The sequence below is a fragment of the Streptomyces sp. NPDC058045 genome, from assembly GCF_042885635.1.
GTDB lineage: Bacteria > Actinomycetota > Actinomycetes > Streptomycetales > Streptomycetaceae > Streptomyces.
This window is the reverse complement of sequence record NZ_JBHVRR010000001.1, coordinates 54,525-111,881: the sequence shown is the minus strand read 5'-3', so window position 1 is coordinate 111,881 and position 57,357 is coordinate 54,525. Positions and strand designations below refer to the sequence as shown.

General features: G+C 71.7%; 48 protein-coding genes and 3 pseudogenes (2 of these 51 running past the window's edge). 33 read left to right on the top strand and 18 right to left on the bottom strand.

The window, feature by feature from the left end:
• On the top strand, positions 1–55 hold the 3' portion of the coding sequence (locus ACFVST_RS00545) for a catalase (RefSeq protein ID WP_390145356.1). It extends 1,409 nt beyond the left edge of the window; the window shows 55 of its 1,464 coding nt (coding positions 1,410–1,464); its start codon lies beyond the left edge, outside the window; it ends in the stop codon at positions 53–55.
• A 114-nt stretch (positions 56–169) separates the two neighbouring features.
• Complete coding sequence (locus ACFVST_RS00540; protein ID WP_390145354.1) at positions 170–565, top strand: ankyrin repeat domain-containing protein; 396 nt, start codon at positions 170–172, stop codon at positions 563–565.
• 63 nt (positions 566–628) lie between these two features.
• Here the strand turns inward: ACFVST_RS00540 and ACFVST_RS00535 are convergent, their stop codons facing one another.
• A complete protein-coding gene (locus ACFVST_RS00535; protein WP_390145352.1) occupies positions 629–1,816 on the bottom strand; it encodes a helix-turn-helix domain-containing protein in 1,188 nt (395 codons plus the stop codon).
• Positions 1,817–1,940: 124 nt separating this feature from the next.
• On the opposite strand from ACFVST_RS00535, the gene ACFVST_RS00530 reads away from it, so the two are divergent.
• Genes ACFVST_RS00530 through ACFVST_RS00515 form a run of 4 tightly spaced genes read left to right on the top strand, consistent with a single transcriptional unit; the run spans position 1,941 to position 9,099 of the window.
• Entirely contained in the window at positions 1,941–2,555 is a 615-nt protein-coding gene (locus tag ACFVST_RS00530) for a toll/interleukin-1 receptor domain-containing protein (RefSeq protein WP_390145350.1), read from the top strand.
• 10 nt (positions 2,556–2,565) lie between these two features.
• Positions 2,566–4,782: a PQQ-binding-like beta-propeller repeat protein gene (locus ACFVST_RS00525; protein WP_390145349.1), complete on the top strand. Its 2,217-nt coding sequence runs from the start codon at positions 2,566–2,568 to the stop codon at positions 4,780–4,782.
• 16 nt (positions 4,783–4,798) lie between these two features.
• Positions 4,799–5,230 (top strand): hypothetical protein, encoded by a 432-nt coding sequence (locus ACFVST_RS00520; RefSeq protein WP_390145347.1) that lies wholly within the window; start codon positions 4,799–4,801, stop codon positions 5,228–5,230.
• Complete coding sequence (locus ACFVST_RS00515; RefSeq protein ID WP_390145345.1) at positions 5,227–9,099, top strand: hypothetical protein; 3,873 nt, start codon at positions 5,227–5,229, stop codon at positions 9,097–9,099. Before ACFVST_RS00520 ends, ACFVST_RS00515 begins: the two co-directional genes overlap by 4 nt.
• Positions 9,100–9,188: 89 nt before the next feature.
• Here the strand turns inward: ACFVST_RS00515 and ACFVST_RS00510 are convergent, their stop codons facing one another.
• Entirely contained in the window at positions 9,189–9,650 is a 462-nt protein-coding gene (locus ACFVST_RS00510) for an ArsI/CadI family heavy metal resistance metalloenzyme (RefSeq protein WP_390145343.1), read from the bottom strand.
• A gap of 79 nt (positions 9,651–9,729) precedes the next feature.
• Between ACFVST_RS00510 and ACFVST_RS00505 the strand changes: the two genes are divergently transcribed.
• Positions 9,730–10,131 (top strand): ArsR/SmtB family transcription factor, encoded by a 402-nt coding sequence (locus ACFVST_RS00505; RefSeq protein WP_390145341.1) that lies wholly within the window; start codon positions 9,730–9,732, stop codon positions 10,129–10,131.
• Positions 10,132–10,253: 122 nt separating this feature from the next.
• Here the strand turns inward: ACFVST_RS00505 and ACFVST_RS00500 are convergent.
• Both ACFVST_RS00500 and ACFVST_RS00495 read right to left on the bottom strand, forming a co-directional pair.
• Positions 10,254–10,394, bottom strand: a pseudogene (locus ACFVST_RS00500) (aldo/keto reductase); the annotation flags it as partial.
• A 49-nt stretch (positions 10,395–10,443) separates the two neighbouring features.
• Positions 10,444–11,421: an aldo/keto reductase gene (locus tag ACFVST_RS00495; protein WP_390145339.1), complete on the bottom strand. Its 978-nt coding sequence runs from the start codon at positions 11,419–11,421 to the stop codon at positions 10,444–10,446.
• Between the two features lie 381 nt (positions 11,422–11,802).
• Here ACFVST_RS00495 and ACFVST_RS00490 point away from each other — a divergent pair.
• Positions 11,803–12,054, top strand: a pseudogene (locus ACFVST_RS00490) (TipAS antibiotic-recognition domain-containing protein); the annotation flags it as partial.
• A 22-nt stretch (positions 12,055–12,076) separates the two neighbouring features.
• Here the strand turns inward: ACFVST_RS00490 and ACFVST_RS00485 are convergent.
• Positions 12,077–13,573 carry a DUF6056 family protein gene (locus ACFVST_RS00485; protein ID WP_390145337.1) on the bottom strand — a complete coding sequence of 499 codons (1,497 nt, stop codon included), beginning with the start codon at positions 13,571–13,573 and terminating at the stop codon, positions 12,077–12,079.
• 334 nt (positions 13,574–13,907) lie between these two features.
• Between ACFVST_RS00485 and ACFVST_RS00480 the strand changes: the two genes are divergently transcribed.
• Positions 13,908–15,446, top strand: a complete 1,539-nt coding sequence (locus ACFVST_RS00480) for a glycosyltransferase (protein WP_390145335.1) — start codon at positions 13,908–13,910, stop codon at positions 15,444–15,446.
• Between the two features lie 117 nt (positions 15,447–15,563).
• On the opposite strand, the gene ACFVST_RS00475 is transcribed toward ACFVST_RS00480, so the two are convergent.
• Positions 15,564–15,773 (bottom strand): hypothetical protein, encoded by a 210-nt coding sequence (locus ACFVST_RS00475; RefSeq protein ID WP_390145333.1) that lies wholly within the window; start codon positions 15,771–15,773, stop codon positions 15,564–15,566.
• A gap of 87 nt (positions 15,774–15,860) precedes the next feature.
• On the opposite strand from ACFVST_RS00475, the gene ACFVST_RS00470 reads away from it, so the two are divergent.
• The 4 genes from ACFVST_RS00470 to panD all read left to right on the top strand — a co-directional run bounded on the left by ACFVST_RS00470 (position 15,861) and on the right by panD (position 20,030).
• Complete coding sequence (locus ACFVST_RS00470) at positions 15,861–17,030, top strand: Tat pathway signal protein (RefSeq protein ID WP_390145331.1); 1,170 nt, start codon at positions 15,861–15,863, stop codon at positions 17,028–17,030.
• 39 nt (positions 17,031–17,069) lie between these two features.
• The gene (locus tag ACFVST_RS00465; protein ID WP_390145329.1) at positions 17,070–17,540 is read left to right on the top strand and encodes a TrmO family methyltransferase; all 471 of its coding nucleotides are present in this window, start codon (positions 17,070–17,072) and stop codon (positions 17,538–17,540) included.
• A 392-nt stretch (positions 17,541–17,932) separates the two neighbouring features.
• Positions 17,933–18,352, top strand: a complete 420-nt coding sequence (locus ACFVST_RS00460) for a nitroreductase/quinone reductase family protein (RefSeq protein ID WP_390145327.1) — start codon at positions 17,933–17,935, stop codon at positions 18,350–18,352.
• A gap of 1,252 nt (positions 18,353–19,604) precedes the next feature.
• On the top strand, positions 19,605–20,030 hold the full coding sequence (panD, locus tag ACFVST_RS00455) for an aspartate 1-decarboxylase (RefSeq protein ID WP_390145325.1): 426 nt from the start codon (positions 19,605–19,607) through the stop codon (positions 20,028–20,030).
• Positions 20,031–20,433: 403 nt separating this feature from the next.
• Here the strand turns inward: panD and gndA are convergent, their stop codons facing one another.
• Entirely contained in the window at positions 20,434–21,891 is a 1,458-nt protein-coding gene (gene gndA, locus ACFVST_RS00450) for an NADP-dependent phosphogluconate dehydrogenase (RefSeq protein ID WP_390145323.1), read from the bottom strand.
• A gap of 221 nt (positions 21,892–22,112) precedes the next feature.
• Positions 22,113–22,316: pseudogene (locus ACFVST_RS00445) on the bottom strand (molybdopterin-binding protein); the annotation flags it as partial.
• A gap of 202 nt (positions 22,317–22,518) precedes the next feature.
• On the opposite strand from ACFVST_RS00445, the gene ACFVST_RS00440 reads away from it, so the two are divergent.
• From ACFVST_RS00440 to ACFVST_RS00430, 3 genes are all read left to right on the top strand, one after another.
• Positions 22,519–23,748 (top strand): sensor histidine kinase, encoded by a 1,230-nt coding sequence (locus ACFVST_RS00440; protein ID WP_390145321.1) that lies wholly within the window; start codon positions 22,519–22,521, stop codon positions 23,746–23,748.
• Positions 23,748–24,401, top strand: a complete 654-nt coding sequence (locus tag ACFVST_RS00435) for a response regulator (protein ID WP_390145319.1) — start codon at positions 23,748–23,750, stop codon at positions 24,399–24,401. The genes ACFVST_RS00440 and ACFVST_RS00435 overlap by 1 nt, the downstream gene beginning before the upstream one ends.
• 350 nt (positions 24,402–24,751) lie before the next feature.
• Positions 24,752–26,104, top strand: a complete 1,353-nt coding sequence (locus tag ACFVST_RS00430) for a transglycosylase family protein (protein ID WP_390145317.1) — start codon at positions 24,752–24,754, stop codon at positions 26,102–26,104.
• Here ACFVST_RS00430 and ACFVST_RS00425 read toward each other — a convergent pair.
• Entirely contained in the window at positions 26,094–27,371 is a 1,278-nt protein-coding gene (locus ACFVST_RS00425; RefSeq protein ID WP_390145315.1) for a DMT family transporter, read from the bottom strand. The genes ACFVST_RS00430 and ACFVST_RS00425 overlap by 11 nt on opposite strands.
• A 332-nt stretch (positions 27,372–27,703) precedes the next feature.
• Between ACFVST_RS00425 and ACFVST_RS00420 the strand changes: the two genes are divergently transcribed.
• From ACFVST_RS00420 to ACFVST_RS00400, 5 genes are all read left to right on the top strand, one after another.
• The gene (locus tag ACFVST_RS00420) at positions 27,704–30,073 is read left to right on the top strand and encodes a GH92 family glycosyl hydrolase (RefSeq protein ID WP_390145313.1); all 2,370 of its coding nucleotides are present in this window, start codon (positions 27,704–27,706) and stop codon (positions 30,071–30,073) included.
• Positions 30,074–30,257: 184 nt separating this feature from the next.
• Positions 30,258–31,745: an SDR family NAD(P)-dependent oxidoreductase gene (locus tag ACFVST_RS00415; RefSeq protein ID WP_390145311.1), complete on the top strand. Its 1,488-nt coding sequence runs from the start codon at positions 30,258–30,260 to the stop codon at positions 31,743–31,745.
• A 533-nt stretch (positions 31,746–32,278) separates the two neighbouring features.
• Complete coding sequence (locus ACFVST_RS00410; protein ID WP_390145309.1) at positions 32,279–32,449, top strand: hypothetical protein; 171 nt, start codon at positions 32,279–32,281, stop codon at positions 32,447–32,449.
• 107 nt (positions 32,450–32,556) lie between these two features.
• Complete coding sequence (locus ACFVST_RS00405; RefSeq protein WP_390145307.1) at positions 32,557–33,036, top strand: GNAT family N-acetyltransferase; 480 nt, start codon at positions 32,557–32,559, stop codon at positions 33,034–33,036.
• A 68-nt stretch (positions 33,037–33,104) separates the two neighbouring features.
• Entirely contained in the window at positions 33,105–34,343 is a 1,239-nt protein-coding gene (locus tag ACFVST_RS00400) for a glycosyl hydrolase (protein ID WP_390145706.1), read from the top strand.
• Positions 34,344–34,347: 4 nt separating this feature from the next.
• On the opposite strand, the gene ACFVST_RS00395 is transcribed toward ACFVST_RS00400, so the two are convergent.
• Positions 34,348–35,760, bottom strand: coding sequence for a lipase maturation factor family protein (locus tag ACFVST_RS00395; RefSeq protein ID WP_390145305.1), 1,413 nt, complete (start codon positions 35,758–35,760; stop codon positions 34,348–34,350).
• Between the two features lie 72 nt (positions 35,761–35,832).
• Here ACFVST_RS00395 and ACFVST_RS00390 point away from each other — a divergent pair, with 72 nt between their 5' ends.
• The 5 genes from ACFVST_RS00390 (at position 35,833) to ACFVST_RS00370 (ending at position 40,730) form a co-directional block, all read left to right on the top strand.
• On the top strand, positions 35,833–36,693 hold the full coding sequence (locus tag ACFVST_RS00390) for an Fpg/Nei family DNA glycosylase (protein ID WP_390145303.1): 861 nt from the start codon (positions 35,833–35,835) through the stop codon (positions 36,691–36,693).
• A 71-nt stretch (positions 36,694–36,764) separates the two neighbouring features.
• Positions 36,765–37,523 carry a LytR/AlgR family response regulator transcription factor gene (locus ACFVST_RS00385; protein WP_390145301.1) on the top strand — a complete coding sequence of 253 codons (759 nt, stop codon included), beginning with the start codon at positions 36,765–36,767 and terminating at the stop codon, positions 37,521–37,523.
• Positions 37,524–37,567: 44 nt separating this feature from the next.
• Positions 37,568–37,945, top strand: coding sequence for a hypothetical protein (locus ACFVST_RS00380; RefSeq protein WP_390145299.1), 378 nt, complete (start codon positions 37,568–37,570; stop codon positions 37,943–37,945).
• The gene (locus ACFVST_RS00375) at positions 37,942–39,516 is read left to right on the top strand and encodes a cation acetate symporter (protein ID WP_390145297.1); all 1,575 of its coding nucleotides are present in this window, start codon (positions 37,942–37,944) and stop codon (positions 39,514–39,516) included. The genes ACFVST_RS00380 and ACFVST_RS00375 overlap by 4 nt, the downstream gene beginning before the upstream one ends.
• Positions 39,513–40,730, top strand: coding sequence for a sensor histidine kinase (locus tag ACFVST_RS00370; RefSeq protein WP_390145295.1), 1,218 nt, complete (start codon positions 39,513–39,515; stop codon positions 40,728–40,730). The genes ACFVST_RS00375 and ACFVST_RS00370 overlap by 4 nt, the downstream gene beginning before the upstream one ends.
• A 44-nt stretch (positions 40,731–40,774) precedes the next feature.
• Here ACFVST_RS00370 and ACFVST_RS00365 read toward each other — a convergent pair whose 3' ends face one another.
• Together ACFVST_RS00365 and ACFVST_RS00360 are read right to left on the bottom strand one after the other, a co-directional pair.
• Positions 40,775–41,284, bottom strand: a complete 510-nt coding sequence (locus tag ACFVST_RS00365; RefSeq protein WP_390145293.1) for a hypothetical protein — start codon at positions 41,282–41,284, stop codon at positions 40,775–40,777.
• 139 nt (positions 41,285–41,423) lie between these two features.
• Positions 41,424–42,065: a sigma-70 family RNA polymerase sigma factor gene (locus ACFVST_RS00360; protein WP_390145291.1), complete on the bottom strand. Its 642-nt coding sequence runs from the start codon at positions 42,063–42,065 to the stop codon at positions 41,424–41,426.
• A 218-nt stretch (positions 42,066–42,283) separates the two neighbouring features.
• Here ACFVST_RS00360 and ACFVST_RS00355 point away from each other — a divergent pair, with 218 nt between their 5' ends.
• Positions 42,284–43,528 carry a CapA family protein gene (locus ACFVST_RS00355; RefSeq protein WP_390145289.1) on the top strand — a complete coding sequence of 415 codons (1,245 nt, stop codon included), beginning with the start codon at positions 42,284–42,286 and terminating at the stop codon, positions 43,526–43,528.
• Between the two features lie 13 nt (positions 43,529–43,541).
• Here ACFVST_RS00355 and ACFVST_RS00350 read toward each other — a convergent pair whose 3' ends face one another.
• The 3 genes from ACFVST_RS00350 to ACFVST_RS00340 form a co-directional block, all read right to left on the bottom strand.
• Positions 43,542–44,990 carry an amino acid permease gene (locus ACFVST_RS00350; RefSeq protein WP_390145288.1) on the bottom strand — a complete coding sequence of 483 codons (1,449 nt, stop codon included), beginning with the start codon at positions 44,988–44,990 and terminating at the stop codon, positions 43,542–43,544.
• A 102-nt stretch (positions 44,991–45,092) separates the two neighbouring features.
• The gene (locus tag ACFVST_RS00345) at positions 45,093–45,554 is read right to left on the bottom strand and encodes a universal stress protein (RefSeq protein ID WP_390145286.1); all 462 of its coding nucleotides are present in this window, start codon (positions 45,552–45,554) and stop codon (positions 45,093–45,095) included.
• A 61-nt stretch (positions 45,555–45,615) separates the two neighbouring features.
• A complete protein-coding gene (locus tag ACFVST_RS00340) occupies positions 45,616–46,275 on the bottom strand; it encodes a class F sortase (protein ID WP_390145284.1) in 660 nt (219 codons plus the stop codon).
• A gap of 334 nt (positions 46,276–46,609) precedes the next feature.
• Here ACFVST_RS00340 and ACFVST_RS00335 point away from each other — a divergent pair, with 334 nt between their 5' ends.
• Positions 46,610–47,104, top strand: a complete 495-nt coding sequence (locus ACFVST_RS00335) for a hypothetical protein (RefSeq protein WP_390145282.1) — start codon at positions 46,610–46,612, stop codon at positions 47,102–47,104.
• Positions 47,105–47,216: 112 nt separating this feature from the next.
• Here ACFVST_RS00335 and ACFVST_RS00330 read toward each other — a convergent pair whose 3' ends face one another.
• Positions 47,217–47,729 (bottom strand): hypothetical protein, encoded by a 513-nt coding sequence (locus ACFVST_RS00330; RefSeq protein WP_390145280.1) that lies wholly within the window; start codon positions 47,727–47,729, stop codon positions 47,217–47,219.
• A 236-nt stretch (positions 47,730–47,965) separates the two neighbouring features.
• Entirely contained in the window at positions 47,966–48,727 is a 762-nt protein-coding gene (locus ACFVST_RS00325) for a hypothetical protein (RefSeq protein WP_390145278.1), read from the bottom strand.
• Between the two features lie 1,179 nt (positions 48,728–49,906).
• On the opposite strand from ACFVST_RS00325, the gene ACFVST_RS00320 reads away from it, so the two are divergent.
• Together ACFVST_RS00320 and ACFVST_RS00315 are read left to right on the top strand one after the other, a co-directional pair.
• Positions 49,907–50,719 (top strand): SAM-dependent methyltransferase, encoded by an 813-nt coding sequence (locus ACFVST_RS00320; protein ID WP_390145276.1) that lies wholly within the window; start codon positions 49,907–49,909, stop codon positions 50,717–50,719.
• Complete coding sequence (locus ACFVST_RS00315) at positions 50,716–52,851, top strand: putative bifunctional diguanylate cyclase/phosphodiesterase (protein WP_390145274.1); 2,136 nt, start codon at positions 50,716–50,718, stop codon at positions 52,849–52,851. Before ACFVST_RS00320 ends, ACFVST_RS00315 begins: the two co-directional genes overlap by 4 nt.
• Before the next feature lie 31 nt (positions 52,852–52,882).
• On the opposite strand, the gene ACFVST_RS00310 is transcribed toward ACFVST_RS00315, so the two are convergent.
• Complete coding sequence (locus ACFVST_RS00310; protein WP_390145272.1) at positions 52,883–53,773, bottom strand: LysR family transcriptional regulator; 891 nt, start codon at positions 53,771–53,773, stop codon at positions 52,883–52,885.
• A 95-nt stretch (positions 53,774–53,868) separates the two neighbouring features.
• Here ACFVST_RS00310 and ACFVST_RS00305 point away from each other — a divergent pair, with 95 nt between their 5' ends.
• The 3 genes in view from ACFVST_RS00305 to ACFVST_RS00295 are tightly spaced (each overlapping or abutting the next) and all read left to right on the top strand, a layout consistent with a single transcriptional unit that may run on beyond the window.
• On the top strand, positions 53,869–54,576 hold the full coding sequence (locus ACFVST_RS00305) for a succinate dehydrogenase (RefSeq protein ID WP_390145271.1): 708 nt from the start codon (positions 53,869–53,871) through the stop codon (positions 54,574–54,576).
• A complete protein-coding gene (locus tag ACFVST_RS00300) occupies positions 54,564–56,591 on the top strand; it encodes a fumarate reductase/succinate dehydrogenase flavoprotein subunit (protein ID WP_390145269.1) in 2,028 nt (675 codons plus the stop codon). The genes ACFVST_RS00305 and ACFVST_RS00300 overlap by 13 nt, the downstream gene beginning before the upstream one ends.
• A protein-coding gene (locus tag ACFVST_RS00295; protein ID WP_390145267.1) for a succinate dehydrogenase/fumarate reductase iron-sulfur subunit crosses the window boundary here: on the top strand, positions 56,588–57,357 show its 5' portion. It continues 19 nt past the right edge of the window; the window shows 770 of its 789 coding nt (coding positions 1–770); its start codon is at positions 56,588–56,590; the stop codon falls past the right edge of the window. Before ACFVST_RS00300 ends, ACFVST_RS00295 begins: the two co-directional genes overlap by 4 nt.

Genomic DNA, 57,357 nt, shown 5'->3' with positions numbered 1-57,357 from the left:
CTACGGCGAAGGCGTCCGCAAGGCGATCGAGGCCCTGGCGGCCGGCCGGCTCTGAACCGGCACCGACCGCTGAGGTCACCGCGGGCCTCCCACGCACCCGCATCCGGTGCGTGGGAGGCCCGCGGCGTACCGCGGAGACCACGGAGGACCGCATGACCGGGAGGTACGCATGGGCAGTGGGGCGCTGACTCCTGAGCAGACGGAGCGCGTCGTGGCCCTCGCCATGGATCTCGCCCGCGAGGGAAGTACCGGGCAGTTGACGGAGTTCGTCGAGCACGGGCTGCCGGTCGATGTGACCGACGCGGGCGGCAACAGCCTCCTGATGCTCGCCGCCTACCACGGCCACGCCGACACCGTCGAGGCCCTGCTCCGCCTCGGAGCCGACCCCGATCTGCGCAACGCCCGCGACCAATCCCCCATCGCCGGCGCCCTGTTCAAGGGCGAGGACGAGGTGGTGGCCGTACTGTGGGAGGCGAACGCCGATCTCGACGCGGGCACACCGTCCGCACGCGCCACGGCGTCCATGTTCGGCCGCGAGCACCTGCTGACGACTCCGCCCGCCTGACCCGCGCCCCACCCATCGCTGAGGACCGGCGGCGCGACGACCTCGCGCTCGAACTCCGTGCTGTCAGCCGAGCGCGAGGGCGGCCGATGCGTAGATGAGGGCGAGTTGGCCCGGGCCGGCTCTCCGGGGCCGGGCCTGTTCCACGAACTGGCCCAGCTCCGCGCGGACGGTGGCCGAGTCGATGCGCTTGATCACGGGCAGCGTGGCCTCGACGATCTGGCAGGCGTCGTCGAGGCGGCCGACACCGGCCAGGGCTGTCGCCTGCCGAACCGCGAAGCGGGCCTGCGAGTTGCTGTCCGCCGGGACGGTCGGCCGGCGCCGGCGCTCGGCGGCGAAAAGGTCGGCGGCCAGCTCGAAGCGACGGAGGCTGAGCAGACAAGTCGCCTCGATGAGCCGGGGGTTGCCGTTCTCGACGCGCGGACCCCAGTGAAGGGTTCGGTCTCCGACGACCTCGGCCGTGTGGCTTCTGAACCGCTCCAGTGCCTCCCGGCAGGCCCCCGCATCGCCACGGCGCGCATAGCCCTGGGCCGCGCGCCGCGCGGCGTGCGCGCGGATCACCGGGGTGGCCGCCGGGTGCCCGGCCGCCCGGTCGGCGAATCCGATCGCCGCATCGGTGTCGCCGCGGTGCTGGGCGATGAACGCCTTGCGGACCAGGGCATACGCGGCCACTGTTTCGTCCCCGCCGTGTGCGCCCCAGCGGACCGCGAGATTCGTCCAGCGCAATGCCTCCGCGGGATTTCCCGCCTCTTGCGCCATCCACCCCGTGTATTCGGCGAACTTCGAGGCCAGCAGCCAGATTTCGGCACGCTGCTCGCCAACGGCGTGCGGACCGGCGTCCGTCAGCATCCGCGTGATCGACTTCATGGAAGCGGTGACGAATCTCGGTCCGGTGAGTCTGCCGATGTCCTTCAGCTCCCACAGGACCCGCTCGTATCCGGCGACCACGGGGCCGGCCTCGATGACGCCCTCGGTGCGGACGCCGCGGCGGCCGGCCAACTCGGCGAGTTCCCCGCCGGTGCCGAATGCCGCGTCACATGCCGCTGCCACGGCGGGCGTCGGGTTGCGTAACCCGCTCTCCAGATTGCAGATCTGCCCTTCGGACACGTTCGCACGCCGGGCGCACTCGCGGACGCTCCACCCCCGCCGTGCCCGGAGTGTGGCCAGGACGACGCCGAAGTCGCCCGGCGGCAGACGCGCGTCGGTCGATCTCCCCGCGGAGACCTTCCCTGCCGCGCTGTCCGCCTGGTCCATACCGGCCAGCGTACGGAGTTCCGCGGCCGCTATTCAATCCCCGGTGAATAGCCACCGAGCGTGTACTCGACTCCTGGGGTGAGCACGATTCCTGACGTCAAGGCCTGCCAGAGAGGGGGCAATTGTGCCGCGTATCTTCCTCAGCTTTCGTAAACCGGACTCCCGGTGGATACGAGATCGCGTCTACCGCGCGCTGTCCGACCGCTTGGGTGCCGACGAGATCTTCAAATCGGGCCAGTCGATAACGCCCGGGGCCGACTTCGCAGAGATCCTGCTGCGGCAGGCCGCCGAGTGCGAACTCATGTGTGTACTGATCGGGCCGGGTTGGCTCGACGCGCGGGGCGAGGACGGTGTGCGGCTCCTGGAGCGGGCTCACGACTGGGTCCGCCTGGAGATCGCGACAGCTCTGCGGGCGGGAAACCGCGTCGTCCCGGTCCTGCTGGGGGACGCCACGATGCTGCCCGACGCCTCGTCGCTGCCGGCCGAGATCGCGGAGCTGGCGCGCCTGCAGTTCCTCCGCGTTCCGGAGACCCATCTGCCGGACGGGCTGCGGCACTTGGGCGACGCGGTGGCCGCTCTCCTCTCCGATGCCGACGCCGATACCGACCCGGCTGTCGAACCCGGGCACGGCACGACTCCGGCCCCCGATCCGGAGCCGTCAGTGACCATGACGGCCCATGTGTCCGGTGGTGGCAGCGCCTACCAGGCCGCCCGTGATCAGACGATCAGGCTGACGTGAGGGGCGGACGATGGATCATCCCGGAGTAGACGGTGCTCAGCGGATTGGGCCCTACGCACTGCTCGGAGAACCGGGCACGGTCGCCGGAGGCCAGGTCTTCGCGGCCCGCACGGAAGGGGGGCCGCTCGTCACGGTCACGGTCGTGGGGCCCGAACTCGCCGCGGACCCGGGCTTCCGGGACCGGTTCCGAGCCGCCGTCGAAGCCGCACAGACGCTGTCCGGTGCCTTCCTCGTACCGGTGGTGGACGCCGACGCCGACGCGCCGGTCCCTTGGCTGGCGACCGGGTTCACCGCCGGACTGCCACTCCGGCAGGTGGTGGACCGGCACGGCCCGCTGTCCGAACCGGCCCTGCGCGTGCTCGCAGACGGCCTCGCCCAGGCGCTGGCCGCACTCCACGCGGCCGGGACGGTCCACGGCGAGGTGAGCCCGGACTCGGTACTGCTGACCATGGACGGGCCCCGCATCGCCACCCTGGGGATCGGGGGAGCCACCCGCAGTCCGGCACCCTCACCGGCGGACGACATGTTCGACCTCGGGTCGACCGTGCTGTTCGCGGCTTCCGGAGGCGAGCCGGACACGCACGCCCTCCCCGTGTCGCTGCGCGAGGTGATCGGCGGCTGCCTGTACCCGGAACCGTCGGACCGTCCCACCGCGGAGCAACTCGTCGACTATCTGAGGCGTCAGAACCTGCCGACCCTGGAGGGCAGTTGGCTGCCGCCGGCGGTGACCGCCGACCTGGCCGCCGCGGCCGCGGCGATGGGATCGGTGTCCACCGGCGGCAGCGGCCCGGACCCGTTTCCCGCGCCGCGGGTGATCGCCGCCGGCACGGGTATCAGTCGCCGGAAGCTGATCACCGGTCTGGCCGGGGGCGCGGTCGTACTCGGCGGAGCCGCGGCGGCACTCGCCTTTTCCGGCGACTCCTCGCCGGCACCCGACGGCCGGGCCGGGTCCACTGCGCGGTCGGCCTCTCCGTCAGGCGCGCCTTCCGCGTCGGCCTCCGCTGCGTCGCCGTCCTCGAAGGACGGACCGGAACCGATCGTTCTGGCCGGACCCGACGCCGCCAAGGCCTGGTCGGGCGCCGGTAAGCACGCCCCCACCTGCCTGGAAGCGTCCGACAAGGTGGTCATGGTGGTCACGGGCACCGCCACGTCCTTCCTGGACGCCGCGACCGGAAAATCCGTGTTCCCGCCGCGGAACACGACCAACGACTTCGGCACGACCAGCCTCAGGTACCCGACGGCGTACGCGGACGGAGTATTCTACCTGCTCTGCGACGTGCCGGGTCAGACGGGCCTGCTGGCGGCGTTCGACGCCGCCAGCGGGAAGGTGAAGTGGGCGACCAAGATGGCCGACGCCGATCCCGGCGGCGGCACACACGCGGCGAGGTACCTGAGCGACTTCGTGGCGGTCGCGGGGGACACGGTGTACGTATGCGGGCAGATGCTCAAGACATCCGGATCGTTCTCGGCCAAGGCACCGAGCAGCGGCTACATCCGTGCGTTCAACGCCGCGACCGGCAAGGGACTGTGGCGGGTCAAGGGCACGGACATCAACAACGTGCTCGTGCCGCCCACCGGTTCCCACCTGCTGGCCACCTCGGCCGTTCCGGGCAGGAAACCCGGCCGCGTCCAGATGATCGACGCCGGCCGGAGAGGCGCCCGCGGCTGGAAGGTATCCGTCCCGCACGCCGCGTACTACTTCACCACCGGCTGGCCGCTGACGTGCTACGCCGACGGGCTGTTCCTGTTCGCCGGCGGCAACGGCGACAAGCTGTTCGCCGTCGACGCGGTCACGGGCAGCGAGAAGTGGCATCAGCGCTTCGACGCGAAGAACGGGGACCAGGTCCAGATCGGCGCCCCGTTCGCCGGGCTGGACGGGAAGACCGTCTACGTACCGGTCGGCGCCGACCTGGTCGCCCTGTCCTCGGTCGACGGCACTCCGCAGTGGGTCGCGAGGCTCGACGGAGCCAACGACATGGGCGGTTCCAACATGTTCAACGCATCGCTCAGGACGTCCGGCAAGAGCGCGCAGTGTTCGGCCGACACCGTCTTCGCCACCGACGCCGCCAAGACGCTGTGGGCCATCGACGCGGCCACCGGCAGGGCCCGGTGGAAGTACAACGACCCCGGGCAGCCGGACGTGGGGTTCCTGTGGACGGTGGGCGGCGACCAGGTGTTCATCGCCTCCCATCTGACGGTGACCGCGATCTCGGCCCACGGGCGGTAAGGGACAAGGAGAAGACATGGACACGAGTGGGGAACTCGCCGGCCTGGCGTCGGCGGCCGCGGCGCGCCTGATCGATCTGCTGGCGACGGACGGCTGGACCGCGGTCAAGTCCTCGGTCCTGTCGCTTTGGCGGTCGGCGCACCCGGAGCGCGTCGAGGAGGAACTCGCCGATGCGCGCGGCGAGTTGCTTGAGGCCCAGCGGACGGGCGACGGCCAGGAGCTCCAGGGGCTGCTGGTCACCGAGTGGCAGGCCCGCCTCATCCGGCTGATGGCCACGCGGCCGGACGCCGTCGACGAACTGCGCGCGCTGTTCGGTGGGGAACCGCGCGCTGCCGGAAACCCGGAACAGCAGATCACGGGCTCGATGACGCTGGAGGCACACGTCTCCGGCGGCGACGCGTTCCTGGCCGGCCGGGACATGACCGTCACCAGGGACGGACAGGCGTGACGGAACGCGGTACCGGTGCCTCGCCCCCCGATGGGCCGCCCCCCTGGCAGCCGAAACGGCAGGAGGCGAGCGCGACCGGCGGCGGCAGCGTCTTCCAGGCCGGCCGCGACCTCCACGTCCGCCTCGGCGACGAGGGACGCAGAACCGTGCCCGGTCCCGGCGCCGATCAAGTGCTGTGCCCGTACCCGGGCTTGGCCCCGTTCGACGCGCAGCACAAGCAGTGGTTCTACGGCCGTGAGCGCATGGTTCACCTCGTGTGCGAGCGGATGGACGCCCGGATACGTGAAGGGGGCCCGCTGGTGCTCATCGGCCCCTCGGGGGCCGGGAAGTCGTCCCTGCTCGCGGCCGGGGTACTACCGGCCCTGGACGAGGGCCGGCTCCCGGTGGCGGGTTCGAGCACCTGGCCGCGGCTGCTGCTGACCCCGACGGCATCCCCGGCCCTGGCACTGGCGGGCGCCGCCGGGCTCGACGCCGAGACCGCCCGGCGCACGGCAGCGGCATGGCGGGCCGATCCCGCACGGTGCCTCGCGGAGTTGCGCGAGATCACCGGAGCCGGCGGTCCGGAGCCCACCGGGGAGTCCTCCACCGCGGGCCTGGTCGTCGTGGTCGACCAGTTCGAGGAGATCTTCACGGCCTGCGGCGACGAGACCGAACAGCAGTGGTTCATCGACGTGCTCGACCGTCTGGCCCGGCCCACGGGCGGCGCGCTCGTGGTGCTGGGAGTGCGCGCGGACTTCTACGCCGCGTGCACAGCCCATCCGCAGCTCCGGGAAGCGCTCCGGGCCGGACCCGTCCTGCTGGAGCCGATGACGGAGGACGAACTCAAGGACGCGATCCGCCGCCCGGCTGGCAATGTGGGACTCGACGTCGAAGACGGCCTGGTCGAGGTGCTGCTGGCGGACCTGGGCGCGGTCGGGGGACCGGTCGGTACGAGCACCACGGGCCGGCTGCCGCTGCTCGCCCACGCGCTGCGGGCCACCTGGCAGCAGCGCCACGGCCACACGCTCACCGTGGACGGATACCGCGTCACCGGTGGCATCCAGGGCGCCATCGCCACCACGGCGAACAGGCTCTACGACACCCTGCCGCCGCCCTGCCACGAGGCCGCACGGTGGGTGTTCCTGCGGCTCGTCATCGTGGGACGCGACGCCGACGACAGCCGCCGGCGCGTCCGCTACGACGAGTTGCTGCGGCACGCGCCGGATCGGGAGGCCGCCGGCAGAGTCCTGGACGACTTCACCCGTGGCCGGCTGCTGACCCGGGACCAGGACACGGTGGTGATGACACATGAGGTGCTCATCCGCGCCTGGCCCCGGCTGCGGGACTGGATCGAGCACGACCGCAACGGGAACCTCGTACGACAGGATCTGGAAGAGGCGGCCGGGCTCTGGGAACAGGCCGACCGGGAGGCAGCCGCGCTGTACCGCGGCAACCGTCTGGAGGCCGCACTCGCCTGGGCCGAGACGCACGGACCGGAACTCAGCGGCGCCGCCCGGGCGTTCCTGACAGCCTCCCGCCACCACCAGCGGCGCGGGCAACGGCTCCGGCGCGCCGCGGTCGCCACCATCACCACCCTGGCCCTGGTCGCCTCGGCGGCCGCGGTGTTCGCCTTCCGGCAGGAAGCCCAGGCCGTGCGAGACCGCGACCAGGCCATCAACGCCGCCGTCACCTCCGCCTCCGTGCAACTGGCGCCGACCGATCCCTCGCTGTCCGCTCAACTCGCCCTGACCGCCTACCGCATGGACCCCACCCCGGAAGCGGCGTCCCGGCTCATCTCGACCGAGAACACACCGCTGGACACCCGGCTTCCCGGCCCGCGCGGCGCGGTGTACACCGTGGCCTACAGTCCCGACGGGCACATGCTGGCGGCCGGGAACGTCCGCCAGAACCTCGTCCGGCTGTGGGACGTCTCCGATCCCAGCCGTCCGGTGGCGCTGGGCCGACCCGTGCCCGTGGACCGTTCCGTCAACTCCATCCTGTCGCTCGCGTTCAGCCCGGACGGCCGGGTGCTGGCCGTCGGCGGCCGCACCAGCCACAACGGCGACGCCGGTTCCGGCGGATTCGTCGACCTGTGGAGCCTGACCAGCCCCAGCCACCCGGTCCTGCTCGGCCGGCCGAAGAGTCCCGCCGTTCAGGGCCTGGACGCCATGGCCGCCATCGAATCGGTGGCGTTCAGCCCCGACGGCCGCACCCTGGCCGCCGGATCGCACGCCGGACTCGTCAGCCTGTGGAACGTCACCCGCCCCGACGACGTCAAGCCCGCGAAAGCGCCCCTGAACCTCGACTGCCCCCACGTCTTCTCCGGTCGCATCGCGTTCAGCCCCACCGGGCGCACCCTGGCCGCCACCTGCGACGACGACGCCGGCACCATCCGCCTGTGGAACACCGCCGACCCGGCCCACCCCGGCCGCGGCCGTTCCCTGAAGGCCGGGCATCGCGTCAACACCCTGGCGTTCAGCCCCGACAGCCACACCCTGGCCGCCGGATCCAGCGACAGCACGGTCCACCTGTGGAAGGTCGCGGATCCCGGCCACCCCGCCCCCCTGGTCAAGCCGCTGACAGGTCCCGCCCAGCCCGTCATGTCGGTGGCGTTCAGCCCGGACGGTCACACCCTGGCGGCCGGCAGCGCCGACCACACCATCCATCTGTGGAACGTCACCCACCCCGAGGCCATCGGCCCGCTGGGCCGGCCGCTGACCGGTCCCGGCGACGCGGTCAGCGACGTGGTCTTCAGCCCCGACAGCCGCACCCTGGCAGCCGGGAACCTTGACGGCAGCGTCGATCTGTGGAATCTGCCGCCGACCCGGATCAGCGGCGCCGGCGGCAATGTGGCATCGGTGGCGTTCCGACCTGACGGGCGCACCCTGGCCGCCGGGAACCAGAACAACACCGTTTCGCTGTGGAACACCGCCGACCCCAACCACCCCGCTCCCCGCGGTGATCCGCTCACCGGCCCCGAGGATCCGGTCGAAGCCGTGGCGTTCAGCCCGGACGGGCACACCCTGGCCGCAGGTGACGGCGGCGGCACCGTCACCTTGTGGAACACCGCCGACCCCAGCCGTCCCGTTCGCCTCCGTGAGACCCTCACCGGGGCGCACGGGCCCGTCTTCTCCCTGGCGTTCAGCCCCGACGGCGACACCCTGGCCGTGGCCGGCGACGACCCGCTCGACAGCATCGCCCTGTGGGACGTCAGCGACCCCGCGCACCCCGTCGTCCAGCCCGGCATCTCCAACGACCACACGAGGTCCGTCAAGTCCCTGGCGTTCAGCCGCGACGGCACGATGCTGGCGGCCGGCGGCGACGGCAGCAACGGCGAGGTCGGCCTGTGGAGCACGACGGACCCCGGGGTCCGCGTCGGGCAGAAGATCGACCAGCCGGCCGGCACCAGCACCTGGGTGGCGTTCAGCCCCGACGGCCGTACGCTCGCCACCGGGAACAGCCGCGGCACCATCACCCTGTGGAACGCCACCGACCCCAACCACCTCACGCGCAGGGGCAGTTCCCTGACGGTACCCGGCGGCAGCCTGTGGTCGGTGGCGTTCAGCCCGGACGGTCACACCCTCGCGGCGGCCGGCCACACCGACGACGGCACCATCAACCTGTGGGACGTCACCGATCCCGACCACCCCACCTCCATCGGCCGGCCGCTGACCGTGGAGACCGGACCCGTCGCCGTTCTGGCGTTCAGCCCCGACGGTCACACCCTGGCCGCCACCACCGACGACGGCGTGGCCACGCTCTGGGACCTCGACGTCGAGTCCGCCATCAGCCGGATCTGCGCCGGGAGCTCCGGCGCCCTGACCCGTCAGCAATGGAGCCGATACGTCCGCCAACTCCCGTACAACCCACCCTGCGTGACCACCAAGTGACCTGCGCCTCACGGCCCAGACAGGGGCCGGCTGATCACCCATGGCCGGATCAGAGACCCGTGCCAGCAGCGCGAGGACAAGCACGCGGGTCAGTTGCCGCAGCAGCCGGCGGGAGGTGCGACGGTCTGCGTGGTCTGCTCCTGGCTTGCGGCGGGGGCCGCGGGGATGTCCTTGCCCATCTGGTCGGCGTCGGCCTTGACGACGTAGACCTCCCACGGTTCCTTGCCGGGGCCGTGCACCCACACCTTGTCCTGGAGCGCGTAGCAGCAGGAGGTGTCGTTCTCCTCGAAGGTGGCGAGCCCGGATTCCTTGAGGCGGCCGGTGGCGGCGGTGACCTCCTCGGTGGAGGTGACCTCGACGCCGAGATGGTCCAGGCGGGTCTCCTGGTCCGGCTCGCCCTCGATGAGAACGAGCTTGAGCGGCGGGGTGGTGATGGCGAAGTTCGCGTAGCCGGGACGGCGCTTGGCGGGCTCGACGCCGAAGAGCCTGGAGTAGAACGTCACCGACGCTTCGAGGTCCGCGACGTTGAGGGCGAGTTGCATACGGGACATGGCGTCTCCCTGATCAGGTTGCATCGATGTCTTTCGATTCAAGTTTGTGCCTTGCATCGAAAAACGTCAACATAGAAGCATGTCGAAAAAGGAATTCGTGATGGTGGGCCAGGAAGGTCCGGACGCCTGCTGCCCGGGGCTGCTGACGGCGCCGCTGGACGAGGGTCAGGCCGAGACGCTGGCGAAGGTTTTCAAGGCCCTGGGTGATCCGGTGCGGCTGAGGCTGCTGTCGATGATCGCCTCCCGCGCCGGCGGCGAGGTCTGCGTCTGCGACCTCACCCCGGTCTTCGCCCTCTCCCAGCCGACGATCTCCCACCACCTCAAACTGCTGAAGCAGGCCGGACTCATCGACTCCGAGCGACGCGGGACCTGGGTGTACTACCGACTACTGCCCCAGACGACCGACCGCCTCGCCACAGCCCTCACCCGCCCCGCCGGAGCACCCCTTCCCGAAGCCGTACCCACCGAGACCGCCTCGTGAGCACCAGCACCAGCGCCAGCACTGGCACCGCCCCACCCGCCGGGACGCTCGCCGCCCGGCTGTCGTACCTTCGGCCCGGCCCTGATGTTCACCCTCGGCTGGCCCCGAGTGAGGGCGCCCTACGCGGCGGCCGTGTCCAGAAGGCGGTGGCCGGCGGCCAGCGCCTCGGAGACGGCGCGCTCGGTGTTCTCGGCGGGGATCTGGTAGACGCCGAAGCCGAGGAGCGGCATTTCGACGCCGTTGTTGAGAGTGACGGTCTGCATCGACGGAATGTCCTTCGCTGTGCGGGGCAGTGACGGGCGGTGCGGCTGGTCAGCGTTCGAGCATCTGTGCCTGGGCCTCGGTGTGGGTGTCGCCGATCGCGGGCGGCAGGTTGCTCAGCTCGTTCAGCTGCCTGGCAGTGAGGGTGACCGCGTCGGCTGCGGTGTTCTCCTCGACGCGGCTGACGTGCTTGGTGCCGGGGATCGGGGCGATGTCATCGCCCTGGGCGAGCAGCCAGGCCAGCGCGACCTGCGCAGGCGTGGCGCCGGCCTCGGCAGCCAGAGCCTTGACCGCGTCGGCGAGTGCCAGGTTGCGCTGGAAGTTCTCCCCGGTGAAACGCGGGTTGCCGCGGCGGAAGTCCCCTTCGTCGAACTGGTCGGTGGAGCGGATGGTGCCGGTCAGGAAGCCGCGGCCCAGCGGGGAGAACGGGACCAGGCCGATGCTCAGCTCCCGGAGGACAGGGAGGACGCGCTCCTCGATCCCGCGGGTCCACAGTGAGTACTCCGACTGGACCGCCGAGACCGGCTGGACGGCGTGGGCGCGACGGATCGTGTCCGGGCCGGCCTCGGAGAGACCGAAGGCGCGCACCTTCCCCTCGGCGATCAACTCGCCCACGGCGCCGGCGGTTTCCTCGATCGGGGTGTTCGGGTCCACCCGGTGCTGGTAGTACAGGTCGATGTGGTCGGTACCCAGCCGCGTCAGGGAACCCTCAACCGCGGTACGGATGTTGGCCGGGCTGGAGTCCAGGTGCCACGCTCCGTCGCCGCCGTGTGCGACCAGACCGAACTTCGTCGCCAGCACCACCTTGTCCCGGCGGCCCTTCAGCGCCCGCCCGAGCAGCTCCTCGTTGGTATAGGGACCGTAGATCTCGGCGGTGTCGATGAGCGTGACGCCCAACTCCAGCGCCCGGTGCACGGTCCTGATCGACTCCGCGTCATCGGTGCCCGAGCCGGTGTAGCCGTGGGACATGCCCATGGCACCCAGCCCGATACGGGAAACCTCCAGGTCACGCAGCTTGATGTACCGCATCTCGCCTTCTCCGGTCGGTGGCGTCGCCCGTCTCCTCACACTCGCCGGGCCCGACAGGTCGTGCGGTCGGAGCCCGGACCATGCCAAGGGGGCCGGCGTCTTTCTCATCAACCTTCGCCCGGATTGCTCCGGTACGACAGGGCGGGCTCTTCCGGGGTAACGGCAGGGCCCCTCCGCCCTGTGGACCGGGTGCCCGCCGGGTGAGACTGGAGTCATGGCATCCCAAGCAGTTTGCGCCTCAACTCGCTTCCTTCAGGCGGCCGGTTCGTTGTGAGAACACCTCAGTCGGCCGTCAGAGGAAAGCAGTTCGCGAGTCGGCGCGGTTCGCCCGCCACGGTCGACGCGGCGGAGATGGAGCGGATGTAGGAGGAGGCGACGGCGGCGATGGTGCGGATGGCCGCGTTGATGCGGGCCGCCACATCGGTGACCGACCCTGCCGTACAGGCTGAGGTCGACGCTCACGACCGGGGTGTCTGCCGGATGTGGATCCCGGACGCGGCCGCGTTCAGGGCCATCGGGCGGGCCTACGTGGACGCCCCGCAGTGGCGTGCCGCGTACGACGGGGTCGCCTCCGGGCTGGCCGAGTACCAGCGGGACGCGATGGCCGCCTACGCCGACGCGCGGCTCAACTGACGCTCACGGATGGGTAGTTGGCTCAGTGGCCGCCTTTGGTGTGCGATGTCGGTGGGGCGTGGGTGATCCGGCGGACCCCGTAGTAGTCGGCGATGCAGGAGGCGGGCCACTGGGCGCGGCCGTGGTGGCGGAAGGGTTCGGTCATCTTGCTGAGGTGCAGTGGTGTGTACGGCAGGACCTGGGCTCCGGCGGCGGCCTGGTCCCGCATCCGCTGGTCCTGGGCGTCCCAGAGCTGTGCGTGGGTGCGCATCTGGGACCCGAGACCGGAGAGGGAGGTGGTGAGTGTGACACAGGCGAGGACGCACACCGTGGCGGCGGCGACGGCTCCCAGCACCCCGACTCCCTTCCGCACGGCGGGAGTTGGGAGTGCCCGGCTGCGCAGGGTGCGGGTGAGGAGGGTGCCCGCGTAGACGAGGAGAAGGATGTAGAGGAGCAGGTAGTCGTTCCAGAGGCGGGTCGAGGTGACCACTCCCCGGCCGAAGACGGGGTACGTGATGACCGTGCACACATAGCCCGAGACCAGCAGCGCGCAGACGCCCGCGCTGGCCACCAGCGCGTCGGTCTTCCCCGGGGCGCGGCGGCCCAGGGGCCCGCGGATCAGCAGGCCCAGGATGACGCCCGCCGCGACCGCACCGAGGTACGGCCAGGTCGTGAGGACGGCGGCGGCGATCTCCCGGAAGGCGTGCAGCGACGCGCGGAGGGAGTCGGCGGTGAGCATGGTCCCAGCGTGCTTCTTCTCCCGACGGTGCAGCGATCCCGGGGAGGTGTAGAGGACCAGGATGCCGATCACGACGCTCAGGATCCCGGCGGCGCTGCACGTCCGGAGGTACTCACGGCGCGCCTCGGGGAAGGCACGGCCGCTGATCAGCAGCGCGCAGGCCAGGACGGCGCACACCACGATGCTGGTCTCCTCGGAGAGCAGCCCCAGCGACACCCCCGCGATCACCACGGTGAGCAGTGCGAGGATCCGCCCGCGCCGCGTCGAGGCCCGCAGTACGGGGATGGCGGCCGCGCAGGCGAGCACCGGGGGCAGGGTGTGGGAGACGGAGGCGGCCGGCCAGTAGAACGTCTTGTACGTGTTGGGTGAGCCGAGCAGGAACAGCACCGTCACCATGGACGCCGCCAGCAGCCCGGCGCCCCGCGGGGCCCTGAGCCGGGCCGCGTGCAGGACGGCGGCGGCGAAGGCCCACAGCATCGCGAGCATCAGCAGGCCGCTGACCGGCGCGAACCACCGCTGGCCCGCCTCGCCGAACCGGGCGTAGGCCCACACCAGGACGGCGTTGGCGAGGCGCCCGTTGTCGTGGAAGTAGAACTTGCCCACCATCGCGGACAGTCCGCCGTCCCGGACCACCGGGATGAAGCACCAGTCGTCGCCGCCGGGACGCACCCACCGGGAGTTCCACGCGGCGAAGGCGAGCAGGGCGAGCGGCAGTACGGCCAGCAGCCCGGCCGCCGCCCCCGCGGGGCCCCACCAGCGCATATGCCCGGTATCCGGAGGTGCTTCATTCCGAACAGGCATGTCATTTCCCACCGGCTCGCCGTTCCGGACGGGCACGGTGTTCTGGCCAGCCGTTTGTGGGGCTTGTGCCACGGGCTGCCCCTTTCCCTTCGGGGCCGGAAAAGAATTCTCGGCGCGGAGAGCAGAGATACGGCCGGGATCGGGCCCGGCCCTGAGACCAATCTAGAAGAAGAAGACGGGCGTTCGGACCGCCGGGTTCCATCGGATCGGGACGAGATGCCGAAGACGGCAGAATGCCCCGCGCCACAGCATTCTTTTAGTTCTCCCTTAACTGTGATGCGCCATCATGACCGCAGTAGTCGGAAGGACTGCGCTCACACCGCCGAGGTGTCGAATGGACGGCTGCCGTATCTCCATTGTCGTGCCCTGTTTCAACGAGGAGGAGGTGATCAACACCTTTCACAGCGCCCTGACTTCGGTCCTCGCCGAGACACAGAGATCATTCGAGATCTGTTACGTCGACGACGGCAGCAGCGACACCACCTGCGCCCGTCTCCGCAGCCTGGCCGCCGCGGACGACCGGGTCCGCTACACCTCCTTCAGCCGGAATTTCGGCAAGGAGGCGGCGATGCTGGCGGGCCTGCGCATGTCACGCGGCGACGACGTGGTGCTGATGGACGCCGACCTCCAGCACCCGCCCGGACTGCTCCACCGCATGCTGGAGTTGCGGCAGCACGGCTATGACCAGGTCATCGCCCGCCGTGACCGGTCCGGCGAGGGGGCCGTGCGCAGGACGGTGAGTTCGGCGTACTACCGGGCGATCGGCCGCTGTATGGACGTCGATGTGGTGGACGGCGAAGGCGACTTCAGGCTGCTTTCCCGCCGCGCCGTCGACGCGGTACTCGCCCTGCCGGAAGCCAACCGGTTCTCCAAAGGAATCTTCTCCTGGATCGGTTTCGACACCGTCAGCTTCACGTACCAGAACGTCTGCCGGGCCGCGGGCCTTTCGAAATGGGGCGGCCGCCGGCTCCTCAACTACGGTATCGACGGCCTGATCTCCTTCAACAGCCGCCCCTTGCGCCTCGTCATCTACGCCGGGCTCGCCCTGTCGCTGGCGGCATTCGCGTACGCGCTGTGGATCATCGCCGATGTCGTCCTCACGGGCGTGGAAGTCCCCGGATTCCCCACACTGATCACCGCTGTGGTGGCGCTGGGCGGAATCCAGCTCGCCACCCTCGGCGTCATCGGCGAATACGTCGGCCGCATCTACAGCGAGACCAAACGGCGCCCGCTGTACGTGGTGCGCGAAACGGAGGAGAGTCCGGCGCGGGCCGTCCCGGACACGGGCGACGACAGCGGTCCGCCGACCCCGACGGTGCCGGGCGGGCGCCCTCCGAAAGCGGTTTTTGGCCGCGCCGGCGGACTGCACACCGTGCGGCAGTTCCTCACCTTCGGTTCGATCGGAATCGTCAACACCGCTGTGTACATGGGGGTGTTCGCCACGCTCAACCGGTGGATCCCCTATCTGGTCGCCCATGTCATCGGCTTCGCGGTGAGTGTCGTCGGCTCGTTCTTTCTGAACTCCTACGTCACCTGCCGCACCCGGCCCACCTGGCGCGCGTTCCTCCGCTTCCCGCTGTCGGCCCTCGTCAACATGGTGTCCAGCGGCGCCCTTCTCTTCCTGGGCGTGCACTCCCTGGGCATGGAGAAGAACATCGCCGCCCTCACCGCAGGAGTCCTCGCCACCCCCCTCTCCTTCCTGATCGCCCGCTGGGCCATCAACTCCGGTACCGGGCCTGCCACTCGGGAGGAATTGCGCACGGGAAAAACCCGCCGGGCCGATTCCCGGGAGGATTCCGTCCCCCGCCAAGACGCCTACCGGCGGGGCGAGTTGGAGCGGGAACCCGTGACGGCGGGGGAGGGGGTGGAGTGACGTACCCGGCGGCAGTGCAGTCCGGACGCTGCAGAAACGAGTAGGCCCGGCCTTCCTCAAGGGGGGCCGGGCAGCGTGCCCGTTTGGGGTGATAGGGGCGGAGGCGCCGGTCGGGTGCTAGCCGGTGGCCGTTGGCTTGGCGAGTGCCTTGCGGAGGCGCCGGTCCACGAGGGCCGGAGAACCGGCGACGACCATGAGCAGGTCGCCGCCCCGTACCGCAGTCTGCTTCACCACGGTGGTCTGTCCTGACACGGTGAAGGTCAGAACGTGACTCCACTGCGCGTCGCCGAGAGAGGGCGCGGAGGACTTCTGCGTGCTGATCTGCATGACGGTGCTGCCGGAGACGAGTCATAGTGCGGGCAAACCGAGAGAGGGGTCGCGCCCGCTATCTTGTGCCAGGCTCTGTCCCGCCGTTTGAAGCGTGAGATCACGCCGCAAGAGGCCGGGTTCTCAGCTTCCACCTCACCAGCGCAGGGGGCGCTGGACTGGCGCGTCGATCCCCTGATCGCGCTGAGCGACTTGGAGGGTGGAGTGGACACAGGCCGGCGGCGGTTGCTAGCGGGTGGTGTGTATTCCGCTGCGGCCTTGGTACTTCCGGACGAAGCGTGGTGGGACGGCATGTCGCAGCCGTCCGCGGAGGAGCCATCGACGGGGAAGCGTGTCGGTCACGGGGACGTCGAGACGGTACGAGAACTGACCCTGGCCTTCTCGCGCATGGACCAGCGGCGCGGCGGCGGTCACGGCCGGCGGGCGGTCGATGAGTATCTGAAGCACGATATCTACGACTTCCTCCGGGGCCGTTTCACCAACGACACGACCCGGCAGGCGATGTTCTCGGCGGCCGCCGAACTCGCCTACGTGTCCGGCTGGATGGCCTTCGACAACAGCGATCATGCGTTCGCGCTCCGGCGATTCAATACCGCGGTGAAGCTGGCAGCTCGTTCCGGCGATGCACCCCTCAGTGGACACATCCTGCGTGCGATGGCGCACCAGGCGCTCGACCTGGGTTTTCGCCGCGAAGCCCTCCAGATCGCACAGACTTCGGTGCACGGCGAGCGGTATACGGCAGCAACTCCCCGCGAACGAGCACTCCTTGGTGTGGTCCACGCGCGCACCCTCGCCGTGAATGGCCACAAGCAGCAGGCGACAGCGGCGCTTCTCCGCGCCGAGGACGATCTGTCGAAGGCCAGTGACGGGATCAGGGAGCCGGACCGGACCTTCTTCTTCGGCGAAGCGTCTCTCGCGCACGAGACCGCGTGCACACTGCGGGATCTCGGCGATCACCGTGGGCCCGTCAAGGAGTTCCGGCACTCCGTGCGCACGCGAGGAGCTGCGTTCCGGCGCACGCACGCGGTCACCCTCGGATACATGGGTGCCGCTCAGATCGCGCAGCGTGGAGTCGAGGAAGCCTGCGCGACGTGGACCAATGTCCTGGACGCGATGGAGGACGGAATCTACTCGGGCCGTGCCCGCCAGACGGTCGTTGACATGCGGCAACTTCTGTCGCCCTACCGCAAGCGCGGCATCCCCGTGACCAGCTCGCTTGACGCACGGGCCGCTTCATACCTGTCCCGAGTAGATTGATCACACATGTCATCGAGACCGATGGGAAGGGCTGGAGCCATGGCTTTGGAGATCAAGCCGATCGGCCAAGTTGTCGCAGGCCGTACCGCCATCGCTGATGACTTCTGGGGAGGTGTCGAGTCCGTGATCCAGCTCGACGCAGAGTTCCCCCTCGACTCCGTGCAGGGCCTGGAAGAGTTCTCCCACCTGGTCGTCGTGTGGCACTTCGACCAGGCGTCTCCCGATGACATCGAATACCACGCACGTAGCCCTCGTGGAAACGCCCGGTGGCCGGCCACCGGCACGTTCGCCCACCGAAATCACCGAAGGCCCAACCAACTGGCGCAAAGCTTCCCGCGGTTGCTGAAGGTCGACGGGCTCAGCCTGTATGTGACCGACCTGGACGCCGTGGTCGGCACGAAGATCTACGACCTGTCGCCCTACTTCGCGGAGATGGGACCGCGCGGGACCGTCCACGAGCCCGCATGGCCCGGCGAGATGCTGGCGAACTACTGGACCAAACCAGCCTGACCCGGCGGCTCACTCGTGGTCCGGCGGCGGACGCACCTCGACGCCGATCTCTGCCGCATCAGAACGTGCACCTGCCCGGAGAACGGGTGAAGGACGAGCCCCGCCTCTCGCCCTCGCTGAAGCACAGTGCGACGTTGTGTTGATCGGTCTCTTCGGCGGAGACGCGGAAGGCGCCGCCGTAGAAGCCGTCCGTCCGGTCTTGGGGCTGCCAATCCCGGCACTGGCCGAGTTCGACGCCCTCCAAGGGCTCACCGGCTACGGGGCCTACCAAGACTCTGTCGGTACTCCCTCCAGGAGGGACTCTCTCAGCGCCGCAGTCAGCCGAGCGCGACGGCTACGTTGCTGAGCACGCACTTGGCAGATCCGCCCACGAGGAAGAAGTGACCCGACCTATGAACGACGACGTCCACGCCGCCCTTGATATCGCCCCGGACGCCTCGTCCCGCGAGCGCACCGTCGACATCACCACCTACGGCGCGTCCAGTGGGGAGCCGCGGCGGATCGAGATCTGGTTCCACCACGTCGACGGGCGCTGGTTCCTCAGCGGGAGCCCTGGCCGACGCGACTGGTACGCCAACTTGCTCAAGGACCCGCGGATGGTCGTGCACCTCAAGCACGGCGTGACGGCAGACGTGGCCGCGAGGGGCGTGCAGATCACAGACCCGCATGAGAAGCGGCGTCTCGTCACGCTCATCCTGCACGGACTCGAGAGGATGGGCGGGTGGACGACGGCGTCTGCCGAGAACATCGACGCCTGGACCCGGGGGAGCCCGCTGGTCGAGATCGAGTTCGAGGAGAACAGCACGCCGTGAGCCCCGGTTCGGCGGCTGCCGACTGGCCAGAGGATGAGCCCGCGCTGCGGTCCCGCAAGCATCTCCTGAACGAGAGGAGGGCCGATCCCCTGGCTCGTCGGGTCCGCCGCTAGGGCGCTCCGCGACTTCGCCTTCGGCGAGCCATTGAGGTCGGCGTTGCCGAGTTCCGCAGCGACGGCCGCAGCGTCTCTTTCCAGAAGGCCGGCTCGGCGATCTCCACTTGCTGCTGATCGGCGCGCGGCGTCGGAGGTCCCGCGCGTAGGACGCCTGATCAGTCGGCGACAACGCGAGTATCCAGGGGGAGGGCCCTTCGCCATGTGCGCATGGTCCATGGGTTTGACCGTAAGCCGGTGCCAACGAGGAGATCGACGCGGCTGGACGGTGCCTCGGGCAGAGCAGAGCCCCGGCGACATCGCTTGATCGAGCCAGGGGGCCACCGGGGTGTTCGCAGCCGATCCTGCCACAGCGGTCTGGACCTGCGGGTGGAGACGCAGATCGAGCGTCACTGCGCTTGCTTGTCGGCGCTTCTGATCGCCGAGGCTCTAATGGATCCTCTGCTGCTCCCGCCGTTTGAAAACTTCGGTCCTCTTGTAAAGAACCTTGGCGTTCCTTCCTCGGCCGAGCTTGTAGCCTTTCAAGCCTAGTTTTGAAGCTTCCCTGTAGAACCACGCTGTGGACATGCTGAGCATCGTCGCCACGTCAGATGTATCCATACGGATAGGCTCGACGTTACGCGTCGGAGGAATTTAATGGCGCTGCCTTACGTCACCGTCAGGGGCCGTAGGTCGATTGTTGACATCGTCCTGAGGATCGCCGGTTTGGCTAACCGGCGATCCGGCTGTATGTTCGCGCGCTGCTTTGATGCGCCCGGTGTCCTTGATATTCCGTTGGCGCCGCTTCCTCAGAAGCGGAACGGGCGGTCTGGTCAAGCCGCTTCGAGTAGGCGAGTGAACCGGGCTCTGGAAAGACGGCCGGTGCCCTGGTTGCTGATCCGGTCGCCTGAGTGACGGCGGTCACGGTCATCCGCGGAGGGGGCTGAGTAGGCTTGTGCCGTCGTCGTGGTGAAGTTCGGGCGGGCGTGGCAAGCCTCCTGGATCGACATGACGGTACGTCAGAAAAGTCAGCAAGTGGTCAGCATGAGTCCTGGAAAACGCGGGGAATGCTGGCCGGACATGCGACTGGTCACGGAGCAAGGAAAACGCCCTTGACCTGCGAAAAGGCAGGCAGGGAGCTGAGATCCGGGAGTGCCTTGATGTTGCGCACCATGTTCAAGTCCAAGATTCACCGGGCCACCGTCACTCAGGCCGATCTGCACTATGTGGGGTCGGTGACGATCGACGGGGAGTTGTTGGAGGCGGCGGATCTGCTGCCGGGGGAGTTGGTGCACATTGTGGACATCAGTAATGGGGCGCGGTTGGAGACGTATGTGATCGAGGGGGAGCGGGGCTCGGGGGTGGTTGGGATCAATGGGGCCGCCGCGCATCTGGTGCACCCCGGGGACCTGGTGATCATCATCAGTTATGCGCAGGTCGAGGACGCCGAGGCGCGTCGGTTGCGGCCGCGGGTGGTGCATGTGGACGGGGGCAACCGGATCGTCTCGCTGGGCGCGGACCCCTCGGAGCCGGTGCCCGGTGGTGACCAGCGGCGCAGCCCGGGGGCGGTACCGGCGGCGTACTGAGCGTCGCCCGTGGTGGTACGGGGCGGGGCCGTGTGCCGGGTGATCGGGCCGGGTACCCGCAGGGTGGGTCCGGACGCCCGGCGGGGCCGCCGGACGGTTTGACCGTACGCACGGCTGGGAGGCCGTCATGACGCATCCCCACCCCGACCCGGTGCCGCCGGGGCCCACTCCGGGGCCGAGTCCCGAGCCCGGTCCGCCGTCTCCCGTACCCGAGCCGGGACCGGAACCGGCGCCCGAGCCCGGCCCCGCTCCCGGCCCGCGGCCCGTGCCCGAGCCCGCGCCGTCACCGATTCCCAAGCCGCCCGGCCCCGACCCGGTACCGGAGCCCGACCCGCGGCCCGGACCGATCAGGCGGGGACCCCAAGTGCCGTGAGCCGAGGACCGGTTAACGCGATGTGCGGGCCTACGCCTCCGTCTCGGTGCGGTCCTGGCCCCAGAGGGTGTGGAAGGAGCCGGGGATGTCGGTGCGGCGGTAGGTGTGGGCGCCGAAGTAGTCGCGCTGGGCCTGGGTGAGGGCGGCGGGGAGGCGGGGGGCGCGCAGGGCGTCGTAGTAGGCGAGGGCCGCGGCGAAACCGGGGGCCGGGACGCCCTGCCGTACCGCGGCCGACACCACCGCACGCCAGTCGTCCTGGGCGGCCGCGGTCTCCGCGGCGAAGCCCTTGTCGGCGAGGAGGCTCGGCAGGTCGGGGCGGGCCGCGTAGGCGCTGCGGATGCGGTCCAGGAACGCGGCGCGGATGATGCAGCCGCCGCGCCAGATCGCGGCCACCGCCCCCGGGTCGACGTCCCAGCCGTACTGCTCGCTGCCGGCGGTGATCTCGTGGAAGCCCTGGGTGTAGGAGACGATCTTCGAGGCGTAGAGCGCCTGTTCCACCTGGTCGGCGAAGGCGGCGGCGGCCTGCTCGTCCAGCGGCTGCGGGGTGGGGCCGGCCAGGTCGCGGGAGGCCTCGCGCAGGGCGGCGTGCCCGGACAGGGAGCGGGCGAAGACGGCCTCCGCGATCCCGGACACCGGCACTCCCAGGTCCAGCGCGGTCTGCACGGTCCAGCGTCCGGTGCCCTTCTGCTCGGCCTGGTCGAGCACCACGTCCACGAAGGGCTGCCCGGTGCGGGCGTCGACGTGGGCGAGGACCTCGGCGGTGATCTCGATGAGGTACGAGTCGAGCCGCCCGGCGTTCCAGCCGCGGAAGATCTCGGCGATCCGGGCCGGGGAGTAGCCGGCGACGTCGCGCAGCAGTTGGTACGCCTCGCCGATGAGCTGCATATCGGCGTACTCGATGCCGTTGTGCACCATCTTCACGAAGTGCCCGGCGCCGTCCGGACCGATGTGGGTGCAGCAGGGGCTGCCGTCGGGGGCGGTGGCCGCGATGCTCTCCAGCAGCGGGCCGAGGGAGGCGTAGGACTCGGTGGAGCCGCCGGGCATGATGCTGGGCCCGTTCAGCGCGCCCTCCTCGCCGCCGGAGATTCCGCTGCCGACGAAGTGGAGGCCCCGCTCCCGCAGGGCGCGTTCCCGGCGCCGGGTGTCCTCGAAGTGGGCGTTTCCGCCGTCGATGAGGACATCGCCCTCCTCCAGCAGCGCGGCGAACTCCTCGATGACCGCGTCGGTGGCCGCACCCGCCTTGACCATGATCACGATCCGGCGGGGCCGGACCAGGGAGGCGACGAACTCCTCGGCGCTCTCGGCCGGTACGAAGTCCCCTTCGTGGCCGTGGGCGTCGATCAGGGCGCGGGTGCGGGCCGGGGTGCGGTTGTGGACGGCGACGGTGTGGCCGTGGCGGGCGAAGTTCCGGGCGAGGTTGCTGCCCATGACGGCGAGCCCGGTGACGCCGATACGGGCGGTGGGTTCGGGGGCGGACGTGCTGGGCATTCGGGGCTCCACTCGGGTCGGCGTACAGGGGCACTGCGGTCGCGCCGGCGGGCGGCCCGGGAGTGGGGGCGGGCCGCGGGGCCCGCCCGTCCGGCGCCCGGCCATGGTGACATGCGGCACCGGGCCCGCCCCCGCCGCCGGCCGCTCCGGCTCGGCCCGGTCGTCCAACGGGCGGGCCGGCAGGCGCCGTTGGCGGGGCGCGGTACCGGGGCGGGTCAGGTGGTGGCGAGGGAGATCCCGGTGGACTTCACCAGGAGGTCGACCGCGGTGCCCTCGACCAGCCGGAGGTCCCCGGCGGACTCGGCGGTGATCGCCGCGGTCACCTCCTGTCCGCCCGCGAGGCGGACCCGGACGGTCGCCATGGCTTCCCCGGTGGTGACGGAGGTGACGGTGTCGGGAAGCTGGTTGCGGATGCTCAGGCTCATGGCTGCGCTGCCTCACAGGGTGCGGGTCGGCCGTGGAAACGGCGGCTCGATGATGTCCGCCGTATTGTGCGGGTTTGCATCATCTGGCGGCCGTCGCCCGCTCCCCGCCGTCGTGCGGGTCATCCGATCGGTTGACCCGCGCGTCTTCCGGGGCCGCCGACAATGACGGGGAGGCCGGGACGTCTGCCGAGGAGTGTGTGCCGTGGGAATCAGAGGGTGGAGCGGGGGCGGGGGTGCGGAGGAACGCGATGCGCGGGTGCTCGCCTTCGTCACCCATGCGGCCTTCTTCCTGCTGCTCGGCTCCTCGCTGGCGCGCTTCGCGCAGCGGCACGGCGGGGAGCCGCGCGCACCGTGGACCGTCGCGCTCGCCGCCGTACTCGCGCTGCTGTACCTGGTGGAGCTGGCCACCGGGGCCTTCACCGAGGCACGGGGTGCGGTGTCGCGGCCGCGGTGGGACCGGCTGCTGTGGCTGGTCGCGGTGGTCGCCGTCTGGGCGGTGCTGGTGGCGCTGGCGCCGTCGTTCGCCTGGGTGGCGGTGCCCCTCTTCTACACGGTGCTGCGGATGCTGCCGACCCGCGCCGCCTACGTACTGGTGGGGCTGCTGACCGTGCTGGTGGTGATCGCCCAACTCCAGCTCGCGCGCCGGGTCGACGTCGATCTGGTCGTCGGGCCGCCCGCCGTGGCCGCGCTCGCCACCGCGGTCTTCACGCGCATGGAACGGCAGGCCCAGCGGCAGCGCGCCCTCATCGACGACCTGAGCACCATGCGCCGTGAACTCGCCGCCACCGAGCGCCGCGCCGGCACCCTCGCGGAACGCCAGCGGCTCTCCATGGAGATCCACGACACCCTCGCCCAGGGCCTGTCCAGCCAGCAGATGCTGCTCCAGGCCGCCGAACGCACCTGGGAGTCCGCCCCGGACAAGGCCCGCGGCCATGTACGGTCCGCCACCGCCATCGCCGAGCACAATCTGACCGAGGCCCGCCGCTTCGTCCAGGACCTCGCCCCCGCCGACCTGGTGCAGGCCGGCGGCAGCCTCCACCAGGCGCTGGGCGCCCTCGCCGGCCGCGAGTCCGGCGAGCGGCTCACCGTCCGGCTGCACCTCGACGGCAGCGACGCGGAGCTTCCCGAGACGGTCCGCGCGGCCCTGCTCCGTATCGCCCAGGGCGCCCTCGCCAATGTCCGGGAGCACTCCGGTGCGGCGACCGCCGCGCTCACCCTGACCTGCCTGGACGACCAGGTGGTGCTGGATGTCGCGGACGACGGCCGCGGCTTCGACCCGGCCGCCGCCCCCGGCCGGACCGCCGACGGACGCGGTCACGGGGTGGCGGCGATGCGGGCCCGGGTGCGGCAGCTCGGCGGCACCCTCACCATCGAGTCCCGGCCCGGATCGGGCACCGTCGTCACCGCCGCTGTCCCCCTGGAGCCGAACTGATGAACCCGTCCACCCCGCCCACCGCCCCCGTGCGCGTCCTGCTCTGCGACGACCATGCGGTGGTCCGCGCGGGACTCCAGGCACTGCTGGACAGCGCGGACGGAATCGAGGTGGTGGGGGAGGCCGGCACCGGCGAGGAGGCGCTGGCGCTCTGCGCCAGGCTCCGGCCCGACCTGGTGCTGATGGACCTCCAACTCGGCGCGGGCATCGACGGGGTGGAGACCACCCGCCGCCTCACCGCCACCCCCGGCGAGGACGGCCCGCGCGTCCTGGTCCTCACCACCTACGACACCGACGCCGACATCACCCGCGCCATGCGGGCCGGGGCCACCGGCTATCTGCTGAAGGCGGAGCGGCCCGAGGAGTTCTTCGCCGCGATCCACGCCGCCGCACAGGGGCGGATGGCGTTGTCGCCGCCCGTCGCCACCCGCGTGATGGCACAGATGCGGCACCCCGGGCCGACCCTCACCGACCGGGAACGCGACATCCTCGCCCACCTCTCCCAGGGCCTGGCCAACCGGGAGATCGCCAGGGCCCTCTTCATCAGCGAGGCCACCGTCAAGACTCACCTCGGCCGGATCTACGCCAAGCTCGGCGTCGACACCCGGGCCGCCGCCGTGGCCATCGCGAAGGAGCAGCGACTGCTGCCCTGACTCCCGCTGGCCGCTCAACGGCGTTGTGTACGGCGGCTGTTGGCAGGCCGGCGTGATATGCGGGCGGTCGGGTTTCGGCCGGGGCCGGGTGGCGGGGCGGGTGTGGCGACCGTGGGGGCGGTAGCGGGCAGTCCGCAGTACACGGGGGTGGTGCGGGGCCGCGGGGCAGGTCCGCGGGCGTCGAATCCGAGTGAAATGCACGGCTCATTGCTGTCTTGTCATGGCCTGTTCCGGGCGCTTAGTTTTGCGGCGCCTTGTGACGGGAGGCGGCCCCACGCGGCTGCCCGGCGGGGTGCGCCACGTGGAACGAGACGCGCCCCCGCCCGGGGCCGCACCTAGGGGGTCGCCTCATGGCCGTACGCGGACGCCACCGCAGACATCAGCCGAACCGGATCAACCGGGCCTCGCTCACCGCCACCGTCGGCGGCGCCGGTATGGCGATCCCGCTCATCGGGGCGGCCCCCGCGGGCGCCGCCGACGCCGCGACCTGGAGCAAGGTCGCCGCCTGCGAGGCCAGCGGTGACTGGAGCATCAACACCGGCAACGGCTACTACGGCGGGCTCCAGTTCAGCGGCAGCACCTGGGCCGAGTACGGCGGGCTCGCCTACGCGCGGCGGGCCGACCTCGCCACCCGGGAGCAGCAGATCGCCGTCGCCGAGCGGGTGCTGCGCGGCCAGGGCCCCGGCGCCTGGCCGGCCTGCGGCCCCCGCGCCGGACTGAACCGCGACACCGCCGCCCACCCGGACCGCGGCACCCCGCACGTCGCCCGCCCGGCCCCGTCGAAGACCCCCACCGTCGCCGAACCGGCCACCGCACACCGCGGGGCCGGGGAAGCGGGGGTGGGACCCGAGGACACCCCGCAGTCCCGGGCCGGCAGCGCCCGGATGTACACCGTGGTGCGCGGCGACAGCCTTTCCGGGATCGCCGACGAGCAGCGGGTACCGGGCGGTTGGCACCGGCTCTACGCGGTGAACCGCGAGATCGTCGGTGAGGACCCGGACCTGATCGTGCCCGGCCAGCGCCTCACCCTGGACCCGACCGCCGGACCCACCACCCCGCCCCCGCGCCGCACCCCCGCACCACGTCCCCCCACCCGGCACACCCAGCCCACCACGGACACCAGCCGCGACCACCGGTCCGCCGACGAACGCGACCACCCCGACCGCGACCACCACGACCAGGACCGCGGTACCGCCCCCGCCGCCCGTAAGCACACCCCCGCGCCCCGTGCCCGCGAGCACGCGCCCGCCCCCGCCGAGCGGCACCGGACCCCGGCCCACCCCGCGCACGACAGCGGCAAGAACCTTGTGGCCCCGGTCTCCGCCGCCATCGGCACCGCGTACCACGCGGCCGGCGGCTCCTGGTCGAAGGGCTACCACACCGGCGTCGACTTCCTTGTGCCGACGGGGACTTCGGTCAAGGCCGTCGGCGCGGGCCGGGTGACCGCGGCCGGCTGGGGCGGCAGCTACGGCTACCAGGTGGTGGTCCGGCACGCCGACGGCCGCTACAGCCAGTACGCCCACCTCTCCGCGATCTCGGTACGGGCCGGGCAGCGGGTGGGGGTCGGGCAGCGGCTCGGGCGGTCCGGGGCCACCGGCAATGTGTCGGGCCCGCATCTGCACTTCGAGGTGCGGACCGGGCCCGGCTTCGGCTCCGACGTCGACCCGCTCGCCTATCTGCGGGCCCGCGGCGTCAGGATCTGAGACCCGACTGCGGTGGCGGCAGCGGTCCGCAGGGGCCGCTGCCCGCGTGCAGCAGATCGTCGGGCGCGGCGGCGGGGCGAGAGCGGCCGGCCGCGGATCCGGGTAGGTCGGCGAGCGGTCCCAGGATCGGCGGGGCCGCCAACTCGGCCGGTTCCGGCAGCCGTTCGGGCCTGGGCACCCCGGAGTACTCGTCCATCACGACCCGGCGCACCGCCCCCGGCAGCACCACCGCCATCCCCGGCCGCGGCACCCGCACCGCGGCCCGTACGACGCCGCGGGCGGTGACCGGGAGGGTGGGGGCGGTGCCCGCGGCGGTCGGTGCCGTCGGCATCGCCGTCTCGTCTGCCGGTTCCAGCCGGGTGCTCCCGCCCGGGCTCGCCGTATGTGCCTCGGGCAGCGCCCTCGGCTGTGCCGTCTCGCCGGAGGCCGTCGTCCCGGCGGTGAGGCGTTCCGTGGTGAGGAGGATCAGGCCGCCGGCCGCGACGACTCCGCAGCCGAGGGCGAGGGCGGTGCCCGCGGTGCCGTAGCGGAAGGTCTCACCGAAGAGGGTGAGGCCGACGGCGGCGGCGATCACCGGGTTGACCACGGTGACCGTGGCCAGCGGTGCGGCCAGGCCCGCGCCGCGGTAGGAGGCCTGGGAGAGGAGCAGGCCGCCCGCGGCGAGTACCACGATCACGCCCAGGCTGGGCAGCAGCAGGCCGCCGACGCCGCTGCGGGTCCAGTCCACGGCGACGGTCTTGGTGAAGACGGAGGCGATACCGAAGGCGAGGCCCGCCGCCGTGGCCAGCAGCACCGCGCGCACCGCGGGATGCCGGTGCACGGCCTGGGCGGCCACCAGCAGCGCCACCACCGAACCGCCGGTGACCACCGCGACCATCACCCGCTGCGGGCCGTCCAGCGAGCCGGTGTCGGAACCGCTGGTGAGGGCGAGGAGTCCGGCCAGGCCGACCGTCGCCATCAGCGCCCCGCGCCAGGCCGTGGACCCGGCCCGCCGGCCGACCAGCAGCGCCGCCATCGGCAGCGCGAAGACGATGGTGAGGGCGCCGAGCGGCTGCACCAGGCTGAGCGGACCGTAGGCCAGCGCCACCACATGCAGCAGTGCGCCCAGGCCGTTCAGGATCACCGCCGCCCACCAGGCGGGGCGGCGCAGCGGCGCGTACTGGCGGGCGGGCCCGGTGGCGGCGACCCGCTCCTGGAGGATGGCGCCGCCCGCGTACGCGACCGCCGAGACCAGGGAGAGCAGCACGGACACGGCGAGAGGACTCATCGGGCGTCCCCCGGGGTCCGCGCGGCCCGCACCAGGTCCGGGGTGCGATGCGGTCCACGCGGCGTACGGTCGGCTTCCATACTTCTACGATGCCTCGCGCCGCCACCCCGCGTCGTCGTCCCTGAGCACTCAATACGTCGTACTACCGATGGAGTACCCGGAGGTCGGGGTCCTCCCCCAGGGGGGTGGCGGGGCGGGCGCGGAGGGGGGCGGGGGCGTGGACGGCGCAACGGGCGGGCGGTGCACGGTACTTGACGCGGGGTAGCGGAGCCCCGAAGAATGTCCCGGCGTTCTGACAACGTTGTCCACCGTCCTCCCGGAGGTCAGCCACCATGAGATGGATCCGGCGCCGCGCAGGGGGCTTCTCCCCGCGCGCCGCGGCGGCGGTGTCGGCCGCGGCCCTGCTCTGCGGCGCCCTCGTCGCGCCCGCCGCCCAGGCCGCCCCGCCCCCCGACACCCGCCTCACCGACCTGGTCAACCCCTTCATCGGCACCGAGAACGAGGGCAACACCTACCCGGGCGCGGCGGTGCCCTTCGGCATGGTGCAGCTCTCCCCGGACACCGGCCACAACACCGGCTACGACCACGCCGAGAACCACATCCGCGGCTTCTCCGCGGTGCACATCTCCGGCGTCGGCTGCGGACTCGGCGGCGACCTGCCCGTCCTGCCCACCACCGGCGACATCACGGAGACCGACTACGCTCGCTACGCTGCCGAGTTCAGCCACGACACCGAGGAGGCGCACCCCGGCTACTACGGCGTCACCCTCGACAGCGGCATCCGCGCTGAACTCACCGCCACCGCCCGTACCGGGGTGCAGCGCTACACCTTCCCCGCCACCGGCAAGGCCAACGTCCTGCTCAACGCGGGCCAGTCGCTGCACAAGACGGTCGCCACCGATGTGGAGGTGCTGGACAGCCGTACCGTGCGCACCACCATCACCGGCCGCGGCTTCTGCCAGGACACCGAGCCGTACACCCTGCACACCGTCACCCGCTTCGACCGGCCCTTCGACTCCGCCGGCACCTGGAAGGGCGGCACCGTCACCCCCGGCGCCACCCGCTCCACCGCCGGCGGTGAACGCAACGGCGCCTATGTCCGCTTCGACACCACGAAGGACCGCACCGTCGAGGCGACCACCGCCATCTCCTACGTGGACGCGCCCGGTGCGCAGCGCAACCTCCGTGCGGAGGGCGGGAGTTCCTTCGACCGCACCCGGCGGGACGCGGACACCGCCTGGCAGGACCGGCTGGACGACGTACGGGTGCGGGGCGGCAGCGAGACCCAGCGCCGCACCTTCTACTCCTCGCTCTACCGGGCCCTGCTCGCGCCCAACATCGGCAGCGACGTGGACGGCCGCTACACCGGCTGGGACCAGAAGGTGCACCGCGCCGTCTCCTCCGACGGCCGCTTCACCTACTACCAGAACTGGTCCCTGTGGGACACCTACCGCACCCAGACCCAACTGCTCGCTCTCCTCGCCCCGCGTGAGGCGCGGGACATGGCGCTGTCCGTGCTGCGGATCGACCAGGACAGCGGCTGGCTGCCCAAGTGGGGCTACGGCACCGTCGAGACCAACATCATGACCGGCGACCCGGTCACTCCCTTCCTCACCAACGCCTACCGGCAGGGCCTGCTCAAGGGCCACGAGGAGGAGGCGTACCGGGCGCTGAAGAAGAACGCCGACGGGGTGCCGCCGGCCGGTTCGCCCGCCGTGGGCCGCGAGGCCAACAAGGAGTATCTGGCCGACGGGTTCGCCCCGTATCTCAAGGGCCGTCCCCATGCCAAGCCCGGCGACTCCGACTACGACCACGGGCCCTCCGCCACCCTGGAGTACGCCCTGTCCGACGCGATGCTCGCCGAGATGGCGCGCGGCCTCGGCCATGACGCGGACGCCCGGCGCTATGCGGAACGGGCCCAGAACTACCGCAGGATCTTCGACCCGGACACCGGTTTCTTCCGCGCCCGGGACGGCTCCGGTGCCTTCGCCGGCCCCGCCGACCCGGCCAAGAGCGAGGGCTTCCACGAGGGCACCGCCTGGCAGTACCAGTGGCTGGTGCCGCAGGACCTGCCCGGCATGGTCGGCCTCATCGGCGGCACCGACGCCGCCAACGAGCGCCTGGACTCCTTCTTCGCCTACGACCGGCTCCTGGCCGACCCGGAGAAGACGGCCCGCGAGGTGTGGGTCAACGGGCCGTACGACTACTACAACGCGGACAAGTACAACCCGCAGAACGAACCCGACCTGATCGCGCCGTACACCTATCTGTCCACCGGGCAGCCGTGGAAGACGACCGACGTGGTGCACGCCGCGCTCACCCTCTTCACGGACAGTCCCACCGGCATGACCGGCAACGACGACCTGGGCACCATGTCCGCCTGGCAGGTGCTCTCCTCGATCGGGATCTTCCCGGTCCAGCCGGGCACCGACACCTGGGGCCTGTCCACGCCGCTCTTCGACCGGGTCGACCTCACCCTGGACCGGCGCTACTACCCCGAGGGCCGGCTCACCGTACGGGCCGAGGGCAGCTCCGGCACCGACCGCTATGTGCAGTCCGCCCGCACCGACGGCCGCGACCTGGACCGCACCTACCTCACCACCGGTGAGCTGCGGCACATCCGGGAACTGGCGTTCACCGTCGGCGCCGAACCGTCCCGCTGGGGCACGGGGGCCGGCGCCGCACCCCCGGCGCTGAACTGACCTTGGCCAGGCGCCGGGCCGTCAGCGGATGCGGCCCGGCGCCGCGCGGTCCCCATGGGAGTGCCGTCAACCGGCATTTTGCCGCCGGGGAGCGCTTCAGTATCCTCCTGAGCTGGTGGGACGGGCCCACCACCGGGCGATCCGCGCCGCGCCTCGGGCCCGAGGCGACGAGGAACACCACGCGATGACCGTGACAGAAGGCACCCGGCCGGCCCCGGAGCCCCAGGAGCCCGACGGGTACGGGCCGGGCATCGACCCCGAGCGGCTCGCCGTCTGCCTCAGTGTGCTGGCGGAGCTGGACCGGCTGGAGGTCGACCACCCCGACGCCGTCGCCGTACGCCGCGCCACCTCCGGCATCTACCGCACCGTCAAGCAGCGCCGCCGCCAGGAGCGCCGGGCCGCCAAGACCGCGCACGACAAGGCCGTCACCGAGGCCACCGCCACCGGCTCCGCCGAGCGCATCGACGACGAGACACAGGGCGTGCTGCCCTCCGGCACCGCCCGCGGTGAGATCGCCGGCATCCTCCGGCGCCCCCGCTCCTGCTACGTCTGCAAGACCCGCTACGCCGAAGTCGACGCCTTCTACCACCAGTTGTGCCAGAACTGCGCGGCCGAGAACCGCGCCCGCCGCGACGCCCGCACCGACCTCACCGGCCGCCGGGCCCTGCTCACCGGCGGCCGCGCCAAGATCGGCATGTACATCGCGCTCCGGCTGCTGCGGGACGGCGCCCACACCACCGTCACCACCCGCTTCCCCGCCGACGCGGTACGCCGTTTCAAGGCCATGCCGGACAGCGCCGACTGGATAGACCGGCTGAAGATCGTCGGTATCGATCTGCGGGACCCGGCGCAGGTCGTCGCGCTCTGCGACTCGGTGAGCGCCCAGGGGCCGCTGGACATCCTCATCAACAACGCGGCCCAGACGGTGCGCCGTTCACCCGACGCCTACCGGGAGCTGGTCGCGGGGGAGTCGGCCCCGCCGCCGCCCGGCGAACTGCCCGCCGCCGAGACCATCGGCACCTTCGGCTCGGGCGCGGTGGCGGCCCTGCCGGAGGCCCGCGGCGGTGGGCTGTCCGCGCAGGACGTCACCGAACTCGCCCTGGTCTCCGGCTCGGCGGCCCCCGCCCGGATCGCGGCCGGCACCGCCATCGACGCCGGTGGCCTGGTACCGGATCTGCACGACTGCAACAGCTGGATCCAGACCGTCGAGGAAGTCGACCCGGTGGAGCTGCTGGAGGTCCAACTCTGCAACTCCACCGCCCCGTTCATCCTGATCAGCCGCCTCCGCCCGGCGCTCGCCGCGGCCGCCGCCGCGCACGGCCGCGGCTATGTGGTCAACGTCTCCGCGATGGAGGGCGTCTTCGACCGCGGCTACAAGGGCGCCGGCCACCCGCACACCAATATGGCCAAGGCCGCGCTGAACATGCTGACCCGCACCAGCGCCCAGGAGATGTACGAGAAGGACCGCGTCCTGATGACGGCGGTGGACACCGGCTGGATCACCGACGAGCGCCCGCACCCGGACAAGATGCGCCTCGCGGACGCCGGGTTCCACGCCCCGCTGGACCTCGTCGACGGAGCGGCCCGCGTCTACGACCCGATCGTCCGCGGCGAGAGCGGCGAGGACCTCTACGGGGTCTTCCTCAAGGACTACGCACCGGGCCGCTGGTAGCCGCACCGCCTTCGCGTTCCGGGTGTTCCGGGACGTTCCCCGCTCCGTATCGGGCGCTGGATTTGCGTCACTGTTGCCGCCGTCACATTCGCGGCCACCAGCCCGGAGCAGAACGGGACCATCGGGGGCGAGGTGGGCGCGGGGAGCCGGGCGTGCGGCATGGAGCAAGTGGTTCCGTGCCGGGGAGGGGTCGCTTCCGGCGTCCGGGACGCGCGTCGGTGCCCGGGTCGGTGGCCGGATCCGTGCGGGACATCTGCGAACAACCGGGTGGAACCACCTCGGGTTGTCGACCCTATCGAGCAGCGGTCCGCTCAGATGGTTAATCTGTAGTCCGACGGACAGCACACGGGGTCCCACCCATCACCCGTGGGCGGTCCGGGGACAGGTCGGCCACCACGGTCCGTACCCACAGCGAGTCACCGGCGCCACCGCGTCCTGGCTGCCCTCAGCTCAGCTCAGCCCCGCCGGGTCCAGGCCCGGGGAGAAGCCCGGGTGCGTCTGCCCGGGGTCATCCGACACAGAAGGAGTGCGCGGTGCCACCAGAGACGAAGAACCGCGAAGAGAGCCCCGAGGCCCAGCGGGACACCGCAGGCGGTCCGGAACAGCTCGGCAGTCTCGACGTGTGGGCCAGGTCGGCCCCCATCCGCCTCGCCGGCTACGAGGAGGACCTCGCCGAGCCGCACATCCTGCAGGGCGTCGACTGACACGCACGCGCGGTACCCACGGCGGCCCCTGCCGACAGGGGCCGCCGCACTTGCGGCCCCGCAGAAAACGGGCTGAGCGCCGGGCCGCCGCCTGGCAGACTCGCCCCATGCCCATCAGAGAAGCCGCCCCCGGAGACTGGCCCCGTATCTGGCCCTTCTGGCACCGCATCGTCGCGGCGGGTGAGACGTACTCCTGGGACCGGGACACCACGGAAGCCGAGGCCCGCGAGCTGTGGGCCGGGACCGGGCGCCAGGTGTATGTGGCCGAGGAGGGCGGGGTGATCCTCGGCTCGGCCTCGCTCAAGGCCAACTATGGCGGGCCGGCCTCCGGTATCGCCAACGCCGCCTTCATGGTCGACCCCGAGCACACCGGGCGGGGGACCGGCCGCCGCCTCGCCGAGCATGTCCTCGCCGAGGCCCGCGCGCTGGGCTTCCGCGGCATGGTCTTCAACGCCGTCGTCGAGACCAACCCCGCGGTGGCGCTGTGGACTTCACTCGGTTTCACCGTACTCGGCACCGTCCCCGAGGCCTTCGACCACCCCCGCCGAGGGCCGGTCGGCCTGCACATCATGTACCGGGCGCTGTGACGCCTCCGCAGCTACCCGGGCGACGAGGACCCGAGGCGCCCGCACCGTCCGGCCCGCCGCCGCCCGCCGTGCGCTTCGGCGCCAACTACACGCCCAGCCAGGGCTGGTTCCACCACTGGCTCGACTTCGACGTGGACGCCGTCCGGGCCGACCTCGACTCGATCGCCGCGCTCGGCCTCGACCACATCCGGGTCTTCCCGATCTGGCCGTACTTCCAGCCCAACCGCACCCTCATCCGGCCGCGCGCCGTCCGACAACTCGTCCAACTCGTGGACGCCGCCGCCGAGTTCGGGCTCGACGTCAATGTGGACGGGCTCCAGGGGCATCTGTCCAGCTTCGACTTCCTGCCCGCCTGGACCGGCACCTGGCACCGGCGCAACCTCTTCACCGACGAGGACACCGTCACCGCGGAGGCCGCCTATCTGCGCACCCTCGCCGCCGCCCTCGCCGACCGGCCCAATTTCCTCGGGATGACCGTCGGCAACGAGATCAACCAGTTCGCCGCCGGACCGCACCCCGACCCCGACCGCATCACCCCCGGGCAGGCCGAGCGCTGGCTGCGGCGGATGCTCGCCGCCTGCCGCGAGGGCGCCCCCGGCGCCCTGCATCTGCACGCCGAGTACGACGCCACCTGGTACCAGGACGACCAGCCGTTCACCCCCGCCCAGGCCGGCGCCCTCGGGGACCTCACCGCCGTGCACTCCTGGGTGTTCAACGGCACCGCCCAGCGCCACGGCCCCACCGGCACCGCCACCGAGCAGCACGCCGCCTATCTGGTGGAACTGTCGAAGGCCTGGGCCGAGGACCCGCACCGCCCGGTCTGGCTCCAGGAGGTCGGCGCACCCGCACCACACATCCCCGCCGCCCGCGCCGCCGCCTTCACCGAGGCCACCGTCGAGGCCGCGCTGGACTGCCCGGATCTGTGGGGCGTCACCTGGTGGTGCTCCCACGATGTGCCGCGTGAACTGGCCGACTTCCCCGAACTGGAGTACAGCCTCGGCCTGTTGACCAGTGACCGCGCCCCGAAACCCGCCGGGCGCGCACTGGCCCGCCGGATCGGGGAGTGGCGCCGCACCCCGCCCGCGCCCGCACCCCGCAGCACCGCCCTGGTGGTCGACGCCGGGGACCCGGTCACCGCGCCGCACCGCTCGGTCTGCGCGCCCGGCGGGCCGGTCTTCGAGGCCTTCGCCCGCCTCACCGCCGACGGCGCCCGCCCCACCACCGTCCTCGCCACCCGCACCGCGGACCGCCCACACCTCGCCGCCCGCGGCATCACCGAACTGGTCCACCCCGCGGACGTCCGCTGAACACCTACCCCTCCAGTCTCGTCGGCGGCAGATACTCCCGTACGTAGGTGCGGTGCCAGCAGTCGCCGGTGGTGCGCAGTTCGGCGGGGGTGGTGAAGCGGTAGCGGTAGAGGCGGGCCCGTACATAGCGGGGTGGGTGCTCGGGTGGGAACGGGGAGTGGCGGAGGAGGCGCAGGGTGTCGCGGTCGCCCTCCAGCAGCCGTTCCACGAACGCCCCGAACCAGGGCGCGGCATAGGCGGGGGAGAGTGCCGCGAACCACATCAGCCAGTCCAGCCGCAGATGGTACGGCGCGAACTGCCGTGGCCAGCGCCGCACTTGGCCCGGTTTCCCGCGGAACTCGTACGCCAGCCACCGCCCGTCCGGCCGTGGCTCCGGATCCGCGGTTCCCTCCACCACGACCTCCATCCGCACCCGGCTGACGCTGCCGAAGGCGCCGTAGGTGTTGACCAGGTGCAGCGGGTCGAAGGAGCGGTTCATCACCTGGCGGCGGGAGATCATATTGCGGGCCGGACGGTAGCCGAGCAGCAGCAGGCCCGCCGCGACCACCAACACCAGCACCTCGTACCAGAGGGGGGCGGCCGGCTGGGGGCGGGTGCCGGTGAAGGGGGTGAGGTCGAGGGCGCCGGCGGCGAGGAGGATGGCGAGCCAGTTCAGCCAGGCGAAGTTCCCCGACAGGACCAGCCACACCTGGGTGACGATCATCAGCGCGGCGGCCGCGCTCGCCACCGGCTGCGGGGTGAACAGCAGTACCGGCACGAGGAGTTGGGTGACATGGTTGGCGGCGGTCTCCACCCGGTGCAGGGGCTTCGGCAGGTGGTGGAAGAACCAGCTCAGCGGGCCAGGCATGGGCTGCGTCTCATGGTGGAAGTCCAGACAGGTCAGCTTCCGCCAGCACGGGTCGCCGCGCAGCTTGATCAGCCCCGCTCCGAACTCCAGCCGGAACAGCACCCACCGCGTCAGGAACAGCACCACCACCGGCGGCCCCACCCGGTCGTTGCCCAGCAGCACCGCCAGGAACCCGGTCTCCAGCAGCAGCGACTCCCAGCCGAAGCCGTACCAGGTCTGGCCCACGTTCACCACCGACAGATACAGCGCCCACGGCACCAGCCACAGCAGCATCGCGCCCCACAGCGGCAGCAGCCCGTCCGCCCCCGCCAGCAGCGCCGCGGACACCGCGGCCCCCGCCCACGCGCACCCGGCGAAGAAGCGGTCCGAGTAGTGCAGCCGGAACAGGCTGGGCGCCGACCGGGCCGGCACCCGGGCGGTGAACCGGCGCACCGGGAGCATCCCGCGGCTGCCGATCAGCGCCCGGAACTGGAGCGCCGCCGCGATGAACGCCACCAGGTAGACCGCGGCCAGACCCCGCTGGAAGACCAGCCGGGCCGGCCAGTACTCGGGCGCCGTGAACCACTCCACCCCTCCATTGTGGCGTCGCCGCGCCAAGCCTTCGCCTCGCCGGGGTCCGGGTGGCGGTGGCACCCTGGAGCCATGCCGGAGCTACCCGAGGTCGAGGCGCTGGCGGACTTCCTCCGCGACCAGCTCACGGGGCAGACCGTGGCCGCCGTCCTGCCCGTCGCCGTCAGCGTCCTCAAGACATACGAGCCGCCGCCGGACGCGCTGCGCGGGCGGACCGTGACCGGGGTCCGGCGGCACGGCAAGTTCCTCGACGTGGACACCGGCGGGCTGCACCTGGTGACGCATCTGGCCCGCGCCGGGTGGCTCCAGTGGCGCGACCGGCTGCCCGACGGACCACCCCGCCCCGGCCGCGGCCCGCTCGCCCTCCGCGTCGCCCTGGAGACCGGCGCCGGATTCGACCTCACCGAGGCCGGCACCCAGAAACGTCTCGCCGTGTACCTGGTGGACCACCCCGGGCAGGTCCCCGGCATCGCCCGCCTCGGCCCCGACCCGCTCGCCGACGACTTCGGCGAGGAACAGCTCGCCGCCCTCCTCACCGGTGAACGCCGCCGCCTCAAGGGCGCCCTGCGCGACCAGAGCCTGATCGCCGGAATCGGCAACGCCTACAGCGACGAGATCCTGCACGCCGCCCGCATGTCCCCGTACAAACCGGCCGGTTCGCTCACCGCCGAGGAGCTGCACACCCTGTACGAGGCGCTGCGGGGCACGCTCACCGAGGCCGTGGAGCGCTCCCGCGGGGTGGCCGCCGGGCGGCTGAAGGCGGCGAAGCGCAGCGGGATGCGGGTACACGGGCGGGCCGGGGAACCCTGCCCGGTGTGCGGGGACACCGTGCGCGAGGTGTCCTTCAGCGACTCCGCGCTCCAGTACTGCCCGACCTGCCAGACCGGCGGCCGCCCGCTCGCCGACCGCCGCCTGTCCCGCCTGCTCAAGTAGCCCCGCACCCACGGCAGTCGGCGCCCGCACCGGATCGACCCCGCGGCCCGGCGCCCTCTACACTCCGCGACATGCTGCGCGTACTGGCCGTCGACGACGAGGAACCCGCGCTCGCCGAACTCCTCTACCTGCTCCGCGCCGACCCGCGGGTACGGCACGCGGAGGGCGCCACCGACGCCACCGAGGCACTGCGCCGCCTGGGCCGGGCCGTGGACGCCGGGGCGGGCGGCGAGGACACCTTCGACGTGCTCTTCCTCGACATCCGGATGCCCGGACTGAGCGGGCTCGACGTGGCCCGGCTGCTGGCCGGTTTCGCCCGGCCGCCGCTGGTCGTCTTCGTCACCGCCCACGAGGACTTCGCCGTCGAGGCCTTCGACCTGAAGGCCGTGGACTACGTACTGAAACCGGTACGCCGGGAGCGGCTCGCCGAGGCCGTCCGCCGCGCCGACGCCCAACTCGCCGCCGCCCGCGCCGCGGAGCCGGTCCCCGTCGACCACGGCGACTGCATCACCGTCGAACTCGGCGGCGTCACCAGGCTGGTGCCCGTCGCCGACATCAACTACGTGGAGGCGCAAGGCGATTACGCCCGGCTGCACACCGGTGACGGCAGCCACCTGGTGCGGATTCCGCTGTCCACCCTGGAGGAGCGCTGGCAGCCGCACGGTTTCGTCCGCATCCACCGCAGCCACCTCGTCGCCCTGCACCGCATCGACGAACTCCGGCTGGACGGCGGGGGGATGAGCGTCGCAGTCGGCGGCACCCTGCTCACCGTGAGCCGCCGCCACGCCAGCCGGGTCCGCGAACTGCTGCTCCGCCGCCCCGCGCCCTGACCTGTCCTTCCCTCCGCCGGGCCGCGCTGTCTAGACTCCACGCCGTGTCCGCCAGCACCGATCCCGCCCCCCGCCGAGAACGGGTCACCGGCGAGCCGCGCCATGTGCACCGCGCCCCCCACCACCGCACCCAGTGGGAGATCGAGGAGCAGACCACCCTCGGTGCCGCCTATGTGAGCGCCCTGATGCGCAGTCAACTCCGGGCCGGAATAGCGGTGTTCGCCGCGCTGGCGCTGCCGGTGCTCACCCTGCCGCTGTTCTTCGCCGCGCTCGGTGACCCGGTGGTGGTCTGGCTCGTCCTCGGCTTCGGCTGCTACCCGCCGTTCGTCGCCCTCGCCTGGTGGTATGTGCGCCGCGCCGAACGCAACGAGCGGGACTTCGCCCGGCTGGTCCACGGCACCGACCGGAACGGGGCCCCGTGAACGAGGCCTACGCCGTCACGGCCGTCGCCTTCGTGGTCCTCGCCACCGTCCTCATAGGCGGCTTCGGTCTGCGCATCTCCCGCACCACCTCCGACTTCTACGTCGCCTCCCGCACCGTGGGCCCCGCCCTCAACGCGGCCGCCATCAGCGGCGAATACCTCTCCGCGGCCTCCTTCCTCGGCGTCGCCGGACTGCTGCTGGTGCACGGCCCCGACATGCTCTGGTACCCGGTCGGCTACACCGCGGGCTATCTGGTGCTGCTGGTCCTGGTGGCCGCCCCGCTGCGCCGTTCCGGGGCCTACACCCTGCCCGACTTCGCCGAGGGACGGCTGGAGTCGGTGGCCGTGCGCCGCCTGGTCAGCGTCTTCGTGGTGGGCGCCGGATGGCTCTACCTGGTGCCCCAACTCCAGGGCGCGGGGCTCACGTTGACCATCGTCAGCGGAGCGCCCCGCTGGCTCGGCAGCGTCCTGGTGGCGGCCGTGGTGGTCCTCGCCGTCGCCGCCGGCGGGATGCGCTCCATCACCTTCGTGCAGGCCTTCCAGTACTGGCTGAAACTGACCGCGCTCCTGGTGCCCGCCTTCTTCCTGCTGCTCGTCTGGTACCGCGACGGCGGCAGCGCCCCGCCCTCCTTCGGCGACTGGACGTCCGGCGGCACCGGCACCGCCCAGCCCCTCGCCGCCAGCCGCGCCGAACACCCGCTGTACGCCACCTACGGACTGATCGCCGCCACCCTCCTCGGCACCATGGGCCTCCCGCATGTCGTGGTCCGCTTCTACACCAGCCCCAACGGCCGCGCCGCCCGCCGCACCACCGTGGTGGTGCTCGCCCTGATCGGCCTGTTCTACCTGCTGCCGCCGCTCTACGGCTGGCTCGGCCGCGTCTACGCCCCCGACCTCACCGGCGACTCCCTCGCCGACGCGGACGCGGTGGTACTGCTGCTCCCGGGCCGCGCCCTCGGCGGCCTCGGCGGGGAACTGCTCGGGGCGCTGGTCGCGGGCGGCGCCTTCGCCGCGTTCCTCTCCACCGCCTCCGGACTCACCGTGGCGGTCGCCGGAGTCCTCGGCCAGGACGTCCTCCCGGCCCGCGGGATACGGCACTTCAGGCTGGCGGCGCCGCTGGCGATCCTGGTGCCGCTGGGCGGGGCGCTGCTGGTGAGCGGGGTGCCGGTGGCGGACGCCGTCGGGATGGCGTTCGCGGTGTCCGCGTCCTCGTTCTGCCCGCTGCTGGTGCTCGGCATCTGGTGGCGGCGGCTGACCCCGCCGGGGGTGGTGGCCGGGCTGCTGCTGGGCGGCGGTTCGGCGCTGGTGGCGGTGACGGTGACGGTGGCCGGGCTGGTGTCCGGCGGCTGGCTGCACTCCCTGCTGGCGTGGCCCGCGGTGTGGTCGGTGCCGGTCGGCTTCCTCGCCATGGTGCTGGGCTCGCTGGCCACCCCGGGCAGCGTCCCGCGGCACACCAGCGCCACCATGACCCGGCTGCATCTCCCGGAGGCGCTCGGCGTGCGGCAGACCGCGACCGCGTCCCGCCGGCAGCAGCGGCGCCGTACCGCGCCGGGCGGGGAGGGCACCCGGTGAGCGGCGCCGGCACCGCCGCCCTGCTGGCCCTGTGCCCCGTACTGCTGGCGGCCGGCTTCTGGGTCGGCCGCCGTACCGCGCATCCGGGCGGGCGCAGCGATGTGGGCTCGCCGGTGGAGCGCGCCACCTTCGAGACCCTGCACACCGCCTCACTGGCCGCGCCGGCGCTGCGGGCCGGACTCACCGAGGAGACCGCGGGCCGTGCGGTACGCGGGCTGCGCACCCTGCTCGGCACGGAGGCGCTCTGTGTCACCGACCGGTCCGCGGTGCTCGCCTGGGACGGCCGGGGCGAGCACCACGGGCGGCATGTGATGGCGAAGCTGGGCGGGCTGCTCGACACCGGGCGCTCCGCGGCCTTCGACTGCGGCTGCGGCGGCGAGGACTGCCCGCTGCGGTGGGCGGTGGCGGCGCCGGTGGTGGTGGACGGGCGGGTGCTGGGGGCGCTGGTGGCGTACGCGATGCGGGACTTCGCGGTGCTGGCGCGGGCGGCGGACGAGGTGGCGCGCTGGGTGTCGGTGCAGTTGGAGCTGGCCGATCTGGACCGGTCCAGGACGCAGGTGATCGAGGCGGAGATCAAGGCGCTGCGGGCGCAGATCTCCCCGCACTTCATCTTCAACTCGCTGGCGGCGATCGCCTCCTTCGTCCGTACCGACCCGGAGCGGGCCCGTGAACTCCTCCTGGAATTCGCCGACTTCACCCGCTACTCGTTCGGGCGCCGCGGCGACTTCACCACGCTCGCCGACGAGTTGCACTCCATCGACCAGTATCTGGCGCTGGTGCGGGCCCGGTTCGGGGAGCGGCTCGCGGTGACGTTGCAGATCGCGCCGGAGGTGCTGCCGGTGTCGCTGCCCTTCCTCTGCCTCCAGCCGCTGGTGGAGAACGCGGTGAAGCACGGTCTGGAGGGCGCGTCGACCCGTTCCACCATCGAGATCAGCGCGCGGGACGCGGGCGCCGAGGCGGAGGTGGTGATCGAGGACGACGGGGTGGGCATGGACCCGGAGCGGCTGCGGGGCATCCTGCGCGGCGAGGGCGGCCCCTCGGACGGCTCCTCCGGGCTCGGCCTGTGCAATGTGGACGAGCGGCTGCGGCAGGTCTTCGGTGACGACTACGGGCTCGTCATCGACACCGGCATCGACGCCGGCACCCGGATCACCGTACGCATCCCCAAGTACCGTGCCGGGGTGCACCCTTCACCGGCGACGGGGGAGGACTGACCCGCCGCCGGACCCGTTCCGGAGCACCCGGTGCACGGTGTGTGTCAGAAGAGGTGAATGGCGAGGTGGCCCAGCGGCAGGCCCAACTGCCAGGCGGGCGTCCACACTTGGGGCGCGTCCTCCTCGTCGGGCACCGCGCCGCCCGGTGCGGCGTCCAGATCGGGGGCGAGCAACTCGGTCTCCTGCAACCAGCGCCAGGCCTCCGCGGCCAGCAGCAGATCGGGCGCCGGGCGCCCGCTCGCCGCCGCCTCACCGGCGATCTCGTCCATCCGCTGGGCGACCCAGTCCCGCCACGGCCGGTCGGCGGCGGTCAGCGACAGCCAGTTGTCGAGCTGCGTCACGACGCGGATGCCGGACAACTCCCCGTTGATGTCGGAGAGATAGATGGTCAGGGCCAGCGCGTCCCGCCCGGCCCGGTACTCGAACGAGGTGGGCGGCATCAGATCGCCGGTGCGCAGCACCTCGTCGGCTATGTACTCCGCGTAGAGCCACGCCATCGGCACGGTGAGCCCGCCGTCGGCGCCCTCCCTGCTCTTGCGTCCAGGGTGCTGCATCTCGTCCCGCCTTCCTCCGGTCCCGCCTCGCGCGAGTCCGGCGTGCCTCTGTGCTCTGTGGAACACGGATGAGGACAGCCGATTACGTCACGGCGGCACTGGCAAGGCGCTTTACGGAGCTTTGACCGGGCGTCCGGTTTCACCGCAGGTCGGGTGCGTATCCCGGGAGGGCGTGGCGCAGTGCGCGCAGCGCGTAGTACGCGCGGGACTTCACGGTACCGGGCGGGATGCCGAGGGCCCGGGCCGCCTGCGCCACACTGGCCCCGCGGAAGTACACCTGCACCAGGACGGCGCGGTGTTCGGGGGTGAGAGTCATCACCGCGGCCCGGACGTCGATGCCGGCGGCGGAGCGTTCCGCGTGGTCGGCGCAGACCCGGGTGTGCTCCAGAGCCGCGGTGTCGCCGACCTCGGCGGGCCGCGCCTGCCGCGCCCGCCGGGCGTCGATCGCCAGCCGCCGCCCGACGGTGAACAGCCAGGGCCTCACCGAGGTGCAGCCCGCGGGACCCGGGCCGTCCAGTACCTCGGGATGCTGCCAGGCCCGGACGAAGGTCTCCTGGAGCAGGTCCTCGGCGCGCTGCCGGTCCCCGTCGCTGAGCCGCAGCAGCAGCGCGAACAGCGGCCCCGCGTGCTCCCGTTGCAACTCGGCCAGCGCCGCGGCGGGCAGTGTCCGCCGCGGCGCTGAGCGGTGGCCGAGCGCCGGTCGGCGGCCCGGGGTGAAGCCCGTCCGTCCCGTTGCCGGCTCGCGTTTCCCGGTGCCGGCCGCCGCGGTGATGGTCGTCATGCGCGTATGGCAGCGCAGTCCCCGGGGTGCGGACAGCAGTGGGGCGGGGGTGTGCGGCGGGCGGTCGATGCGGTCGGTGAGCGGTGCGGTGAGCGGTAGCGGCGGGCGGCGGACGGGCCGCGCCCGTTGAGGGGACGGCGCCGGTATTGCTCCTTGACTCCCGATTTGTCGTATTAGCGGATTGATCGGAGAGACCGCCTACCCGGGAGAGCCGAGCGATGCCGCAGCAACCCGAACCCGTCAGACCCCTCAGCCCCACCAGATCCCTCAGACCTCACAGACACCCCGTCAGACCCGCCGCCGCAGCCGCCCTCGCCGCCCTGCTCCTCGCGGCCGCCGCCACCGCCTGCACCCCCGGCCCCCGCTCCGGCGCCGACCCCGGCACCCCGCACCCCGACCGCACCACCGCCGCCGGAGCCCGCCCGCAGGCCCGCGGCTTCACCCTCGTCGCCAGCGGAGACGTCCTGCCGCACGACTCGATCATCGCCGACGCCCGCCGCGACTCCGGCGGCACCGGCTACGACTTCGCCCCGATGCTGTCCGGCGTCAAACCGGTCGTCTCCCGCGCCGACCTCGCCCTCTGCCATATGGAGACCGTCTACGGCGCCGCCGGCGACTACAGCGGCTACCCCAGTTTCAAGTCCCCGCCCGAAGTGGCCCGCGCCCTGCGCGACACCGGCTACGACTCCTGCTCCACCGCCTCCAACCACACCCTGGACGACGGCGCCGCCGGCATCACCCGCACCCTCGACGCCCTGGACCGGGCCGGCGTCCGCCACGCGGGCACCGCCCGCAGCGCCGAAGAGGCCCGCGGCACCGGCTTTCTGCGCGCCGGCACCGCCCGGGTCGCCCACCTCTCCTACACCTACGGCACCAACGACATCCCCGTCCCGCAGGGCGCCCCCTGGTCGGTGAACCTCCTCGACCCGGGCCGCATCATCGGCGACGCCCGCGCCGCCCGCCGCGCCGGGGCGGACGTGGTCCTGGTCTCCGTGCACTGGGGCACCGAGTGGCAAGACGCCCCGGACGCACAGCAGTTGAGGCTCGCCGGGCAGCTCACCGCGGCCCGCAGCCACGGCCGCCCCGACATCGACCTGCTCCTCGGCACCCACGCCCACATCCCGCAGGCGTACGAGAAGGTCAACGGCACCTGGGTCGTCTACGGCATGGGTGACCAGATCGCCGGCGACATGGTCAACGACCGGAACGAGCACGACCCCCGCGGCAACCAGGGCAGCATCGCCCGCTTCACCTTCGCCCCGCCCACCGAGCGCGGCGCCCGATGGCGGGTCACCAAGGCCGAGTTCATCCCCCAGTGGTTCGACACCGCCTCCGGCCGCGTGGTCGACCTCAACCGCGCCATCGGCAACGGCAACACCTTCCTCACCCCGGTACGGGACCGCATCCGCTCCATCGTCCTCAGCCGGGGAGCCGCCAAGTACGGCCTGAGAATGGGGAGTTGAGACGGCGGTGTGCTCAGCCCCGCGGCGGCCCGTCCTTCGTCCGCTGCGGCTGCCGGGCCAGCTCCGAACGGTGGTAGGAGTAGCCGAAGTACACCGCGAGGCCGATCACGAACCACACCGCGAACCGCAGCCAGGTCTCCCACTTCAGGAAGGTGATCAGCCAGATCGAGAACACCACCCCGACCGCCGGCACCACCGGCATCCCCGGTGTGCGGAAGGCGCGCGGCAGATCGGGGCGGCGGTAGCGGAGCACGATCACCGCCACACACACCACCACGAACGCCAACAGGATGCCGATATTGGTGAGTTCGGCGGCCTCACCGATCGGAATGAACCCGGCGATCACCGCCGAGGCCGCCCCCACGATCCACGTCACCCGGGTCGGCACATGCCGCGTCGGATGCGTCTTGGCGAACCACTTCGGCAGCAGCCCGTCCCGGCTCATCGAGAACCACACCCGGGTCACCCCCAGCATGAAGGTGAACATCACGGTGAGGATGCCGATGATGGCGCCCACCGCGATCACATCCGCCAGCGAACCAAGACCCACCGACTTGAACGCGGTGGAGAACCCGCTCTCCTTGTCGATGTGCCGGTAGTCCTGCATACCCGTCAGCACCAGGCAGGCCAGTACGTACAGCACCATGGCGATGATCAGCGAGTAGACGATCGCCTTCGGCATGTGCTTCTGCGCGTCCTTCGACTCCTCCGCCGCGGTGCTCATCGCGTCATAGCCGAAGACGGCGAAGAACACCGTGGCCGCACCCGTGAACGCACCGCCCACCCCGTACGGGAAGAACGGATGGTAGTTGCCGGTGTTGATGTGGAAGAAACCCACCCCGATGACCACCAGCACCACCAGCACCTTGAGACCGACCACCACCGTCTCGAAACGCGCCGCGTTCTTGATGCCGAGATTCAGGAGATACGCGATCAGCAGGCAGAGCGCCGCCGCGAACAGATCCACCCGGTGACCGTCGCCGGTACCGGGCGCACCCAGCATCCAGTGCGGCAGCGAAGCCCCCATGTCCTCGATGAGGAAGCTGAAGTACCCGGAGATCCCGATGGCGACCACCGCCACGATCGCGGTGTACTCCAGCAGCAGATCCCACCCGATGAACCAGCCCGCCAACTCCCCGAGCACCGCGTACCCGTAGGTGTACGCCGACCCCGCCTTCGGGATCAGCCCCGCGAACTCCGCGTACGACAGGGCCGCCGCCGCACTCGCCACACCGGCGATCAGGAACGACACCAACACCGCGGGCCCGGCAGTGCCGTTGGCCACTGTGCCGGCCAGGGTGAAGATGCCGGCGCCGATGATGCCGCCCACCCCGATCGCGGTGAGCTGCCACAACCCCAGTGTCCTGGTGAGCCGTTCGCCCTCGGCCGCGTCGGTGTCGGCGGTTATCTGGTCGATGGGCTTGCGGCGCAGAACGCCCTCGCCCATACGCAGTCGGGCCATGGGCCACACCCCTTCGTGGACGGCGTCGGCTGACGGCCGGTCATGATGTCCCAGCATCACCCGAGAGGGAAGGGATCGCACCCGGTGCCCGGAAGGCGGCGATCAGGGAACGACGGTAACCGGCCAGCGCCCCGCCTTCACCAGCCGCACCGCCACCGACCCCACGATGCGGTGTCCCGCCTGCTCCGAGGCCCCCACCACCACGGCGTCCGCGGTCAGTTCGTCCGCCGCGGCCACCAGCCCGTTGTACGGATCACCGCGGAAGGTGTGGAACTCCCAGCGCACCGCGAAGATGTCCTTCACCCGCTCCGCCGCCGCGCGGATGTCCGAGATCAGACCCTCCGCGATCTCGTCGGAGGTGTCCGCGACCGGCACCCCGAGCGCCGCCCCCGCCGTCAGCACCGGCTGCACGTAGACCACCGCCAGCAGCGCCCGCTGCCGCCGGGCCAGACCGCCGGCGTACGCGGCGGCCCGCAGCGAGGAGTCGGAGCCGTCGACACCGACGACGATCACCTTCGGCCCGTCGGTGCCGCGTTCGAACCGGGTGGACTGCTGATCGGTCACAGCCGCGAGGCTAGCGGAACCTCCAGCTCAAGACACCCCGCCCCCGATCACCCCGCCTCGCTCACCGCGCGTCGACCATCCGCGCGAACACCACCACATTGCCGTCGTAGCCGTTCTGCTTCGTGAAACCGCCGCCGCAGGTGATCACCCGCAGCTCGGCCCGCCCGGTGTTCCGGTACACGCGGTTGCCGGGGAAGTCCGACTTGCTGAAGACCTCCACCCCGTACACCTCGAACACCGCGGTCTTGCCGTCCTTGCGGCGGACCTCGACCCGGTTGCCCTTCTTCAGCGCGCCCAGACCGTAGAAGACGGCCGGGCCCTGCTCGTTGTCGACATGGCCGTCGACGACGGCGGTGCCCTTCTCGCCGGGGGAGACGGCGCCGGTGAACCAGCCCGCCAGATTGGGGTTCTCCGGCGGCGGCGCCCCCACCCAGCCGTCCGAGTCCAGCCCCACCGGTGTCACCGGCGAGTCCACCTGGATCGCCGGAATCCGCACCCGGTCCGCCATCGAGTACGGCAGCGCCGCCGTCTTGGCGGTCACCCCCGACGGAGTGCCGGAGTCGGCCGCCGCGGCCGACGCGGGCTGCGGCGGACCCACGTCGAACTCCCCGGAACCGTTGCGGATCAGAGCGAGGCCGGTCAGCAGGACAAGCGCGAGGACACCCCACGGGGCGCGCTTCTTCTGCGGCTCCTCATCCTCACCGGGCTGCGACGAAGGCATTCCGCCATCCCCTCTCGACAGGGCCTGGACCGCCGTGTGCTGCGCGTACCAGCACGCTAGGCGCCCCGCCCGGCGGCGGCGAACGACCAGGGTCGAACGGGTGGCACCGGACCCGAAGTGCGCCATCCGGGTCGGTACCGGCAGGAAATTTCCGACGGTGCTTGACCTGCGGCGTTCCCGGCCCGCGGCGATCATGCCCGGCGTGTCGTCTCACCGGTACGGACCAGTGCCGACATGCGGCCCCCAGCACCGCAACTGAGGGTCTGTCTCGAAGGCGCTCTCGCCGAACGACCGGGGGACGAATCCCCCGGGGCGCCTTACGCGGAGGATTCCTATGCGTACATATCGAGCCCTGGCGGTCTCGGCCGCCGCGGTCGCGGCCGTCGGACTCGCCGCACCGGCGGCCTCGGCCTGGACCGATCCCACCAACATCACCGTCACGCCCCGAGTCATCGCCCGCGGTGGGCAGTTGACCATCACCGTCGACGGCACGGCCTGCACGATGGACCACAGCTTCGTCAGCTCGAACGCCTTCCCCAAGACCCGGCTGATGCCCAGGGACAGCGTCGGCGGCAAGGCCACGGTGCGGGTGAACCGGGACGCGCGCCCCGGCTCCTACGACGTCACCGTGCGCTGCGGCGAAGGCAAGTCCCTCACCAAGCCGGACGCGTTCACCGTCATCCACGGCGGTGTGCAGGGCGGCCTCGGCGGCTCCAGCACCGTCGGCGCCACCCCGAGCGACATGGCGATCGGCGGCGGACTGGTCGGCGCCGCGCTGCTCGGCGGCGGTGTCTTCTGGATGCGTCGCCGCGCGGAGAGCCGGGCCTGAACAGCCCTTCCGTACAACGGAGTTGACACCACCGCGCCCCGGCCCCCGTAGCGACAAAGGGGGCCGGGGCACGGTGGTGTGTCCGGCGTGGCACGGGGAGCACCGGGCGGGCCTACGCGGCGTCCTCGCCGTCCCGGCGGCGTGTCTTGAGGTAGGCGGTGCCGAGGGCGCCGCCGATGAGAAGGGTGCCGAGGCCGATCTCCCGCAGATTGAGCCCGCCGAGACTGCCGCCGACTCCGGCGTGCACCCCGTGCTGCTGCTCGTGCGGCTGCCGGTGACCGTCGTCGCGGCCTCCGTCATGGCCCCTGTCGTGACCTCCGTCGTGGCCCCCGTCATGCCCTCCGTCGTGGCCGCCGGTGATGGTCAGGTCCACGGAACGGGTCGGGCCGCGGTCGCAAGCGAACATCACCGCGTACACCGCACCGCGTTTGGCGTCCCAGTCGACGGTGGCGGTGGTGGTGTTCTGGTGGCGGCGGATGACCACGGTGTCGAAGACCCCGGAGGACACCTTGGTGTCGCCCTTGCACCCGCGGGCGGAGAGCGTCACCTGCCCGCCCGGGGCGATGGTCGTGGGGGTGACGGAGACGTCGAAGCGGTCGTTGCCCTGGGCGGACGCCGCGGCCACACACCCCGAGGTGAGGGCGCGAGGGAGCCGGCACTCAGCAGAGCGGCGGCGGCCACGCGTATCGCGCGCATGTGAACCTCCAGGTCCCTGAGATGCTTTCGCGGAACTCTTCCGCGGGGGACGGGCCAGCACCTCATGCCGGGAACGCTAGGGAGGCGCGCCGCACACCGCGCGCGGTGTCGCGCGAACGGGTCAAAGCGGTGCGCCGGCCGGGCGACCGGACGCCGCTGCCGGGGTCACCCCAGGTGCGGGAAGAGCGAGGTGAAGGGCTCGCTGGAGGCCGCGAGCCCGCGGGCGAACGGCGTGTCCAGATCCCAGATCAGAAACAGCAGGAACGCGATCAGCGCCGAGAACAGCCCGGACAGCAGCAACTCGCGCCCGGTACGCCGGATCTGCAAGGTGAACACCATGCCGATGGTGACCGCCGCACCGGTCAGCAGCCCGAACCACACCACCCCCGGCATGGTGGCGCCCGCCGCGTCGGCACGGGCGCCGCGCATCTCGTCGGCCACCGCGACCTGGTCCAGCAGCGGCTGATACGCCTCGGCCTGGAAGTCGGTGCGCGGCCGGTAGTCGGTCACCCGGTGCCGGACCCGGGCCAGCAGGGCGCCGCCGCGGTCGGTGAGCGTGCCCTGCTCCGCCATCGCCGGCCACTCGCGGTGCACCACCTGTCCGACATAGGTGTTGACGTCGGCGCGGATACCGTCACGGACGGCGGGTGGATAGACCCGGACCCGTTCCTGGATCTCATGCAGGGCCTGGGCCTCCGCGCGGACGTCGTCCTGGGCGGCCGCGCGTGCCTCCCACACCCCGGCGATCGCCAGACCCAGCACGATCGCGTACACCACGCCGATCATCATCGTCATGTACTCGATGACGTCCGGAGTCTCGCTGGGGTCTTCGTCCTCGCCGATACGGCGCTGTCTGAGCACCGTCACCGCCAGGACGACGGCACAGGCGGCGGCCATGGCGAGGGCGAGAACAAGCCATTCCGACAAGGGAACCTCCGGTCGATCGGTCAGCGGGGGCGGAGTGCGGCCACGGCGAGGATCGCGGGCGCGGCGATCAGCAGGGTCAGGGTGACCAGTGAGGCCCGGCCGTGGGTGGCCCGCCGGTGGTGGTGGGGCCGGTAGCGGGGATAGGCGACGGCGGCCGGCGCGGGGCGGGCACTGGGGGAGCGGCTCGGCGAGGGGGAAGAGGGGGAAGGGGAGGGCGTCGGGTCCGGTGAAGGTGCCGGGGCGCGGGGCGGCGGCGGTGGTGGTGGCGCGGGGCGGGGTGCGGCCGGTGGCGCGGGCTGGGCAGGTGGGGCGGGTGGTGCCGGGGGTTTCGGGGTTTTCGGGGGTTTCGGGGCGGGAGGTTCGGGTGGCGGGGGCTCAGGGGTGGGTGCGGGAGGCGGCTTCGGGTGGGGAGGGGTGGGACGGGGCGGACGGGGAGGCGGCGGCGTACTGCACAGACCGCCGTCCCCGGACACCGCCACCACCACGCCGACCGAGAAGGAGTCCCCGATCTCGGCGTACGCGCAGGCGTCGGCCACCGCGGGCTGGGGTGCCGTGGCGGCCGGTCCCGCCAGGGCCAGCAGCGTCAGCAACGCCCCGGCCCCGAGGGCGCGTACGGTCCGGGTCCGTGGCGGTGGGTGGGGCGGCGGGTGAGCTGAACTGCCTTTGGGGAGTGGGTGGTTGGGCGCGGGTGCGGTGGTGGGGAGGAGGGGCGGCTGCGGGATCACGACGGGGAGTCTGGTCGGCGCGGGGCGCGGTCAAGCCACGGCGGCCCGCGAATGCTCCGATCGTGCGGAACGGGCGCACCCGGGTTTGGCGCCCGCGCCCCCGCCGTCCCTCACACCCGCGCCCCCCGATAGCCACCCGTCAGTCGGGCGCGGGTAACGTCGTCCGGGCCGCCCCGAGTTGGGCCTGACGGACCTTCGACGTCCGGTCCGGTTCACCGCTGTTCCGGGGGCGTCCGGTGGCCCGCGGTGGGCTCCGGCGTCGCCAACTGGTGGGGAACCGACCGGTGTTCAAAGGCTTCGACGGGCTTTCAGGCGGTTTGGAACACGTCAACGGAGGGCATTTGCCGCTGGCAGTGACCGAGAACGGACCGCCAATTTCCGTTTGGGGTCGCTCTGTTGGCAGGCGATCAGTAGCCTCTGGTCGAACACCGGAGCCAAAGCCTTGGAGGCTTGGATGGAGCGGCCCGCCTGGGCCCCGCAGAGCATCGACATCACGGTGCCCAGCGTGTCCCGCATCTACGACTACTACCTGGGCGGTTCGCACAACTTCGAGGTCGACCGGGAGACCGCCCGCAAGGCCATGGAGTTCATGCCGGGCCTCCCGAAGGTCATGCAGGCCAACCGGGCGGTCATGCGGCGCGCGGTCCGGTACGCGGTGGACGAGGGCATCGACCAGTTCCTCGACATCGGCTCCGGCATCCCCACCTTCGGCAATGTGCACCAGATCGCGCAGGAGGCCAGACCCGGCGCCCGCGTCGTCTACGTCGACCACGACCCGGTGGCCGTGGCGCACAGCCAGGCCGTGCTGGAGGGCAACCCCGACGCCGGTGTCGTCGGCGCCGACCTGCGCCGACCGCAGTGCCTGCTGGCCTCCGAGGAGGTGACCCGGCTGCTGGACCTGAAGCGCCCGGTCGCGCTGCTGCTGATCGCCGTCCTGCACTTCGTCGCGGACGCCGACGACCCGCACCGGGCGGTCGCGGAGCTCACGGAGGCGCTGGCGCCCGGCAGCCTCCTCATCGTCACGCACGCCTCCTATGAGGGCATTCCGGTGTCGGCGGAGCAGGCCGCGGGCACCGTGGACGTCTACGAGGACATCCGCAATCCGCTGATCATGCGCTCGCCCGACGAGATCGCGCGGTTCTTCGAGGGATACGAGATGGTGGAGCCCGGTCTGGTGCCGATCCCGCTCTGGCGGCCGCAGACCGCGCCCGAGGACGAGGACCCGTTCGCCTACTCCGGGTTCGTCGGCGTCGGGCGCAAACCGTGAGTACGGAACAGGACGGCCCGCAGGACAGACTGCGGCGGTTCGCCACGATCTGGAGCCGCGCCATCTTCCCGGTCACCGCGACCTCGCTGACCCGGCCCGAGTTCGAGCAGCAACTGCTGCCGCTGGCAGGCCTGTTGCGCGACGCCCTGCTCGCCCGCAGCTTCGACGCGGAGGCCGGCCGGCGTACCGGCGCGGCCCTGATCGAGGTGCACTGCACCGACCCGGAGGCGCTCAGCCGCACCCTGGACGTGGTCGACGCCTATCTGGTGCTGTACTGCGGCGGGGACGGCCCCGGCGAGGACCTCAGAGCCCGCTCGGCCCGGATCCAGCACGCGGTGGCCGCCGGTTTCGCGGAGGCGCTGCGGGAGCGGACCCGTGCCGAGCAGGAGGCGATATCGAGGGCCGCGCTGGACGCCCGCAGTGCCGTCGCCAAGGCACTGCACGCCAGCGAGGCCCGCTTCCGCGCGGTCTTCGAGGAGGCCGCCATCGGCATCAGCATCGCCGACCTGGACGGCACCGTACTGGAGTCCAACGAGGCGCTGGTGCGGATGTTCGGCGGCCCGGAGAACCTCGTCCGCGGCACCAACGTCGCCCAGTGGACCCACCCCGAGGACGCCCCGCAGGTATGGCGCCTCTACGAGGAACTGGTACGCGGCCAGCGCGAGCACTACCGCACCGAGAAGGCCTTCCACCGGCCCGACGGCACCGTCCTGTGGACCAATCTGACGGTCTCCCTGCTGCGCGACGCCGACGGCGAACCCCGCTACCAACTGGCCCTCATGGAGGACACCACCGAGCGCCGCCTGCTCAACCTCCGGCTGCGCTACGAGGCCACCCACGACGCGCTCACCGGGCTCCCCAACCGCACCCTCTTCTTCGAACGCCTGGAGAAGATCCTGGCCGCGGGCGAGGACAAGCGCTTCGGCCTCTGCTATCTGGACCTGGACGGCTTCAAGACCATCAACGACAGCCTCGGCCACGCGGCCGGCGACCGGCTGCTGGTGGAGGTCGCCGACCGGCTCCAGTCCTGCGCCACCGCCCCCGGCGAGATGGTGGCCCGGCTCGGCGGCGACGAGTTCGTGGCGCTCACCACCGCCGGCGACACCCGTACCGAGGTCGACGAACTCGCCGCCCGCATCATGGGAGTTCTGGGTTCGCCGCTGCGGATCGAGGGGCGGGAGCTGACCGTGCGCGGCAGCATCGGCATAGTGGAGGGACCGGCCGGGGAACGCAGTCCGGCGGAGGTGCTGCGCAGCGCCGACATCACCATGTACCGGGCCAAGTCGGCCGGCGGCAACCGCTATGAGCTGGCCGATCCGGAAGCCGACGCCCGCGCCATCACCCGGCACGGACTCACCACCGCGCTGCCCGCCGCACTGGACCGCGGTGAGTTCTTCATCGAGTACCAGCCGCTGGTGCACCTCGGGGACGGCAGTGTGCGGGGGGCGGAGGCGCTGGTGCGGTGGGCGCATCCGCAGCACGGGGTGCTCGGCCCCGACCGGTTCATCCCGCTCGCCGAACACACCGGCCTGATCGTGCCGTTGGGCCGCTGGGTGCTCGCCGAGTCGGTCCGGCAGGCCCGCCGCTGGCAGGAACGCCACGCGGACGCCGGGGAGTTGCGCATCAACGTCAATCTGTCGCCGTGCCAGCTCACCCACCCGGCGCTGGTCGCGGAGACGGTGGACATCCTGGAGGAGTCGGGGCTGCCGCCGTCCGCGCTCTGTCTGGAGGTCACCGAGTCCGCGCTGATCGGCGCCGACGACGACCTGCTGAAGCCGCTGTGCCGGCTCGCCGAGATGGGCGTCGACATCGCCCTGGACGACTTCGGCACCGGCTACTCCAACCTCGCCAATCTGCGCCGACTCCCGGTCCGCGTACTGAAGTTGGACCGCTCCTTCACCCAGGGAATGCAGCAGTACCCCGCCGACCCGGTCGACCTGAAGATCGTCGAGGGCATCGTGTCGCTGGCGCACAGCCTCGATCTGTCGGTGACGGTGGAGGGCGTGGAGACCGGGGCGCAGGCCGCGCAACTGCGCCGGCTGGGCTGCGACACGGCGCAGGGCTGGTACTACGCGCGTCCCGGCCCGCCGGACAAGCTGCACCAGCTCGCCCTGGCCGACGCCACGAGCTGACCCCGCGCCCGAACCCGCCGGCCGGGGCGGCTCAGCGGTCCAGCAGCATCCGCTGGAGTTCGCGGGCCGCCCTGGGCGGGGCCACATCGCTGCGGTGGGCCAGGGCGATGGTGCGGTGCAGCCCCGGCCGGGCGAGCGGGGTGACCCGCAGCCCGGGCGCGGACCGTACCGCCACCATGTGCGGCACCACCGCCACCCCGAGCCCGGCCCGTACGAAGCCGAGGACCGCGTCCATCTCGCCGCCCTCCACCGCGAAGTCCGGCTCGAAGCCCTCCGCGCGGCAGGCGGCGACGGTCAGTTCGCGCAGGTCGTAGCCGTGCCGGAACATCACCAGGCGCTCGCCGGCCAGGTCCTTGATACGGACCGGGCGGTCGGCGCCGCCGCGGCCCGGCGCGGGGGAGTGCGGCGAGGACACCACCACCAGCTTCTCCCGCAGCAGCTCCACCGTGGTCAGCGCGGGGGACGGGGTGGGCAGCGGCAGCACCACCAGCGCCAGATCGAGCGCACCGCGGGCCAACTCCCGTACCAGATCGTGCGAACCGCCCTCCTCGATCAGGAGCCGGATGCCCGGATAGCGGTCGTGGAAGGCGCGCAGTACGTCGGGGAGGAGGCCGGTGCAGAGGCTGGGGGTGGCGCCCAACCGGACCCGGCCGCGCCGCAGTTGCGCCAGCTCCTGCACCTCCTGGCGTGCGGTGTCCGCGTCGGCGAGGATCCGGCGGGCCAGCGGAAGCAGGGCCTCCCCGGCGTCGGTGAGCGTGATGTTGCCCCGGGCCCGGCGGAAGAGTTCGGCGCCCAACTCGTGCTCCAGCGACCTGATCTGCTGGGACAGGCTGGGCTGCGCGACATGGACCAGCTCGGCGGCGCGGGTGAAGTGCCGGGTCTCGGCGACCGCCACAAAGTACTGGAGCTGCTGGAACTGCATGGGGCCAGCGTAGACGCCCGATAGGCAAAAGCTATCGAAATCAGCTTGACCATGTCTTGGACTGATCGGGCCGGCGCCCCCTACCGTCCTGTCCCATGGCTCTGGCAACGCGGACGGACCCACGACCGTCCAGGACGCGCGGCATCTGGCGGTCCACCCTCGGCAAGAAGACGGTGATGGCCGTCAGCGGCCTCGTCATGCTGCTCTACCTGGTGGCCCATATGTTCGGGAACCTGAAGATCTTCTTCGGGCCCGGCCAGTTCGACGGCTACGCCCACTGGCTGCGCACCCTCGGCGAACCGGTCCTGCACTACGAGTGGACGCTCTGGCTGATCCGCGCGGTGCTGGTCCTCGCCGTCGTGGCGCACGCCACCACCGCCTACCAGCTCAGCCGCCTCGACCTGCGCGCCCGCCCCAGCCGCTACGTACACCGCAGGCCGCGGTCGAGCTACGCCACCCGCACCATGCGCTGGGGCGGCGTCATCCTCGGGCTGTTCACCGTCTGGCATCTGCTGGACCTCACCACCGGCACCGTCCACTCCGGCGGCTTCCAGCCCGGCCACCCCTACCAGAACGTGCTGGACACCTTCTCCACCTGGTACGGAGACACCATCTACCTGGTGGCGATGCTCGCCCTCGGACTGCACATCCGGCACGGCTTCTGGAGCGCCGCCCAGACCCTCGGCGCCGGCAGCCGCACCCGGGACCGCGCCCTCAAGACCCTCGCGAACACGGTGGCCCTGGTGCTGACGCTCGGCTTCGTCGCCGTCCCCGTCGGCGTCATGACCGGATGGGTGAGCTGACCATGACCGAGCACACCTCGTACCCGCACTACACCACCGGCGAACCCGTCGCCGACACCAAGGCGCCCACCGGACCCGTCCAGGACCGGTGGGACACCCGCCGCTTCCAGGCCGGGCTGGTCAATCCGGCGAACCGGCGCGGGCACACCGTCATCGTCGTCGGCACCGGACTCGCCGGCGGCTCGGCCGGCGCCACCCTGGCCGAACAGGGCTACCACGTCGTGCAGTTCTGCTACCAGGACTCACCGCGCCGCGCCCACTCCATCGCCGCCCAGGGCGGCATCAACGCCGCGAAGAACTACCGCAACGACGGCGACTCCGTACACCGCCTCTTCTACGACACGGTCAAGGGCGGCGACTTCCGCGCCCGCGAGTCCAATGTGCACCGCCTCGCGCAGATCTCCGTCGAGATCATCGACCAGTGCGTAGCCCAGGGTGTGCCCTTCGCCCGCGAGTACGGCGGCCTCCTCGACACCCGCTCCTTCGGCGGCGTCCAGGTCTCCCGCACCTTCTACGCCCGCGGCCAGACCGGGCAGCAACTACTGCTCGGCGCCTACCAGGCGATGTCCCGGCAGATCGCCGCCGGCAGCCTCCAACTCCACCCGCGCACCGAGATGTTGGACCTGATCGTCATCGACGGCCGGGCCCGCGGCATCGTCGCCCGCGACCTGGTCACCGGCCGTATCGACACCCACTTCGCGGACGCGGTGGTCCTCGCCACCGGCGGCTACGGCAATGTCTTCTACCTGTCCACCAACGCGATGAACTCCAACGCCACCGCCGTCTGGCGCGCCCACCGCAAGGGCGCCCTCTTCGCCAACCCCTGCTTCACCCAGATCCACCCCACCTGCATCCCGCGCACCGGCGACCACCAGTCCAAGCTGACCCTGATGAGCGAGTCGCTGCGCAACGACGGCCGTATCTGGGTGCCCAAGGCCGGAGGACGTGCTTCGGAGCACAGCGACTCCGCTGAGGGTGGTGGTGGGCGACGGGTGGGCGACGACCGGCCCGCCCACGAGATCCCCGAGGACGAGCGGGACTACTACCTGGAGCGGATCTACCCGGCCTTCGGCAATCTGGTGCCCCGTGACATCGCCTCCCGCGCCGCCAAGAACGTCTGCGACGAGGGCCGCGGCGTCGGCCCCGGCGGCCAGGGCGTCTACCTCGACTTCGCCGACGCCATCGCCCGGTTGGGACGCGAGAAGGTGGCCGAGCGGTACGGCAACCTCTTCGAGATGTACCAGCGGATCACCGCGCAGGACCCGTACCGGGTGCCGATGCGGATCTACCCCGCCGTGCACTACACCATGGGCGGACTCTGGGTCGACTACGACCTCCAGACCACCGTCCCCGGCCTGTTCGCCATCGGCGAGGCCAACTTCTCCGACCACGGGGCCAACCGCCTCGGCGCCTCCGCCCTGATGCAGGGCCTCGCCGACGGCTACTTCGTCCTGCCCGCCACCCTCAACGACTATCTGGCCCGCCACCCCCACCTCGACCCCGTCGACGCCGAACACCCCGCCGTACAGGAGCTGTTGGCCGAGACGGAGGAGCGGCTGCACCTCCTGCTGGCCGTCGCCGGGGACCGTACCCCGGACTCCTTCCACCGTGAACTCGGGGAACTGATGTGGGAGTTCTGCGGGATGGCACGCAACGAGGCGGGACTGCGCGTGGCACTCGACCGGATTCCGGAGATCCGCGCCGAGTTCTGGCGGCGCGTCAAAGTCCCCGGCACCGGCGAGGAGTTCAACCAGTCGCTGGAGAAGGCCAACCGCATCGTCGACTACCTGGAACTCGCCGAGCTGATGTGCCTGGACGCCCTGCACCGCACCGAGTCCTGCGGCGGCCACTTCCGCGAGGAGTCCCAGACCCCGGACGGCGAGGCGGCCCGCCGCGACGAGGACTTCTCCTACGCCGCCGCCTGGGAGTTCACCGGCACCGGCACACCGCCCGTCCTGCACCGGGAAGACCTGGTCTTCGAGTACGTCCACCCCACCCAGCGGAGCTACGCATGAAGCTCACCCTGCGCATCTGGCGGCAGCGCGACGCCGCCGGCGAAGGCGCCATGTCCACCTACCGGGTGGACGGGATCTCCTCCGACATGTCCTTCCTGGAGATGCTGGACACCCTCAACGAGCAACTCATCCTCAGCGGCGAGGACCCGGTCGCCTTCGACCACGACTGCCGGGAGGGCATCTGCGGCGCCTGCTCGCTCGTCATCAACGGCGAGGCGCACGGCCCGAATGGGGTGTCCCCTGCTCAAGCGGATTCGAGAGCTGGGGGAGGCACCACCACCTGCCAACTCCATATGCGGTCCTTCCGGGACGGCGACACCATCGACATCGAGCCCTGGCGCGCGGGGGCCTTCCCCGTCGTCAAGGACCTGGTGGTGGACCGCTCCGCCTTCGACCGCATCATCCAGGCCGGCGGCTACATCACCGCGCCCACCGGCTCCGCACCCGAGGCGCACGCCACCGCGGTACCCAAGCCGGACGCCGAGCTGGCCTTCGAGCACGCCGAGTGCATCGGATGCGGTGCCTGCGTCGCCGCCTGCCCCAACGGCGCCGCGATGCTCTTCACCTCCGCCAAGGTCAACCACCTGAACGTCCTGCCGCAGGGCGCGCCGGAACGGGAGACCAGGGTGCTCGACATGGTGGAGCAGATGGACGCCGAGGGCTTCGGCGGCTGCACCCTCACCGGGGAATGCGCCACCGCCTGCCCCAAGGGCATCCCTCTGATGTCCATCACCGGTATGAACCGCGAATGGCTCCGCGCCACCCG

Coding starts and splice junctions, on each gene's coding strand:
- ACFVST_RS00540 (WP_390145354.1), top strand. CDS start 170: ATGGGCAGTGGGGCGCTGACTCCTGAGCAGACGGAGCGCGTCGTGGCC.
- ACFVST_RS00535 (WP_390145352.1), bottom strand. CDS start 1,816: ATGGACCAGGCGGACAGCGCGGCAGGGAAGGTCTCCGCGGGGAGATCG.
- ACFVST_RS00525 (WP_390145349.1), top strand. CDS start 2,566: ATGGATCATCCCGGAGTAGACGGTGCTCAGCGGATTGGGCCCTACGCA.
- ACFVST_RS00520 (WP_390145347.1), top strand. CDS start 4,799: ATGGACACGAGTGGGGAACTCGCCGGCCTGGCGTCGGCGGCCGCGGCG.
- ACFVST_RS00510 (WP_390145343.1), bottom strand. CDS start 9,650: ATGTCCCGTATGCAACTCGCCCTCAACGTCGCGGACCTCGAAGCGTCG.
- ACFVST_RS00505 (WP_390145341.1), top strand. CDS start 9,730: ATGTCGAAAAAGGAATTCGTGATGGTGGGCCAGGAAGGTCCGGACGCC.
- ACFVST_RS00495 (WP_390145339.1), bottom strand. CDS start 11,421: ATGCGGTACATCAAGCTGCGTGACCTGGAGGTTTCCCGTATCGGGCTG.
- ACFVST_RS00485 (WP_390145337.1), bottom strand. CDS start 13,573: ATGCCTGTTCGGAATGAAGCACCTCCGGATACCGGGCATATGCGCTGG.
- ACFVST_RS00480 (WP_390145335.1), top strand. CDS start 13,908: ATGGACGGCTGCCGTATCTCCATTGTCGTGCCCTGTTTCAACGAGGAG.
- ACFVST_RS00475 (WP_390145333.1), bottom strand. CDS start 15,773: ATGCAGATCAGCACGCAGAAGTCCTCCGCGCCCTCTCTCGGCGACGCG.
- ACFVST_RS00465 (WP_390145329.1), top strand. CDS start 17,070: ATGGCTTTGGAGATCAAGCCGATCGGCCAAGTTGTCGCAGGCCGTACC.
- ACFVST_RS00460 (WP_390145327.1), top strand. CDS start 17,933: ATGAACGACGACGTCCACGCCGCCCTTGATATCGCCCCGGACGCCTCG.
- panD (WP_390145325.1), top strand. CDS start 19,605: ATGTTGCGCACCATGTTCAAGTCCAAGATTCACCGGGCCACCGTCACT.
- gndA (WP_390145323.1), bottom strand. CDS start 21,891: ATGCCCAGCACGTCCGCCCCCGAACCCACCGCCCGTATCGGCGTCACC.
- ACFVST_RS00435 (WP_390145319.1), top strand. CDS start 23,748: ATGAACCCGTCCACCCCGCCCACCGCCCCCGTGCGCGTCCTGCTCTGC.
- ACFVST_RS00430 (WP_390145317.1), top strand. CDS start 24,752: ATGGCCGTACGCGGACGCCACCGCAGACATCAGCCGAACCGGATCAAC.
- ACFVST_RS00425 (WP_390145315.1), bottom strand. CDS start 27,371: ATGAGTCCTCTCGCCGTGTCCGTGCTGCTCTCCCTGGTCTCGGCGGTC.
- ACFVST_RS00420 (WP_390145313.1), top strand. CDS start 27,704: ATGAGATGGATCCGGCGCCGCGCAGGGGGCTTCTCCCCGCGCGCCGCG.
- ACFVST_RS00415 (WP_390145311.1), top strand. CDS start 30,258: ATGACCGTGACAGAAGGCACCCGGCCGGCCCCGGAGCCCCAGGAGCCC.
- ACFVST_RS00405 (WP_390145307.1), top strand. CDS start 32,557: ATGCCCATCAGAGAAGCCGCCCCCGGAGACTGGCCCCGTATCTGGCCC.
- ACFVST_RS00390 (WP_390145303.1), top strand. CDS start 35,833: ATGCCGGAGCTACCCGAGGTCGAGGCGCTGGCGGACTTCCTCCGCGAC.
- ACFVST_RS00385 (WP_390145301.1), top strand. CDS start 36,765: ATGCTGCGCGTACTGGCCGTCGACGACGAGGAACCCGCGCTCGCCGAA.
- ACFVST_RS00365 (WP_390145293.1), bottom strand. CDS start 41,284: ATGCAGCACCCTGGACGCAAGAGCAGGGAGGGCGCCGACGGCGGGCTC.
- ACFVST_RS00360 (WP_390145291.1), bottom strand. CDS start 42,065: ATGACGACCATCACCGCGGCGGCCGGCACCGGGAAACGCGAGCCGGCA.
- ACFVST_RS00355 (WP_390145289.1), top strand. CDS start 42,284: ATGCCGCAGCAACCCGAACCCGTCAGACCCCTCAGCCCCACCAGATCC.
- ACFVST_RS00350 (WP_390145288.1), bottom strand. CDS start 44,990: ATGGCCCGACTGCGTATGGGCGAGGGCGTTCTGCGCCGCAAGCCCATC.
- ACFVST_RS00340 (WP_390145284.1), bottom strand. CDS start 46,275: ATGCCTTCGTCGCAGCCCGGTGAGGATGAGGAGCCGCAGAAGAAGCGC.
- ACFVST_RS00335 (WP_390145282.1), top strand. CDS start 46,610: ATGCGTACATATCGAGCCCTGGCGGTCTCGGCCGCCGCGGTCGCGGCC.
- ACFVST_RS00320 (WP_390145276.1), top strand. CDS start 49,907: ATGGAGCGGCCCGCCTGGGCCCCGCAGAGCATCGACATCACGGTGCCC.
- ACFVST_RS00310 (WP_390145272.1), bottom strand. CDS start 53,773: ATGCAGTTCCAGCAGCTCCAGTACTTTGTGGCGGTCGCCGAGACCCGG.
- ACFVST_RS00305 (WP_390145271.1), top strand. CDS start 53,869: ATGGCTCTGGCAACGCGGACGGACCCACGACCGTCCAGGACGCGCGGC.
- ACFVST_RS00300 (WP_390145269.1), top strand. CDS start 54,564: ATGGGTGAGCTGACCATGACCGAGCACACCTCGTACCCGCACTACACC.